Raw genomic sequence first — 57,671 nt, forward strand, 5'->3', positions numbered from 1 at the left:
GCTGCGAACCCACAACATTATAACATAGGAGGTTTTTCCTATGGTACCTTATGTAACGCTACGGCTTCGCCTATTCCCCCATCTCAGATGGGGGTTTGCGAATTATTCAATCAATATTCTTGCTTTTTCTGTCGATACGGATTCCGGCCGAAAATCCGGGGCAACAAAAAAAGCAGATCAAGTAACTTCTCCATCATGAGAAGTCCTTTCATCTGCCTCTGTCCTTTTACCTGAAAGATTATCCAGCAGTGCTGTGCTGCACGCCAGATTACTTCTTCGGTACAATCATATTGTTCTCCAGAGTGTTGTCCGAACCTGTTCCTTTTGCCTGAGAGTTTCTTGCATGCCCCTTCGGCTCCGGCTATCATTCCCGCGCCGCACACTGCGCTATAGTGGTATCTCACAGGTTCATCATTCAACTTTAAAGTTATTATAAAATTCACTTACTCCAGAGTCAAGTGTTAAATAATAAACTTGTCAGTTAATATTTTGACAGTTATTTTATAGACAATTTCTTTTTATTTATCGCTTTTTTCTATGCTTTTTCCTCTTTAGCCAAGTGCCAGGCACCAAAGCGGAAGTGTCAGAAGCGACAACAGGGTACTGAGGAAAATCATCCCTGTCGCGTACCGTTCATCCCCGTGGTACTTGGAAGAAAGAAGCGCCGTTGTGACCGGAGCCGGCATTCCGGCCATGATTACGGTAATCCCCCGCAGCACCGGATTCACCGGAAGAGGAGCTGTCACGGCAAATACAACCGCCGGGATCAATACGAGGCGGACTGCCGCATAAAATACCATGGTGCGGTCAATCAATCCTCTTGGATCCATCTCCGCCAGCATCATTCCGATCAGCATCATACTCATCGGCGTATTGGCGCTGCTCAATCCCTCCACCGCCCGGGTAAAGAAGTCCGGCCAGGATACCGGAAGAAACATGACGATCAGCCCCAGATAAATCGAAACAATGCACGGATGGGTGACTACCTTTTTCAGCACGTTCTTTTTCTGACCCGGCAGAAAGCAGGAGACGCCCACCGACCACATGACCACCCGGACCGGGAGCATGAAGACTGACGCATACAAAAGCCCGGACGTCCCGTAAATACTTTCAATTACCGGATTTCCCAGAAAGCCGCCGTTAGAAACAATCGTCCCGTACCGGAGCGGCTTTCTCTTTTCCTCATCTGTTTTTTTGTACAACAGAAACGCTGACGCCACAGATATCATATTATACAGCACGGATAACAGCACCGTCATGACAACCGGCTTCCAGACATCATGATGGGGCTGTACAAGAAACGCATGAAAAATGTTAAACGGCAGCAGCACATACAGACACAGATCCACCATGTTCAACCTTCCTGTCGTGCCTACTATTCCTCTTTTTCTTACGATAAATCCAACGATCACAAAGAAGAACATCATCCCCTGCATCGTCAGCATATTTTCAAATACCATCTGCCTGCTCCTACAATCCTATCCGGTCCGCAATACCGCGCATTGCTTCCAGTGCAATGTCGATAAATTCGTCAAAATCCATGCCCGTAAATTCAATCGCTTCCATATAGTCGCGGTTGGCACCGGCTGCAAACCGAAGCTCACGGAAACGTTTGAGCACAGATTTATGTTTGACGCTTGCAATCTTTTTATCCGGATAGATCTGAGCAATGGCTTTCAAAAAACCACTCATCGGATCGGATGCAAGAATCGCATACTGAAGTTTTGTTTTTGCTTTCACGCCGCTTTCCGGATTGTGGGCACAAATGGCGTCAAACAGTACCGGATCATCAATTCCTTCTTTTTTCAGGATTTCCACCGATGTCGGTCCGTGGGTCTCCGGGTGCTCCTTCCACTCGCAGTGTTCCTCATCCAGATCATGAAGAAGCCCCACTACGCCCCAGTATTCCACTTCTTCAGGAGCAAGCTTTTCTGCGACTCCCCGCATGATCGCTTCCACCGCATAGGAATGCTCCAGGTAGCGTTCTCCTTCCATGTATTTATGTAAAATCTCATATGCCTGATCGCGTGTAATCGCCATTGTTCTTTCCTCCTGAATACATTTTTGTCTAGTATGTTATCGAGCCAGTGTTCCCATCGGATCCCATGGATTCAGATGAACCGGCTCCTGCGCAGCCTCCTCAAGCTGCTCTTTGGTCAAATATTTTTTATTAATCACTGCCTGGTACACATACCGGTCAAACCAGTCCGCGCTCATCAGATAATATCCCTTTTCACCGTGCTCATCACTCCAGCTGTTCTGGATTTTCCATTTGAGTGCTTTTCCTTCCTCATCCAGATCCACACCGGTAATCACCATGGCATGGTTCATCGCGCTCTCCCGGTAGTCAAGCCCGGCACCTTTTTCCATATCAAACTGCATGCCGTAGGTACCCTCAAAATCATAGCACTCCGTGCACCAGAGTCCCATGTCTCTTTCACCGTATTTTCCGACATCGCTTCCAAACCATACGACCTCTCCGCCTGACAGCTGGCAGATAATCAGACCTTTCAGCGTATCCATCGGCAGATTATAGTAACGCACCGGAGCGCCCTCTGCCACATTGCCAAGATAGTCTACCGTGTAGCTTTTTCCAAACGGCTTGTCTTCGGTCGGCGAATTGATAATGCTGACATAATCTTCATGGAGCTTCAGTCCCACATACTCCTCATAAAAAGTCTTTGGAGTCAGATTCCGTACTACATGGTACTTCTTCTCTTTATCTACATACTCAAAATCAAAGGTCTTCGGCGGCTTGCCGAAGCACATGCACAGGAAGCTGTAGATATCTGCCATCATCTCTTTTTTCTCTGCATGGGCATCCCCGCCGTTTCGTACAGTCTCACGAAGCTTTGCAGCACACAGGCGCAGTCTGGAATTCAGAAGCGCATTCATATCTCTCGTATTGCTGCTCTGGTAGGTTTCCTCCATGGCACTCTTCGGAACCACTCCGTACTTTTCCACGAGATTGACAAACATATCCCACTGGCCTCCGTCGCCGACGCCTTCTGAAAGAATGTGGCACACGGTACGGTCGTCCACCGAGCGGTCCGCCAGATCAATAATGCTCTCCAGCATATAATTGGCCTTTTCAAACTTGTCCCAGAATGCTGTGTAGTTCTGGGAAAGCTCAAATTTGTCCAGATTGCATTTCTTTGCCGTCACTTCACGGAGCACATTCAGCGCAGAGAAAATCCAGCAGCGTCCGCTGGCTTTCTGATTCGTCACCGGAAGCGTCGGGATATCAATGGAGAATGCATACTGGGAGGATGCAAGCCCTGCATGGCAAAACGCCGCATCCTTTACCGAATGTTTATAAAGCGCGTTCGTCATCGCACGGCAGAGCGCACTGCCCGCATACTTCTCCTCAAAGCCTGAAATATCATCTGTTGTCAATCCTTGAAACTGATTCATTTTTCATCATCCTTTCCCTTTTTCTTTTGTCTTTACCCTATAGTATAGCACGAATTTGAAAACGGCGAAATACCCGATACTTGCTTTACAGGGTCAAAATATAAGCGCCCTGCGGGATTTCCCGCAGGGCGCTATGCTTTACCTGAGTAAACTATTCTACAGATCGTTCTTATTCTTCTGTTTCTGTCTCCTGGCTTTCCTCTTCGGATGTTTCTTCGGAAACTTCCTCTGCCGTCTCTTCAGCTGTTTCCGCTTCCGGTTCTTCTGTCAGATCCAGATCTGCACCAAGAATCTCTGTATCCTCCTCAGCTGCTTCGGATTCTGCTTTCTCGTCTTCTTTTGCATTTTCCTTTTCTTCAGCTTCTCTGCGGAGGCGTGCCTCTTCTTCTTTCTGAGCTTCGATCATCGCATCTGTATTCAGCTTGATATTGCGGTATTTGCTCATACCGGTACCAACCGGAATCAGTTTACCGATGATAACGTTCTCTTTCAGACCGATCAGCGGATCGACTTTTCCTTTGATGGCTGCTTCTGTGAGGACTTTTGTTGTCTCCTGGAAGGAAGCTGCGGACAGGAAGGAGTTTGTAGCAAGTGCCGCCTTGGTAATACCAAGCATGATCTGCTCTCCTGTTGCCGGCTCTTTACCTTCAGCCACGAGTTCTTTATTTCTGTCTTCGAACTCAAGGGCGTCTACCATAGTGCCCGGAAGGAATTCGGAATCTCCATTCTCCTCGATACGGACTTTCTTCAGCATCTGACGCACAATGACTTCGATGTGCTTATCGTTGATATCTACACCCTGGAGACGGTATACTCTCTGCACTTCCTGAATCATGTAATCCTGTACAGCACGCAGACCTTTGATTCTCAGGATATCGTGCGGGTTGACACTACCTTCTGTAAGCTCGTCTCCGGCTTCCAGTTCCACGCCGTCCTGAATCTTGATTCTGGAACCGTACGGAATGAGGTATGCCTTGGATTCCCCTGTCTCATTGTTGGTAACGATGATCTCACGTTTCTTCTTTGTATCGTTGATCGTTGCTTTTCCGGCGAACTCTGTAATGATTGCAAGTCCCTTCGGCTTTCTTGCCTCGAAAAGCTCTTCGACACGAGGAAGACCCTGTGTGATATCGTCACCGGCAACACCACCTGTATGGAAGGTACGCATGGTAAGCTGTGTACCAGGCTCACCGATGGACTGGGCAGCAATGATTCCGACTGCCTCGCCGACCTGTACCGGCTCTCCTGTTGCCATGTTGGCACCGTAACATTTTGCGCAGACACCCAGATGGGATTTACATGTCAGGATGGTACGGATCTTCACCTTTTTGATCTCGTTGCCGTTTTCATCCACACCTTTTGTTACGATCGCAGCCGCACGTTTTGGTGTGATCATGTGATTTGCTTTGACAATCACATTGCCTTCTCTGTCGCAGATCGTCTCGCAGGAATAACGTCCTGTGATACGCTCCTGAAGGCTTTCAATCTCTTCATTTCCGTCCGTAAATGCCTTGACATACATTCCCGGGATTTCTTCTCCCTTCTCCACGCAGTCTACTTCGCGGATAGAAAGTTCCTGGGAAACGTCTACAAGACGTCTTGTCAAGTAACCGGAATCGGCTGTACGAAGCGCCGTATCGGACAGACCTTTACGTGCTCCGTGGGCGGACATGAAGTATTCCAGTACGTCCAGACCTTCACGGAAGTTGGACTTGATCGGCAGCTCGATCGTACGTCCGGTCGTATCTGCCATCAGACCACGCATACCGGCAAGCTGTTTGATCTGCTTGTCAGAACCACGGGCTCCGGAATCCGCCATCATGAAGATATTGTTGTATTTATCCAGACCGGAAAGCAGTGCCTCTGTCAGGGCATCGTCAGTTGCCTTCCATGTCTCAACGACTTCTTTGTAACGCTCCTCTTCTGTGATGAGACCACGTTTGAAGTTTCTTGTGATCTTATCCACCGTATCCTGTGCCTGCTGGATCATCTGCGGCTTCTGCGGCGGAACGGTCATATCGGAGATAGATACTGTCATAGCAGCTCTCGTAGAGAACTTGTATCCGATGGATTTTACGTTATCAAGTACTTCTGCTGTTGCAGATGCACCATGTGTATTGATAACCTTTTCCAGGATCTTCTTTAACTGCTTCTTGCCGACATGGAAATCGACTTCCAGAAGAAGCTCATTTCCTTCTACGGTTCTATCCACGAATCCGAGATCCTGCGGAATGATTTCGTTGAAGAGGAACCGTCCCAGTGTGGACTCTACTGTTCCTGACTTCACAGTTCCGTCCGGCATTGTCTTGGAGACACGTACCTTGATCCGTGAGTGCAGTGTGATTACCTGGTTTTCGTAGGCAAGGATTGCTTCGTTTACGCTCTTGAAGAACTTGCCTTCACCTTTCACACCTGGTCTTTCCTGTGTCAGGTAGTAGATACCAAGTACCATATCCTGTGAAGGAACGGCTACCGGGCCACCGTCTGAAGGTTTCAGAAGGTTGTTCGGTGAAAGGAGAAGGAAACGGCACTCTGCCTGTGCTTCTACGGAAAGCGGAAGATGAACCGCCATCTGGTCACCATCGAAGTCGGCGTTGAACGCTGTACATACGAGCGGGTGAAGCTTGATTGCCTTACCTTCTACAAGAATCGGCTCGAATGCCTGGATACCAAGTCTGTGCAGTGTAGGGGCACGGTTCAGCATAACCGGATGCTCTTTAATGACATCTTCCAGGACATCCCAGACTTCCGTCTGAAGTCTTTCCACCATTTTCTTTGCGTTTTTGATATTGTGTGCTGTACCGTTTGCAACAAGCTCTTTCATTACGAACGGTTTGAACAGCTCGATTGCCATTTCTTTCGGCAGACCGCACTGATAGATCTTCAGTTCCGGTCCTACTACGATAACGGAACGTCCGGAATAGTCAACACGTTTTCCGAGCAGGTTCTGACGGAAACGTCCGGACTTTCCTTTTAACATATCGGAAAGAGATTTCAGGGCACGGTTTCCCGGTCCTGTAACCGGACGGCCGCGGCGGCCGTTGTCGATCAGGGCGTCAACTGCTTCCTGAAGCATTCTCTTTTCGTTTCTTACGATGATATCCGGGGCTCCAAGCTCCAGAAGTCTTCTCAGACGGTTGTTACGGTTGATGATTCTTCTGTAAAGGTCATTTAAGTCAGATGTTGCAAAACGTCCTCCATCAAGCTGAACCATCGGACGCAGATCCGGCGGAATAACCGGGATGACCGTCATGATCATCCACTCCGGTTTGTTTCCGGATTCACGGAACGCTTCCACAACTTCCAGACGTTTTACGATTCTTGCACGTTTCTGTCCGGTCGCTCCTTCGAGTCCGTCTCTTAACTCATGGTATTCCTTTTCCAGATCAATATTCTTTAACAGTTCCTGAATCGCTTCCGCGCCCATGCCGACACGGAATGCGCTTCCCCATTTTTCTCTTGCTTCCTGATATTCCTGTTCGGAGAGCACCTGTTTGTACTGTAAATCTGTCTCCCCTTTATCGAGTACAATGTAGGAAGCAAAGTACAGTACTTTCTCCAGTGTTCTCGGAGAAAGGTCGAGAATCAGTCCCATCCGGCTCGGGATTCCTTTAAAATACCAGATATGGGATACCGGAGCCGCCAGTGCGATATGTCCCATACGCTCACGGCGTACTGCAGATTTCGTAACCTCAACACCGCAGCGGTCACAGATCACACCTTTATAACGGATTTTCTTATATTTACCACAGTGACATTCCCAGTCCTTGCTTGGTCCGAAAATACGTTCGCAGAACAGCCCGTCGCGTTCCGGCTTTAAAGTTCTGTAGTTGATGGTCTCCGGCTTTGTTACCTCGCCTCTTGACCACTCCAGAATCTTTTCAGGTGATGCCAGCCCGATCTTGATCGCATCAAAGGTCATCGGCTGATACGTCGCTTCATTATTGTTTCCCGTCATTACGGCACCCCTTTCTATTCTTCATCTGACATTTCGTCAAAATCAATCGTAAAGTCTTCGTCGTTAAAATCCAGTTCTTCTTCATCCTGTCCTTCTTCGATGTCAACTAATTCTTCTCCCTGGAATTCCTGCTGTGAGAAACCATGCTCTCCGTAGGACTCCCTGTCGTTGGAATACCTTCTGTCTCCTTCAATGATTGCATTTAAGTTCGTCTCACCGTAATCGGATGTCTCCATGATCTCAACTTCTGTATTGTCGTCTCTGAGCACACGTACATCCAGTCCGAGAGACTGAAGCTCTTTTAAAAGTACCTTGAAGGACTCCGGAATACCCGGCTCCGGAATGTTGTCTCCTTTGATGATGGCTTCGTATGTCTTCACACGGCCGATCACATCGTCGGATTTTACTGTCAGGATCTCCTGCAGGGTGTAGGACGCACCGTATGCCTCCAGTGCCCATACCTCCATCTCTCCGAAACGCTGTCCACCGAACTGTGCTTTACCACCGAGCGGCTGCTGTGTAACGAGGGAGTAAGGACCTGTGGAACGTGCATGGATCTTGTCATCAACAAGGTGGTGCAGTTTCAGGTAATGCATGTGTCCGATCGTAACCGGGCTGTCGAAGTACTCACCTGTACGTCCGTCTCTCAGGCGTACTTTACCGTCTCTGGAAATCGGCACGCCTTTCCACAGCTTTCTGTGTTCCCTGTTGTCATAGAGATACTGCATTACTTCAGGAAGAAGCTCCTCTTTATGCTTTTCTTCAAACTCTTCCCAGGAAAGATTTACATAATCGTTCGCCAGGTCAAGTGTATCCATAATGTCATTTTCGTTTGCTCCGTCGAATACCGGAGTTGCCACATTAAATCCAAGTGCTTTTGCCGCAAGACTCAGGTGAATCTCAAGTACCTGTCCGATGTTCATACGGGAAGGCACACCAAGCGGGTTCAGCACGATATCAAGCGGACGTCCGTTTGGAAGGAACGGCATATCCTCTACCGGGAGCACGCGGGAAACGACACCCTTGTTTCCGTGACGTCCGGCCATTTTATCTCCTACAGAGATCTTTCTCTTCTGGGCAATGTAAATGCGCACTGCCTGGTTTACACCCGGAGAAAGTTCGTCTCCGTTTTCTCTTGTGAATACTTTGGCATCTACGACAATACCATATTCACCATGCGGTACTTTCAGAGAAGTATCTCTGACTTCGCGGGCTTTCTCACCGAAGATCGCTCTTAACAGACGCTCTTCCGCTGTCAGCTCCGTCTCTCCTTTCGGAGTAACCTTTCCGACAAGGATATCGCCGGCACGTACTTCCGCACCGATACGGATGATTCCTCTTTCATCCAGGTCTTTAAGTGCATCATCACCGACACCCGGGATATCCCGTGTAATCTCTTCCGGTCCCAGCTTCGTGTCACGTGCTTCTGCCTCATATTCTTCTATATGAACGGATGTATATACATCATCCTGAACAAGGCGCTCGCTTAAGAGAACGGCATCCTCGTAGTTATATCCTTCCCATGTCATGAATCCGATCAGCGGGTTCTTACCAAGAGCCATCTCACCGTTGGATGTGGACGGTCCGTCTGCGATGACTTCTCCCTTCTCCACTCTGTCGCCCTTGAATACAATCGGTCTCTGGTTGTAACAGTTGGACTGGTTGCTTCGTAAGAACTTGGTCAGCTTGTAAGTCTTCTTCACGCCGTCGTCCTGACGGATAATGATCTCTGTGGAAGCAGCTCTTTCTACAACGCCTGCTTCCTCTGCAACGACGCAGACACCGGAGTCTACCGCGGATTTCTCTTCCATACCTGTACCGACTACCGGAGCCTCTGTTGTCAGAAGCGGTACTGCCTGACGCTGCATGTTGGATCCCATCAGCGCACGGTTGGCATCATCGTTTTCCAGGAAAGGAATCAGCGCTGTAGCAACGGAGAATACCATCTTCGGAGACACGTCCATGTAGTCAAATTTGCTTCTCTCGTATTCCTGTGTCTCTTCACGGTAACGACCGGATACATTCTTTCTCACAAAATGTCCTTCTGCATCCAGCGGTTCGTTCGCCTGTGCTACGTGGTAGTTGTCCTCTTCGTCTGCTGTCATGTAGACAACTTCGTCTGTTACGACCGGATTTTCCGGATCGCTCTTGTCGATCTTCCGGTACGGAGCCTCGACAAAACCATATTTATTGATTCTTGCGTAAGTTGCAAGAGAGTTGATCAGACCGATGTTCGGACCTTCAGGCGTCTCGATCGGGCACATTCTTCCGTAATGGGAATAGTGAACGTCTCGCACCTCGAATCCTGCACGGTCTCTGGAAAGACCTCCCGGTCCAAGTGCGGAAAGACGTCTCTTGTGTGTCAGCTCGCCAAGCGGATTGTTCTGATCCATGAACTGGGACAGCTGTGAGGAACCGAAGAACTCCTTCACCGCCGCGGTCACCGGTTTGATGTTGATCAGAGACTGTGGTGAGATACCTTCCAGATCCTGTGTTGTCATTCTTTCACGGACAACTCTTTCCAGACGGGAAAGTCCGATCCGGTACTGGTTCTGGAGAAGTTCTCCTACCGCACGGATACGTCTGTTGCCCAGATGGTCGATATCATCGTCATTTCCAAGGCCGTATTCCAGATGCATGTTGTAGTTGATGGACGCAAAAATGTCCTCCTTTGTGATATGCTTCGGAACAAGCTCATGGAGATTCTTTCTGACTGCTTCTTTGAGCTCTTCTGTATCGCCTGCCGCTTCTTCCATCAGATCTGCAAGAACCGGGTAATACACAAGCTCGGAAACTCCTACTTCTTTTGGCTCAATGCCGGTCACCTCTTTGAGATCTACCGCCATATTGGAAAGGACTTTGATGTCCCTGTCCTCGCCCTCACGGCTGATCCATACAAACGGCACCGCATTGTTCTGAATCGTATCGGCAAGCTCCCTTGTCACTTCCGTTCCTGCTTCCGCCAGGATCTCGCCTGTCAATGGACTGAACACTTCTCTTGCAAGAACATGTCCTGTGATTCTGTTCTTAAGGAGTAATTTCTTATTAAATTTGTAACGTCCGACTCTTGCAAGGTCATATCTTCTTGGATCGAAGAACATGCTTGTAATCAGGCTTTCCGCACTGTCTACTGCAAGCGGCTCGCCCGGACGGATCTTTTTGTAAAGTTCGAGGAGACCTTCCTGATAGTTTTCAGCAGTATCTTTGCCGAAACTTGCAAGAATCTTCGGCTCTTCGCCGAACATTTCGATGATCTCCGGATTGGTGCCCACGCCAAGCGCACGGATCAGCACGGTGATCGGCACCTTTCTTGTCCTGTCTACCCTTACATAGAAAACGTCATTAGAGTCTGTCTCATATTCCAGCCATGCACCACGGTTCGGAATCACGGTACAGGAATAGAGCTGCTTACCGATTTTGTCATGTGCGATTCCGTAGTAAATGCCAGGCGAACGTACAAGCTGGCTTACGATGACACGTTCCGCACCATTGATGACAAAAGTACCTGTCTTCGTCATAATAGGCAGATCGCCCATAAAGATCTCGTGTTCGTTGATCTCATCCGTTTCCTTATTATAAAGCCTTACCCTTACTTTCAAAGGCGCTGCATAAGTCGCATCCCGCTCTTTGCATTCCTCGATCGTATACTTCACATCATCTTCGCATAATGTAAAATCGACAAATTCCAGGCTCAGCTGTCCGCTGTAATCCGTAATCGGCGAAATGTCGTCGAACACTTCTTTCAAGCCCTCGTCGAGGAACCACTGATAGGAATCTTTCTGAACCTCAATCAGATTTGGCATCTCAAGAACTTCTTTTTGTCTGGAATAGGTCATCCGGGAACTTCTTCCGCTTTTCATGGGACGAATTCTGTTTTTCTCCATTGACGTTTCACTCCTTGTATTATTATTCTCGTGAAAATCACCAGTTTTCATAGTTTATTGCGGGAAATTCAAGCATTTTCTGCTCTCTTCACAGCCCATCTTCCCACAATAGTGCATTTTATTGTATCACAAGCACATTCCACGTGTCAAGAAAAATTTTTATTTTTTTCACCCCTTGTAATTCTCCATATATTATGCTATGTTGATAACAAGAATTGTTACTATTTTTTTAGAATTACAATTATTTGGAGGAAACAGATATGATAAATATTAGAAAAGCCGCTATCATCGGCTGCGGATTTGTCGGAGCTTCATCCGCATTCAGCCTGGTACACAAAGGATTATTTTCAGAGCTGGTTCTGATCGATGCCAACCATGCCAAAGCAGAAGGCGAAGCCATGGATTTGAGTCACGGCCGGCCGTTTACTTCCCCTATGAAAATTTACGCCGGAAGTTACGACGACATCAGCGACTGTTCGCTGATTATCATTACAGCGGGCGCCAACCAGAAACCCGGTGAGACAAGACTGGATCTCGTCCACAAGAATGTAGCTATTTTCAAATCCATCATTCCCGAAATCACAAAGAGAAATTTTGAAGGAATCCTGCTGATCGTGGCAAATCCGGTGGACATCCTCACCTACGCCGCCCTCAAAATTTCCGGCTACCCAAAAGAACGGGTCCTCGGAAGCGGCACCGTGCTTGATTCCGCCCGTTTCCGCTACCTCTTAAGCGAGCATCTCAATGTGGACAGCCGAAGCGTTCACGCCTATATTATCGGTGAACACGGCGACAGCGAGCTTGCCGTCTGGAGCAGCGCCAATGTCTCCGGTATCGGCATCAATGATTTCTGCGAGCTCCGCGGCCACTACGAGCATGATGAGGCCATGGACCGGATTTACCGGACCGTGCGGGACAGCGCTTACGAAATCATCGAGCGGAAAGGCGCCACCTACTACGGTGTTGCCATGGCGGTGAACCGGATCGCGGAGAGCATTATCCGCAACGAGCATTCCGTGCTCCCGGTTTCCAGTCTGATGGAGGGAGAATACGGGCTCACGGATCTGTGCATCAGTGTTCCTACCATTGTCTCCGCAAAAGGCGCCGAACAGGTACTGGAAATCCCGCTGAGTCAGGAGGAAAAAGAAAAACTTCAGAAATCCGCTGCAGAATTAAAGAAGGTCCTTGACTCTGCCATTTGACAAATGCCTGCCAATACCTCTAAAATAGAAATGCTGCCAGATTTATGGCAGCATTTCTTAGAAGGAAGGCAGGAATTTTCATGAAACAATCTACGTTCTTCCGTGTACTGTTCTATATCATCGGTCTTCTGGTGCTCGCACTGGGTCTGACCTTGAACACCAAGACAGGGCTCGGAGTCTCACCTATTATCTCAGTCGCTTACAGCACGGCAGTCATCTCCGGACATAATTTCGGCAACATGACTCTTGCTCTCTATTCCCTCTTTGTGGTCATCGAACTTATTCTTCATCTCATAAGAGAACACCGCTATGTAGAAGAATCACACGGCGCACTGTCCCAGGCAGGAAAGCGTGACCGGAAGCTGATTTTCCTGATGGACATTCTCCAGATCCCTTTAAGCCTCATTTTTACGCGGTTTCTCAATGCATTCTCCGCTTTGATCCCGGCTCTTTACTCCGGTTCAGAAAGCAGTGCAGGAGAAATGGCATTTCGCGTCATCGTTCTGGTCATCGCAATCATTCTAACCGGGATCGGAGCCGCCATGTCCCTGAATATGCGCATCGTACCAAATCCAGGTGATGGAATTGTTCAGGCCATCGCAGATACGGCACACAAAAGCGTCGGCTTTACCAAAAACTGCTTCGATGTGCTCAATATTTCCATCACAATCACATTAAGCCTCACTTTCGCCGGGCATCTGATAGGCATCGGCGTCGGCACGATTCTTGCCATGATCGGAGTGGGACGCACGATTGCCGTCTTCAACCACTTTACATACGATAAAATGAAACAGCTGGCCGGCATCGAAAACTAAACAAGGCGAAACAAGTTTCTCAATACAAAAAATCCCCTCCGGGAATCCGCACACCAGCGGCGCGGTCATTTCCGAAGGGGATTTTTCACTTTCTTATATTATTCCCTGTCAGAATCTACAGGAACTCTTCTATTCCAGGGCTGATTTATACAAATCTTACTCCCTGTGAATATACGGTTTTTCCACCAAGGTATACCGTATTGACATTATAAACACAGGAGATGTCTTTGCTCAGATCTCCGTCTACTACAAGAATGTCTGCCAGCAGACCTTCTTTAATCATTCCAAGTTCATCTTCTCTTCCGAGAACTTTTGCAGGGTTTGCTGTTGATGTCTGAATCGCCTGTACCGGAGTGATTCCGTATTTTACCATCAGCTCCATTTCCTGAGCGATTGGAAGAACCGGAGCACCGTACATTACCATATCGCTTCCGGTGCAGACCGTCACACCTGTATCATAAAGCTCTTTAAAATGATCACGGTAGGCTTCATATGCCGGCTCATAGAACTGATAATCCCTCTGCTCTTTTGCGGCAACCGGATCATTGAATACATCCGCGTTTCCCTCCTCGATGTTCTTCTTGCACACTTCATATAAATATGTATAGGCAAAAATCGTCGGCGTCCACGCAATTCCCTTTTCTTTCATCTGCTGCGCCTGCTCTACTGTCAGGAATGTTCCGTGTTCAATCGTATCGAACCCGGCATCAATACACATCTGAATCGATGGATGAGTTCCCGCGTGAACAACACATTTGATTCCTCTTCTGTGGCACTCATCTGCCGCCGCATCTAATTCTTCCTGGGTGTACTCCGGAATATGGGAACGGTGGCTTGTAAGCAGTTTGATCCATTCCGCTCCATCTCTTCTCTGCTTTCTGATCTCTTTGCGGATTGCCCATGGTCCGTCCACTTCAACAACTTCATCCCAGCAGTGTCCACCCGTCATACACATACCTTCTCCCACATGCGTGATACGGGGAATCGTGATAAATCCTTTCTCCTCCGCAAGTTTCAATGTCTTGCACACTCCGTGCGGAGAATAGCAGTCTCTGACACTTGTGATTCCTTTCGTAAATGCTGCCTGCGCATGCTGAAGTGCATACATCATAATCATCTGATCATTATAGTTGAAGCTGTCCGGCTGGCTGAACCAGTATCCCAGATGTGCATGCATATCGGTAAGTCCCGGCAAAATTGTTGCCTCCCCATAATCTTTGACTTCTTCCTCCGGATATTGGGCAGTCAATTCTTCCTTCTTCCCTACTTTTGCAATTTTGCCATCCTTTCCGATCAGCACTGCCGCCTTCTCAAGCACGGTGCTTCCGTCTCCGGTAATCAGATGTTCCGCTGTGATTATCATGTCTTTTTCCTCCTTGATCCCATACTGTCATATGATATTTCTCTTTCATCCCAAAGAGAAATCATCTCCATGCCATTTATTATAATGCACAATTAATCTTATTACAACTGGTGAAAAATATATATTTTGCACAATTTATTTCTGTTCACCCATGCTCAGAAAGGGAACATCTATCATTTGCAGGAACCGAAGCTTCCTGTTAAACAAAAAATGGCAGGATTCCTGCGAATCCTGCCATCATCATTCCATCAACGAAATTATTTAACGTTAACTTCAGCGCCTTCTCCTTCGAGTTTAGCTTTGATTTCTTCAGCTTCTTCTTTGGATACAGCTTCTTTTACTACCTTCGGAGCGTTGTCAACAAGGTCTTTTGCTTCTTTTAATCCAAGTCCTGTGATTTCACGAACAACTTTGATTACTTTAACTTTGGAAGCACCTGCAGAAACAAGTTCTACATCGAACTCTGTCTTTTCTTCAGCTGCTGCTGCTTCTCCGCCTGCTGCTGCTACAACAACACCTGCTGCTGCGGATACACCAAATTCTTCTTCACATGCTTTTACTAAATCGTTTAATTCTAATACAGATAATTCTTTGATAGCTTCAATAAATTCAGCTGTTGTTAATTTTGCCATTTTATTTACCTCCATATTTTGTATCGGTTTCGTTCTCTTGAATCAATGATTCTGAATCAATTACTCAGCTGGTGTTTCAGCTGGTTCTTCTGCCGGAGCTTCCTCTGCTGCTGCCTCGCACGCCTCTGCTCCACCCTGTTCAGCGATCTGATTAAGTACACGAGCAAGATTTGTGATAGGTGACTGTAAGCTTCCAAGCAATTTGGAAAGGAGCTCTTCTCTTGAAGGAATCTTGGAAAGTTCTGTGATTCCTGCTGCATCGTAAACGGTTCCTTCTACTACACCGGCTTTTACTTCCAGAGCCTCTGCTGTCTTGGCGAACTTGCAGATGATTCTTGCCGGAGCTGTAGCATCGTCTTTAGATACAACCATTGCGCTCGGTCCTTCCAGGTATTCTTCCAGACCTGCGAAATCCGTACCTTCAAAAGCTCTTTTCATCATTGTGTTCTTGCAGACTTTGTAAATGACACCTGCTTCTCTTAACTGTTTACGCAGTTCTGTGTCCTGTGCTACTGTAAGTCCACGGTAGTCAACAATGACAACTGACTGTGCATCCTTGATGTCATCAGCGATCGCCTGCACGATTGGCTGTTTTAATTCCACTTTTGCCACGATTAACGCACCTCCTTGTAGTATTTGTGAGCTGCCAGAAAAAACCTCTCTGCAAAAAGACAGAGAGGTCAACATTCAAGTAAAGAATTTTGTCTTCCTCGGTAGGCGTTTTGATCCTTATGCCGTCCGGCACCTACTGTCTTCGGCAGTTACTTCGTAACAATACCATATATACTCATGGTTGTCAATATTTTTTGCTAATTTTTATTCTTCTGTTTTTGACGGGATTTTCATCGCTCTGTAAAACAGCAGACTCCCAAGAAGCGGTGCCAGTACCGCAAAGCACATTCCTGCTTTCATTCCAAACTGTTCCGCTGTATATCCAAACTGCTGCGCAAAGGCCGTCACATTTTCACTTCTGACGGCGCTGTCTGTGATCACCCCGACAATCTGCGGATAGAAGGTCGCCCCCAGATCTCCTCCGACAGCCATCAGAGCAAACAGCGCAACCCCCGCATTCGGAACCTTGTTTGTCACCGCAATCGGGCTTCCCGGCCAGAGCATCGAAACAAAAAATCCGGTTATTGCACAGGAAACCAGTCCTGCCGCAGCCGAATCAGAAAGTGCTGCAACTGCATAGCATGCGGTTGTTCCCAAAGCTCCGAACAAAAGAATCCGGTCAATGCCTTTTCCATATTTTGAATACAGCGTCCGCCCCAGCCCGATTGCGGCTCCAAAGAGCGCCAGGCCAAGCAGGTCGCCATCATAATAGATGTTACTGCAGGGAGCAAGGTCAGAACCAACGTTATGCTCTGCCAGTTTTCACTGCCAAAAGCAGTCATAAATCCCGCCGAAACTACTACGACAGCCAGCACACCCCACGCGTAGCAGGAATGAAGGCGGCTTTTGTGATCCGATATCGTTCCATTTTCATTCTCATAGCCCCCCTCTTCATATTTAAGCTTCATTCTATCATATTGAAATCAGATGATGCAAGAAATCTTCTTTCGGGTTTCTATAATACCCAGATTCCATCATTCATGGTACAATGATCCTGAATAAAGTAAAAAAACGGCATCCGGATTCCGGATGCGGCTGACGGAGGATTTGAACATGATTTTAATCAAACAAGCAGAAGTCTATACACCTCACATTATCGGAATCAAAGATGTACTCGTCTGCGGAGGACAGATCGAAGCCATAGAGGACCGCATCTCTCTCCCGCTTCCATCCTGTCATGTGATTGACGGAACAGGAAAACTGCTCATTCCCGGAATCATCGATCCGCACGTGCACGTCACCGGAGGCGGCGGCGAAGGCAGTTTTCACACTCAGGTTCCTCCTGTCTCCCTGTCAGATCTGATTCGGGGCGGTGTCACTACTGTAGTCGGTCTTCTCGGAACAGACGGAATTACCAGAAGCGTTGAAAATCTGCTTGCCCGTGTCAAAGCACTGAAAGAAGAAGGAATCAGCACCTATGCCTGCACCGGTTCCTATGGCTTTCCGTCCGTCACTCTGACCGGAGACGTCAAAAGAGATCTCGTATTTATCGATGAGATTTTGGGGGTGAAACTCGCCCTTTCGGATCACAGAGCGCCAAACGTCACTGTCAATGAGCTCATGCGGCTCGGAAGTGACACCCGTACCGCCGGAATGCTCTCCGGAAAATGCGGTATCGTTGTCCTTCATATGGGCGATGCCCCGTCCGGTCTTGCACCTGTCCGGGAAGCACTTGCACGGACAGCCATTCCGGTCAAGATCTTTCATCCGACCCACGTCAACCGTAAACGTGAGCTTCTGGAGGAAGCGTTTGCGTTTGCCCGCCAGGGCGGCTTCATCGATCTGACCTGCGGGATTGACGGAGCCGGACGCCCGGCCGCCTGTATCATGGAGGCCAGAGAACGTGGTATCCCGATGGAGCAGATCACCATAAGTTCCGATGGAATGGGAAGCTGGTCCACTTATGATGAATCCGGCAGTCTTCTTGCAATCGGATACGCACCGGTAGATACGGTTCTGAAGGAGGTCAAAGTCCTCGTCCAGGAATATCAGCTCCCTCTGGAAGAGGCTCTGTGCTTTGCCACTTCCAACACGGCCAGATCGCTGGAACTCTTCCCGAAAAAAGGATGTATCCGTGCCGGCTCCGATGCAGACCTTTTACTTCTGGAAGAAGATCTTTCCATCCATACGGTCATTGCCGGCGGCAGGCGTATGCTGGAAGATCATGTGCTTCTTCAGAAAGGCACCTACGAAATCTGATCCGATACTGTGAAATTTCTGCTAAACAAAAAGCAGGCACGGTCCGGGATGTCTGATTCCCGGCCGATGCCTGTTTTTCAATACTTATACTTATTTCAATGCTTATTCATGAATGGTCATTCGGATGGTACCGTCGGCCTCTTCCAGCAGTTGTGTGCGGAAAAAGATTTCTGACGCTTGTTCCAGATACACAAGATCCTTGATTCCCGAAGTCTCATAGGATGAATGCATGGCAAGCTGCGGGAGCCCGATATCAACGGCTTTCATAGACATCTGCGCCATGGCAAGATTGCCAAGCGTGCTTCCTCCGGCCATGTCAGAGCGGTTAGCAAAATACTGTACCGGCACCCCCGCTTTCCGGCAGATTTCCTGAAACAGCGCCGTACTGATGCCGTCACTTGTATATTTCTGTCCCGCATGGGACTTAATAACAATTCCCTCATTTAAATATGCACAGTTCCCCTCATCGGTTTTCTGAGGGTAATTCGGATGCACAGCATGTGCATTGTCACAGCTCAGAAGAAAGCTGGATGCAGCTGCCCGGCAGAAATCATCTTCCCCTTTTCCAAGGGCCCTGTTGACCCGTTTCAGGACATCTGTCAGGAACGTGGATGCGGCACCCTGTTTGGTCCCGGATCCCACTTCCTCGTTGTCAAAGCACGCAAAGACATTGATGCCTCCCGGATTTTCCCCTTTCAGGAATCCTTTCAAAGATGCATAGGCGCATTGAAGGTCATCCAGCTGAGGGCAGGAAAGGAACTCTTCCTCCAGCCCCCAGATCGAAGGTTTCATCCTGTTATATAAGAAAAGATCCATTCCAAGAATATGTTCCGGCCTTATCTGCAATTCCTCCGCGATCAGCTTCCTGACCGTATCCAGCTCCAGTTCCCTGGCAGACAACAGAGGCAGCATATCCTCCTGAAGGTTAAATTTCTGTCCCTCATTGACTTTACGGTTCATGTGAATTGCAAGACTCGGAATCAACAGAAGATCTCTGTCGATCTTCACCAGACGCTCCTGTATTCCGTCTTTTGTGCGCACGACTGCTCTTCCCGCCAGAGAAAGCGGACGGTCAAACCACGGTGCGCAGAGCATTCCACCATAGCCTTCTGTGTTAAGCTTTGTATAATGCCCTTTCACTGTCATTTCGGCACGTTCTTTTACCTTGAATGTGGGAGAATCACTGTGAGACGCCGCAATCTGGAATCCATAGTCCTGCACGTCGTTTCCCACCTCAAATGCCAGGATACTGGAATGATTGCGGGTCACATAATAGCGCCCGCCTCTGTGGATTTCCCATCTTTCGGATTCTGCCAGCGGGAGAAATCCCTCCCGCTTCAAAATCTCTGCCATCTGCTCCACCGCATGAAACGGTGTCGGCGAATTCTGGATAAAGGCTGCCAGTTCCAGCGCCTCATCTTTGCACACCTGCGTATCCATCATCTTATTATACATCCTGTACCATTCCTTTCTCCCGTTCCCGCTTTGCAATCTTTGGCAGGATCAGGCCAAGTGCAGTCAGAACAATCGGTGTGATGATGTTGAGCGCCATGGTCATCGGATCTTTGCTGTACATTCCCATAATACAGCACGCCGCTGTCACAACAAAACACCAGCCTCCGAAGAAATATGCTATCTTTTGGCTCTTCACAAACCGGTACTCTGCCGGAATACGCTTGATCGCTCTCCGCAGCGCAATGTAGGCTACAAATACCCACAGATAACGGAGCGGCATACAGACAGAATTCAATCTTGTCAGCTGCTGAAGAACGGATGCCGCTCCAGGCATCACGGTCTGGATCAAAATAATTGCGCCGGAAAGAATGACCACCAGCCAGATTCCATTGCTGAACGCACCGTATTTGTTCTTTTTCAACAGTTTGCTTGGAATGAATTCTTTTGTCTTCTCGTTATCAAGAAGCATACGAAGAGGTGCGTCAATACTTAAAATCAAAATTGCGAACTGTCCGATCATGTTGCAGAGCGCATAAAGAACCAGGAACAAGTCTCCCACATGGTAATACTCGCCCAGACGCTGGAACGCCCAATAAGCACCGTTCGCGGCATAAGAATCAAACGTCTCCTGGCTTTCATTGATCACCGCCGGATCAAACATCATTCCCATGGCGATTGTTCCAAGGATCGCACATCCTGCCACCATGACCGCCATAAAGATAATTCCCTTTGGAAAACCTTTACTTGGATCTTTTACTTTATTGACATAAGGAGAAATTTTCTCGCATCCGCCTACCGCAAAGACCAGAATGGAAAGGCTTGTGAAGTAACCCATATTAAAATTCGGAATCAAATTATCCAGACTGAAATCCAGACTGATAAAATCTGCGCCCGGGTTAATCGCAGGTGCAGCGAACATCATTACGATGTACAAAAGGGACATGACAAACATGCTGGTTCCGGCAATCGTTGTCAGCTTCTTCAATGGATTAAGACCTCTGCTGGCAATATAGCAGCAGATCAGAAATACTGCCAGTGTCGCAAGCTGTACATAAACCGTCGGAATCGTATCATAGGTCTCATGATCACGGAAAATCGCCCAGCTCAGCGCTTTAAGCCCGCCGCTTCCCTTGCTGGCAATGTAAGTGATGTGACATGCCCAGTACGTCCATCCTGCATAATAAGCGATCTTCGGTCCTGTTGTCTCATAGATCCAGGAATTGACACCGCTTCCGCTGTTCTTGAAAGCGGAGCCCAGTTCTCCGACCATCAGGGCATACGGAATAAAGTACAGGGCAAACATCAGAATCCAGCTGAGCATTACCTGCGTTCCGTTAAAATAGATAAATCCGTTTAATACATTTCCAAATCCCCACACGGTAGAAAATGACATAAATGCAAGGACATACCATTGTATTTTCTTATCTTGTGTTTTCATATTTCTTCTACCTTTCTACTGTTTTACGTACAGGGAAAGAATTTCTTTGATCACTCTCACGGCAAGATCCATTCCTTCCGCTGTATCATGTTCATACGGCCCGTGGTACGCATGTCCGCCCGTTCTCCCACAGACCGGAGGTTCATCCTCTCTTCCTTTTAGATTTTCCGGCAGTTCCCTGCCTTTTCGTTCAAGCGCTTTTCACATGATTCCATTATAATTTTTATAAATATCAGTTTCAAATAACTAATCAGAATGACTTATATAACTGTTCCCTTATAATCCCTTTTATTTTGACTGATAATTTTCTCTTTGTATCCATAAATTGTATATCTTTCCCACACAAAAAAACAGCGCCCGAAAACTTTCCTTTTTCCCGGGTACTGTTTTTCTTCTTATTATTTGTTTCTTTTATATGTTTCATAACAGAATGTTTATAATTCTTTTTCTTCCACCGCAATTTTCATAAATTCTGCCATACACTTTGTGAAATATTTATTTTTACGGTAATAGAAATATACATTACGCTGCGCTGCCGGATCATCAATTTTATAGTATATAATATTCCGGTTGTACGGAAGGCTTTTTACTACCGTGTCACTTACAATCGCGATCCCCATCTCCCGTTCTGTATATGCCAGGATAGACAGGATCTGATCCATCTTAAACGCCACACGCGGCACAAATCCGGCCCGTTTACAGATTGCCTCCACCCGTTCTCTTGTATCATTGTGAGCCCGCAGCATGAGGAACGGATCCTGCTCAAACAGTTTCAGCGCCACACCGTAGACTTCCGGACGCATATGGACATTCTGCTTGATATCATCCGATGTCATACCCCATGCCTGAGCCGCTTTGTTGCTTTCAAACGAAGCAGGCACGGCAAGCAGCAGATTCTCTTTCATAAAAAACCGCCTGTCATAGATCTCCTCATCCATCGGATAGTTATCCAGCATCAGATCCACTTCCCCTGAAAAGAGCTTCTTCTCGATCTGGGAAGTGTGCGCTTCCACAAGGTTCAGTTTGATCTGCGGAAATTTCTCACGGAATTTCTTGATAATCCCCGGCAGTACAAACGAGATAAACAGATAGGTCCCGCCGATACTCAGGCGCCCTGTGAGCATGTCGTTCAGATTCCCGACATAACACTCAAACTCCTCCTCCAGATCCATGATCTTTTCTGCCGTCTTGATATATTTTTTCCCGCATTCCGTCAGTTGGATCGGCACCGTGCTTCTGTCGAACAGCGGCATTCCGATCTTCTTTTCAATCTTCTTTACCGTTGCACTAAGAGCAGGCTGCGAAATGTAAAGATTGGCCGCCGCCCTGGAAAAGCTTCCTTCTTTATAAACTTCATAGACATATTCCATGTTTGCAAATGTATTTTCCTTCATGATTCTTCCTTCTCTTTTTTGCTTTCCGCCAGCCGGCACACCGCTCTGCCATCCGCCGCATCCAGATACAATACCGCATGTCCCCGCACATCATACACTTTTACGATCCGCAGCAGTTCCGCCGCGGTTTCTCCGGCTAATCTCTCTGTCACTTCCGGGCAGGCCGAAAGCATCTCCGGGCGGTAGATTCTTGTCTTGCTGTTCTCGTTGATCGCTCCGTAGTAAACGTCAGCCTCAACCAGATTCTGGAACATGTGGCTTCCATAGGAAAGTTCCGGCCGGTACCCTGCCTTCCCGTACGCCACTTCACAGATAGCTCCGAAACTGCTGATATCCGCATAGGAAACCGGAACACCAAGCTCCGGTGACGAAGTCCCGATTCTGCCGGGAGCCAGAAGGAGTGCTTTCTCCTCCGTCTCCTCCAGATAATGATTAATCTTTCCGATCACATGCCCAACATCCGGTTTCTTCTTATATGGATAGTCATAGTACGCCTGCGGATCCACCCAGACAATATAATCAAGCTTCTGCTCTTTGGAACGCCGCATGGAAGTCCGCCGCACATCAAACAGGAATTCTCCATCTTTATCTTTCGGGATCTTGACCTGATCCGAAATTCCCGAACGCAGCGGCCTGCACTGTACAAGGGTTACTTTCCATCCATCTTCCGATGCATTCACGGCAAACTCGATATCCACCGGCTGCCGGTAATTCTCCTCCAGTTTTTTCAGAAGCGTTTTCATCATCCGGATAAACGTACGGTCTTCCACCAGTCCCTGACAGTCCGCAAAATAGATCTTCCGGTAGTCTCCCCGTCTTGCAAGCAGTTCTTCCGCATCCGTATCCCGGTCCAGAAGCAGTCGACGATAAGATTTCGGGAAGATATCCAGAAGCTCCGACAGATTTTTCGTACAGATCTTACGGGCATCCAGATCGATCACATCCACCTGACGCTGAGAGTACTTGTGCTTCTCCCCTGTCGTTCCCCAGAGATTCCCCTGCGCGCAGTCCAGGCCTACCAGCCGCGGATAATCCCCCGGTGTCCGGGTTACGGCTCTCGTTCCAAGCCCTGCCACCAGCCGGAGCATCCCTGCTTCCGGATTGATGTGTTCCATCCATTTGTATGGATTGTAGGAGCATCCCATCCCCGCAGCAGCCGGAAAATACAGACTTCCGATCTGTGTCCCCGCTGCCTTTTGAATCAGAAGCCCCATCTGCTCTTCCTGATCTTTCCGATGCCATTTCTTCCGGTATTCCACCGCTTCCTGATTCTTCACACTGTCGTAGACTCTTGAAACCGCGTTCAGCATTTCCCGGATCCGCTCTTCTTCTGTCCCCTGATTCGAGCAGAAAACGGACTCATACTTTCCAAAAAAAGCATTGTCATACCCGTCTTCCATCAGGCTGCTGGAACGGACGATATACGGTGCTCCGTTAAAATAATTCAGGATCCTCTCAAACTCTCCCCGGAACGTTTCGACCGTTTTTCCGTCCCGTACCTGGCAGAAAATCTCCGTTCCCACAAACCAGGAGGGACAGCGCTCCCACCGGTCTGCATACTCGCCAAGAAGTGTCTCCATCATCTTCTCCACCAGGACAAATCCGCATGCCTTCCCGCCGATCACTCCGCCTCCTGTCTTATGATCAGAAATCCTCTGAAAATCTTCCTCTTCAAAATATGTGAGGATTGTTCTCGCAAGTCTCGGATCCTGCGTCATCATTTCGCGGCAAAGCTCCCTCTTTTTTTCCTCTTCCATAATTCCTCATCCTCTCTGCTCTTCTACTTAAAAGTTTATCCCCTGACATCTCCGATTTCAAATACAGCTCGTCTATAGTCTCTATAACTGTTTATTTATATCATAGCTGTTTTGTCTAATTATTTCAAAATATTTTTGATTTTTTTGTCTATTTTTTCGATTATTCTATGGACTGCTATAGATTTTCTTTTATAAAATTTATACAAATATAAATATTTGTTTTTTCTCCCGGCCATTTCTATAATGAGGGCAGAGCAAGGAGGAAAACGATCATGACATCTCTCAGAGCACTCTCCAAAGATAAACTGACGGATCTTCAGTCTGCACTTTGGAATGAATACAGACAGGAACAGGCGAAGGGACTTCTTTTAAATATGTCCCGCGGAAAGCCGGCCCCGGATCAGCTGGATCTTTCCATGGATCTTCTCCGGCTCCCTGATTCCTGTACATTGGAAGACGGCACCGATGCCAGAAACTATGGGATCCTTCAGGGCATCCCCGAATGCCGGAAGCTGTTCGGGAATCTGCTCGGTATACCGGCAGATCAGATTATTATGGGAGGAAATGCCAGCTTAAATCTCATGTTTGATACAATGGCTTTCCTGTTTTTGTTCGGCACAGGCGGAAACAGGCCGTGGGCCGATTATCGGGCCGAAGGACGTACCGTCAAATTTTTATGCCCGGTTCCAGGCTACGACCGCCACTTCCGGATCTGCGAAGAACTTGGCATCGAAATGATCCCTGTCCGGCTTCTGGAAGACGGCCCGGATATGAACCAGGTGAAAGAACTGGTCAAAAACGACGAGCAGATCAAGGGCATCTGGTGTGTCCCGCTGCACTCCAACCCGCAGGGTGTCTGCTACAGCGATGCTGTGGTAGAGGAACTTGCTTCCATGGAAACAGCCGCGGATGATTTCCGGATTTTCTGGGACAACGCGTACGGAATCCACCATATATACGAAGAGGTACCGCTGAAAGATATCCTTACAGCCTGTGAAAAGGCCGGCCATCCAAACCGGTGCTACTATTTTTTCTCTACCTCAAAAATTACCTTTTCGGGAGCCGGTGTTTCTCTGATCGCCGCAAGTCCGGACAATATAAAAGAGCTTCTGGGCCATATGTCCGCCCAGACGATCAGCCATGACAAGCTGAATCAGCTCCGGCATGTTCAGTTTTTCGGTACGCCGGAAAAGATTCTGATTCATATGCAGAAACTTGCTGATCTTCTGCGCCCCAAATTTGATATCGTCCTTCAGAAACTGGAGGAAGGTATCGGTCAGGATTCTTCCATTGCATTCTGGAGCCATCCGAAAGGAGGCTACTTCATCTCCCTGAATGTCTCCGACGGATGCGCAAAACGGACGGTCGAGCTTGCCGGGCAGGCCGGAGTCACGTTGACAGCAGCCGGCGCCTCTTATCCATACGGAAAGGACCCTGATGACAGCAATATCCGTATTGCCCCGTCTTACCCTTCCGAAGAAGAACTGGCACAGGCCATGGACATCTTGATTCTATGTATAAAAATCGCATATCTTGAAAAACTGCTGGGGAACCAGCCAAAATAGAAAGGTCATCAAAAAGGAGAAATGTAATCATGAAACAGAGCTACAATCCGTATGACAATGTACTGAAGGTAGTACAGGACGCAGCTGCCATTCTTGGATACAATGACAGCGACATTGAAGCAATCAAGTATCCGGAGCGGGAACTGAAGGTTTCCATTCCGGTCCGGATGGATGACGGGACGACACATGTATTCCAGGGGTACAGGATCCAACACTCCACTTCCAGAGGTCCTGCAAAAGGAGGCATTCGTTTCCATCCGGACGTCAATGCAGACGAAGTACGCGCGCTCGCTGCATGGATGACTTTTAAATGCGCTGTTGTCAACATCCCGTACGGCGGCGGCAAAGGCGGCGTTGTCTGTGATCCATCCAAACTTTCCGAAAACGAAATCCGGGCTATCACAAGACGTTATACCGCAGCAATCGCTCCGCTGATCGGACCGGAACAGGATATTCCGGCACCGGATGTAGGAACAAATGCCGCTGTCATGGGATGGATCATGGATACTTACAGCATGCTCAAAGGCCACTGTATTCATGGTGTTGTCACCGGAAAACCGCTGGAACTGGGCGGAGCTCTTGGACGAAACGAAGCTACCGGACGCGGCGTTATGTTTACAACCTTAAATATCCTGAAAAAACTTGGCATCCCTTCTGAAGGTACAACGGTTGCTGTACAGGGTGCCGGAAATGTGGGAAGTGTTTCTGCCAAACTGCTTCATGAAGCAGGATTAAAGGTCGTAGCCATCAGCGACGTTTCCGGCGGCATCTACAATCCGGACGGTCTGGACATTCCGGCCATTTTATCCTACCTGGCCGCAGACCGCAGAAATCTCTTAAAAGATTTCAATGAGGATGGTACCACCCACATCTCCAACGAGGAGCTTCTGGAGCTCCCGGTCACCGTCCTGGTACCGGCCGCTCTGGAAAACCAGATCAATGCAGGAAACGCCGGAAAAATACAGGCAAAGCTTATTGTGGAGGCTGCCAACGGGCCAACCACCTCTGAGGCGGATGAAATCCTTGCAAAACGGGGAATTGAAGTGGTTCCGGACATCCTTGCCAACGCAGGCGGTGTTGTTGTCTCCTACTTCGAGTGGGTGCAGAACATTCAGTCCGTCAGCTGGACCGAGGACGAAGTCAACAAGAAACTCAAAGATATCATGGACGCAGCCTTTGAATCCGTATGGGATCTGACACAGGAAAAGCATACCACACTCCGTATGGGCGCTTATCTGATCGCATTGAAACGTGTTGTGGATGCGAAATCCGCAAGAGCAATCTGGCCGTAAAAAAAGCAAAATCCTCCAGAAAAGTGGAACATATAACTTTTTACATAAACAGGCGCATATATAACTGCGCCTGTTTTTTCTTCCATTTCCCGCTTTCTTCTGCTATACTTATTCTGCATTTATACAATCGGGCTATTTGCCCGGACTGGTTCGTGAACTTCCCAGTATAAAAAACCAAGTATCTCAAAATTCAAAAAAACAAAGGAGATTGGAGAATGAATGCAAGAAAAGTAATTCTGGACTGCGATCCGGGAATCGATGACGCACTGGCGCTCATGCTGGCTCTTTCCCTTCCAGGACTTGACGTCATCGGGATCACAGTTGTCTGCGGGAATGTTCCCGTCGAAAAAGGCGTGAAAAACGCACTGAAAATCCTTGAACTGATGAACAGAACAGAGATCCCTGTCTATGCAGGTGAGGCAAAGCCTCTTGTAAGGCCATACGTAGACGCGATGGATACCCACGGCGGGGACGGTCTCGGAGAATCCGCTTTTCCGGATCCGGCAGGTTCCCCGGCCGAAGCCGACGCAGTTTCTTATCTTTCTGATGTGCTTTTATCAGAGGAACAGGTTTCTGTCATTGCGCTTGGCCCGCTGACAAATCTGGCCCGGCTTCTGGAACGGTCTCCGGAAGCATTTGTCCGGATACAGGAGCTTGTCTCCATGGGAGGCACTTACAAATCACACGGGAACTGTTCTCCTGTGGCGGAGTACAACTACTGGTGTGATCCGGATGCCGCCGCAAAGGTCTTTGAAGCATATGCTTCCTTGCCGGTACTGTCCGGGAAGAACATTCATATGATCGGACTCGACGTCACCCGGAAGATCGTCCTGACTCCAAACCTGATCGAGTACATGAAACGGCTTCATCCGTTCCTTGGCGGAAAAATCGAAGCGATCACCCGGTTTTATCTGGACTTCCACTGGGAGCAGGAAGGCATCATCGGATGCGTCATCAACGACCCGCTTGCTGTCGCCTATTTTGCCGATCATTCCATCTGCAGCGGCTTTGACGCCTATACAGCAGTGGAAACCGGAGGAATCAGCTACGGACAGACTCTGGTGGATGCCTGCGAATTCTGGAAAAAGCCGCACAACAGCCACATCCTGACCGAAACGGATCCGTACCGTTTCTGGCTTTTGTTCTGCTGCCGGGTGCTTGGCGCAGACGAAACGGCTGTCCGTCACATGCTTTCCCAGATTCTGACAGAGGAGGTGACGGCATGAAATTTCCCAAAAAACTGACTGTACTACAGATGTGCTTCCTTGCTCTGGCTGCCGTATTAAACATTGCCGGGGCAAATATCGCGCTTCTGCTTAGAATCCCTCTGTACCTGGATACCCTCGGCACCTTTTTGTCGGCTATGTTGTTCGGCCCGTTTTACGGAATGATCCCGGGACTGTTAAGCGGGCTTCTGACCGGATTCACCACAGATATCTATTCCCTGTTTTATCTCCCGGTTCAGCTGGTCACCGCTCTTGCGGCCGGATTCCTCTTTTACGAGAAAGCTTTCAAAACGGGAAAATACCGGATTCTACTGTACGCTGCGGCAGTGACGGTCCCTGGAACGATTGTTTCCGCTTCCATCACCGCATTTCTGTTCGGCGGAATTACGTCCTCCGGTTCTTCTATCCTCGTACAGCTTTTGCACCATACAGGGCTGAATCTGACGGCAAGCGTGTTCTGTGTGCAGCTTCTGACGGATTATCTGGACCGGGCTGTCATGTTATGCCTGTCTGTACTGGTACTTGGAGTGCTGCCAACTTCCATGCTGGCAGTACTAAAGAAAGGACAAAGAAATTATGGATCGTTATAGTAAAATTACCAATAAAAACCAGCGAGAAATCGTCCTGCTGAAAGCCTATCCATGCGTCTGGGGCAAATGCCGGTTCTGCGATTACATCGATGACAATTCCAGAGACAAAGAAGGCATGCTCGCATTGAACCGTGAAGTGCTCTCCCACGTCACCGGAGAATTCGGTGTTCTGGAAGTCATCAATTCCGGAAGCTGCTTTGAACTTCCAAAAGAGACGCTGGAGGATATCCGAAACATCGTCCGGGAAAAGAACATCCGAAAGCTCTTTTTTGAGGCCCACTGGATCTACCGGAAGCGTCTGGATGAAATGCGGGAATTCTTTGGAATCCAGATCGTCTACAAAACCGGTGCCGAAACCTTTGATTACGACTTCAGAGAACATTACCTGAATAAACATGCGGACTTTCAGGATGCCGAAGAGCTGAGCCGCTACTTTGACTCCCCGTGCCTGATGGTAGGAATCAAAGGCCAGACAAAAGAGATGATCCGAAACGATATTGCGCTTTTAAAGCGTTACTTCAAACTCGGTACCATCAACGTCTTCACCAACAATACGACGGATGTCAAACGGGATGAGGACCTGGTTAAATGGTTTCTGGAAGAATTCCGGTATCTGGAAGAAGACCCTTCCATAGAAGTGCTGTATGAAAATACCGACTTTGGTGTCGGAGACTGATAAAAGGCTGCGCGGCGTGCGCAGCCTTCTTTTATGGCTGGATGGTACGGATATCATTTTCCCGATCTACTTTGCATACATTTCCATCACTTTCCCGATCTCCCGCTTCATCTCTTCTTTGACCCACTCCGGCCCCAGAATTTCCACCCCCTTGCCGAGTGCAAAAATCCATCCGAAAAACTGGCTGCTGACATTGACATCTACGGAAACCGTAAAGTATCCTTCCTGTCCCGGTACCATCATGACCTCTTTTCCAAACCGGTCAATAATGACTCCCGCAAGATCATTTCTGACCCGAAGTCTTACTTTCTCCTCTTTTCCCCCAAACATTCCAAAACTTTTCCTTGAATAGGATGCCAGATCCAGCTTCTGGTAGATCTCCCCTCCTTCTCTTTGTTCTTCCATCATCTGAATATGGAGCATCTTATCCACACGGTAATGCTTGATCTTTTCCGCTCCCGAATCATAGGCAATCAGGTAATAGTTCTCCGCGTCCCAGGACAGTCCCCACGGACTGACACAATAGTATTCTCCGCCCCGGCGCAGCTCCATTTCCTTTTTTGTATTCCATTGGTAATAGTGAAAACGGATCTTCCGGTTCTCAGCAATCGCATGATGAATCTCATCCACATTATAATAGATACTTTCATTCATCGTCTTGATCCGCCCGGATACGTGGACCTGACGCTGAAGCTTTCGCGCGTCATATTCGCTCACAAAACTTTCCAGCTTTTTGATCAGTTCCCGTGATTTCCGTGCTGTAATAAATTTCGAGGACTGAATTGCGTCTACGAGAAGTTTCATCTCCGGAAGTTCAAACTGCCGGTCCACCACGTGATAGTGGTAGGACTTGCCGACCTGTTCCCCTTCCACTTCGATCCCAAGCTTCTCCAGATCTTTCAGATCTGTATAGATACTCTTCCGTTCCGCCGTCACTTCATACCGTTCCAGCTCCCTCAGGATCTCCGGCATTGTAATATAATGTTCTTCATCGGTTTTTTCCAGCATGATTTTCGCGAGGTAATATAACTTAAACTTCTGGTTCATTCCTCTTGGCATCCTCATTTTCCTCCGGCCTTATGGTATATGTACCAGTATATCACAACCTTCCTCTGCTCCGCCCGGTTCTTCTTTCTTTTTCTTTCCGTCATTCAGATCCTTTTTTCGGATTTTGCAGATGACTCCGTTATGGAGCACGTATACCACCTTGGCAGATGCTGTTTCTCCGATCTTGTCATAAATTCTTCCCGCACTCATACTTTCTCCAAAAACCGTGTACGGGCTGTTCGCCACATAACCGATCTTGCCAATCCCCTTAATCTCTGCCCGGATTGCTTCTTTATCATATTCATTGTCCGGTTCTTTGATAAGTTCGATTTTCATTCCCGGTTTCAGGAAATCCTGTCCAAAATAGTATTTCATCCCCGTAATTGTAATATAGACTTTTCCCATCTTTATTCCTCCATATAATCGTAGTACTCTCTTTCGCTGGCGAAGAGAATGTAGCGCCCTTCAACCAGTCCCATATACCCTTTGTCCGTAACATATCCTTTCATATGTTTCACTCCCTTCACCTTTTCTTTTTCTGATTTTATCTTAGCCCTCATGGTGTCCAATAAAAACGACTGTATAAAAAGAATCAGAAAAAGATTGCAATTTGCCGCGTTTCTGCTTATCCTATTATATGGAAGTAAACATAATGAGATCTTAAGAAGCGAGGTATGTAAAATGAAACCGATTAAAGAAGGAAAAGTACGTGAAATCTATGATAATGGTGACAGCCTGATCATGGTCGCTACTGACCGTATCAGCTGCTTTGATGTGATCCTGAACAATACGATCACAAAGAAGGGCACTGTACTGACTCAGATGTCCAGATTCTGGTTTGATATGACAAAAGATATCCTTCCAAACCACATGATTTCCACAGATGTAAAAGATATGCCGGAATTTTTCCAGCAGCCGCAGTTTGACGGCAACAGCATGATGTGCAAGAAACTGAACATGCTCCCGATCGAGTGTATCGTCCGTGGCTATATTACAGGAAGCGGCTGGGCAAGCTATCAGAAAGACGGCACAGTATGCGGCATCAAGCTTCCAGAAGGGCTGGTAGAATCTGACAAACTGCCGGAACCAATCTACACACCATCCACAAAAGCAGAGATCGGTGAACACGACGAAAACATTTCCTATGAGCAGAGCATTGCCCACCTGGAAAAATATTTCCCTGGAAAAGGTGAAGAGTACGCTGCAAAACTTCGTGACTATACCATCGCTCTTTATAAAAAGTGCGCAGATTACGCTTTGACCCGCGGCATCATTATTGCAGACACCAAATTTGAATTTGGTCTGGATGAGGACGGAAACATTGTGATCGGTGATGAGATGCTCACACCGGACAGCTCCCGTTTCTGGCCTGCTGACGGTTATGAGCCGGGACATGGACAGCCGTCCTTTGACAAGCAGTTCGCACGCGACTGGCTGAAAGCAAATCCGGACAATAACTGGACACTGCCGGAAGATGTCGTACAGAAAACCATCGACATCTATCTGCAGGGATATGAAATGCTGACAGGAAAGACACTGTAATCTTTTCAAACTTCTTTATAAACTGATAAAATGCCTCCACCCGTTCGGCGCTGCCGGGTCATGGACCCACAGTTCCATCCGGGGTGGAGGCATTGTCTGTTATATCATTTTCTGAAAGCGTACTTTTAAACAAGCCAGAAACTTCCATCCGGCATCCGGTATAAATTTCCTTTCTCCACGCTGATTTCTTCTCCCGTTTCAACATTTACAGCTACAACATACTCCAGATATTCCGGTGTCTCCGCCCACCTGGAAAAATACAGCGTATTTCCGTCCCGATAAATCATACTGTCGTTTTCTTTAACTGCAAATCTTTTTTTCTCCGGCCAAAGAATCTCATAGACCTGATCTTTCTGTCGGCTAAGTGTCAACGGGGAGGCTTCTATTCTAAGATTATAACAGTCATGGATATCTGTAAGCGGAATCTTATGAAGGATTTGTACTTCTTTTCCAGGCATAAAGGAGTAAATGATCACTTCTCTTTTTCCAAAATCTACTGCCGCAATTCCAAACCTGTCTTCATCCCATACCGGCCTTTCATAATAGACATTTTCTTTCTTTTTCAAAGGGGCATAAACTTCTCCATCCGGATAGTGAATGAAATAAATCTGATTTCCGGAAAAACCAAGGCCCATACTGATCATATCTTCTGCCTCATAGATCTCATAAGGACCGCCTCCATAATGCATTCCTACATACCATTCGTCCGTTTCCTCCGTCTGTTCCATCCAAAGAACGGGCAGCTCCAGCTTTTTCTTTTTCATTGAATCCCTCCTTCCGTTTGTGGTGTCAGTATATCGAAACCGCTCCGGAGAAACAAGGAAGCTTTCCTTAAGATTTTTTAATTTTTACCATCATAATTTTTCATACTACAGTATAAACAATATGCACAAAAAACAGTTGAGTTCTTCCCTATCTGTGCTATAATATTCCCAGAGTATGTTAGCAATACGAAAGGAGCATATTACCAATGAATGACAGAATTTCAAGAGTATTAAGCAAAATGGAAGAGAAAGGCCTGACACAGCTGATCGTATCCGATCCGCTGAGCATCCGTTTCCTGACAGGAATCATGGTTAATCCGGGCGAAAGATTATACGCTCTGATTCTCAGAACAAGCGGAAAGCACACCATGCTTCTGAACTACCTTTACTTCGTAAAGGATACAGGATTTGAAGAAGTCTGGTTCTCAGATATGGAAGACCAGATCTCCATTATTGCAGAAAATATTGATCCGGAAAAACCGCTCGGTATTGACAAAACATGGCCGGCACGTTTCCTCATCCCGCTGCAGGAAAAACTTCCTCAGCTGAAAACAGTATGGGGATCTGACTGTGTAGACGGCGTCCGCGCAGTAAAGAACGAAGAAGAAATCGCAATCATGAAGAAAGCATCCGAAATCAACGATGCTGTTATGGAAAAGGTTGCTGATTACATCAAAGAAGGCATGACAGAAAAACAGATCGCTGACTTCATCGATGCAGAATACCTCAAAGCAGGAGCAAGCGGAAACAGCTTTGATACAATCGTATGCTTTGGACCAAATGCTGCTGACCAGCATCATGAGCCAAGCGATACACGTACTCTGAAAGCAGGCGAATGTGTCCTGATCGACATGGGATGTGTATGGCAGGGATACTGCTCTGATATGACAAGAACATTCTACTGCAAATCCGCTGATCCGGAACAGACAGAAATCCACGACATCGTACGTGAAGCTGTTTTAAGAGCAGAATCTGTAATCAAACCAGGCGTTCGTTTCTGCGATATCGACGCTCAGGCAAGAGATTACATCGATGAAAAAGGATACAGCGAATACTGGAAGATCCGTCTTGGACACTTCATCGGACAGGAAGACCACGAATATGGTGATGTCAGCCCGATCAACAAAAACGTTGCTGAACCAGGCATGATCTTCTCCATCGAGCCGGGTATCTACATCGAAGGAAAATACGGAGTTCGTATCGAAGACCTTGTTCTTGTAACAGAAGATGGACATGAACTTCTCAACTCTGTAGAAAAGAAATATCGTATCGTAGGCTAATCTTTAGATACAAATGCCGCTGCTTTGCAGGACATGTTCCTGAAAAGGCAGCGGCTTTCTTTTTACATTATTATAATCCATATTCCCGATACAGCTCTTCCCGCAGCTTCTCATCCTCGGCAATCCGGCTCAATTCTTCATTTCTTCCTTCTTCCAGCAGTTTCTGACAAAGCTGAAGAACTCTCTGTTCGCCTTCTTTTATCCCTTCTTGGATCCCTTCTTTTCTTCCTTCTTTTCTTCCTTCTTTTATTCCCTCTTTTCTTCCCTCTTTTCTTCCCTCTTTTAATCCCTCTTTTAATCCTTGTTTTCTTCCTTCCTCCAGCCCTATTCTCTGGCTTTCTTCCCGGACTTTTTTCTCATACCATTCACGGTCGAATTCCTCTAAGATCACGTCCTCCACCTCCGAACTGTTCTTTTCCAGGAATTCTTTCAAAATATCTTTGTCAATGCATGCTTTTCTCGCTTCTGCCACTGCACTTTCAATAGGCGCCCCGTTTTTCAGATTTTCCTTTACTTCATTGACAAAGTAAGCATACTCCCATAATGCACGACATTTTTCCATCAGTTCCTTGTTATGCCCGAGATTGATATTCAGCATCACTGCCCTGCATTCAACCGCGGGTTTTTCTTCTGAAGATTCCGTTGGAAGAAATGCATCTGAAAGACATAATTCCTGGTAATCTGCTTCCGCCTGATTTCCATTATAGAATACCACATATTTCGGAACCGGTAAAGGAATCAGGGTTTTCCCATAAATGTTCGCGTCTGTCTGTTTGATATAGTTCTGATAAATTCTTGCCAGGTAGATAAATCCCCGAAGCGGCATATTGGGGTTGGGTGTACTTTGATGCTCATACAGATTCATGGTACAGAATAGAAGAAAAGAAACGTCATTTTTCATCCCTACATAGATTACGTCTTCCAGTGTTGTGATTTCAATTTTTTCCGGATCCGTGTAGTCTGTGTGATTCAAAGCATTGTACAGTTCGAGAAGATTTTCTTTTTCCCGAAAAATCATCCGAAACAATGTATCTTTATATTTTTTATTTACCGGCTTATTTTGATTTTCTTGTTGACTCATAGGCTGTTTCCTCCTGAATGTAGAATTGCGAATTGATGTGTAGTGTTGATGACGTTCTTCCCATTAGATGTGGATGAACATGTTTGATTTGCTTTCCCGAAATGAAATCCGTTACCGACACTTTTCAGACCAGGTAAATGGTAATCATTAACATACCACAGAAACACTAAAGATGCAAGTCCTCTTCCGATACGTCCTTAATTGCAGAAAAGGGAGCACCTTTTGCCGTTTCTGGCGGCAGTCTGGTGCTCCCTGTTTCCAAAATTATTTTTTCTTACTTTTTTATTTGATCAAATCTGGTCCGATGGCAAGGACGTCATCCAGATTCAGATCTGTCTTCGGCTGTACATCAGCCAGTGCTTTCATGGTGATGACTGCAAGCTGTCCGCTTCCGTTGTAGAGCGGCTTGTCACCCCGGTTTGCAAATGCGAGGTTTACATAAGCGGTTCCATCACCGTAAACTTTATTGACTGTCAAATCTTCCATTGAAGCAACTGCGTCTTCCCGGCTGACAGATACAAATTCCAGTTTTGCCGGATCGTAGTCAAGCACCTTTCCGAAGGCATTGATATTTTCAGCCTCTTCTGCCATTGCAGTAATTGTAAAGGTTTCTCCTGCTTTAACCGTTTCTTTTTCCGGCACGAGGAGAATCTTTCCGGAAACAGTTCCGGTCTGCTTTGTGCCTCCGTCCAGCTGGAACATGGTGTATGCGTAGTCGTATACATCGTAAACACCATTCATGTTGATATCTCCGCCTCTCTTTTGAATCTGATCCACGAAGTTGGATCCGTCCTTGATAGAGGTTCCGAGATAGTTCTTCATGTTCGTGTAATCTCCTTCGGAGACTTCTTCATTCTTGTTTGTACTTCCCACAGCAAATGGTTTCGTGCCGTCTTTTTTGTAAACCGGAAGTTCGTGTGCCGCAAAGTAATTTCTTAAAGACTCTGTTACTTCCAGTTTCAGGAAGCGTGCAAGAACACCGGTAAGTGGTACGGTCTGTACGTTTTCCTCCACATCCAGATCCGTATTGTACGTCCATGCATCGTGTTCGGCTCCGTTCCACTCCAGTTTCCAGTGTACTCCGTCCATACTGGAGTAGACGTTCATACGCTGTACTGTACCGCTTCCATAGCTGTCACGCGGATAGTATTCGAATTTGTCCAGTTCGTATGCCGCGCCAAAATCGTAGATGAATGGGATCTTCTGTCCTGCCACATCGTCTGCCGAGAAGAAGAGGCCACGGAAACTGTGATCTGTCGCATATTTCAGCGGGCCGGCCTCATCGCTTCCGGTAAATGTTACCTTACCTGCTGCTCCGATTTCATTTCTCCACGGATCAGACAGCGTCATTGTCCGAACTTCGCTGCTCCATGCAGAATAGCCATCTGCATTTCTGGAACGAATCTGGTAACTATGTTCGGAATGATAATCCAGATCATCGTGCAGATAAGAATCTGCGTCTCCCATCGTATAGAGCTGTCCGTCTACCAGCACTTCGTAACTGGAAGCACCATCTGCCTTTGTCCAGCGGAGCCACATGGAGGAAGCTGTTTTCTCCTCTTCTGCAATCGTAAGCTCCGGTACGGAAAGCGCTGGATTTTCCTGCTCTTTTCTTACTTCCATCTCGCAGACAAATCCCTGGATTTCCACAGACTGTTCTACTGCTGTCACATCTACTTTCGGAAGTCGGATGTAAAGCTTCGGTGCGGTCCGCACTTCATCCGTCATCTTTGCAAGCTCTTTCTCATCTGCTGATGCAAAGGTACGCAGTTTCGGCGCTTTCTCATAGTAATAAAGTGCCTCGCCCGCATCCGGCGTCTGGTTTTCCAGTGTCTGCAGATCTTCCGCTTCTTTTGCTTTCAGCATCTCTGCTCCACTCTTTACAAAAACTGCCTCCGGCTTTTGTGTCAGATGGACAATCCATGTTGTACTACGGTTTGGTTCATATCCTTTATAAGTTCCTTCGGACCGTTCTGCCGTCAGAACTGCCTTGTCTCCCTCTACTTTAGATGTGTACCGGGTAGAAACATGATCCCCGTAGGAAACATGGTCGATCGTTCCGTATGCTTCGTCTTCTTCTGTCTCATTGGAAATATATTTTCCGTCATCCTCGTATACGGTATATGTCGTTTCACCTGCCGGCCATACTTCAACGATTCTATGTTCCTTTTTCACTGCATCCGGCGTATTGTTTGCTTCGTACATCGGCAGAATCGCTCCCTGTTTTACAAAGACAGGCAGCTTCCAGAGCGGAACATCAAAGTTATTTAAAACCTGCCCGCCCTGATACAGTTCTCCGGTCAGATAATCTACCCAGATCTGCTCCGGATCCGGCAGATAAATATGATTTCTTACATCATTTCCCATCTCGTCTCCTGCCACGTTCTGGTAAACCGGCGCCACCAGAATACTGGAGCCGAGCATAAACTGATACTGCATGGAACGGCTGTATGCATACTCATCATCCGGATATTCCAGGAACATCGCTCTCACCATCGGAAGGCCTGTATCCTCATTTCCGGTTTCCAGATTGGATGCGGACACCGCGCAGGTATAAATATACGGCATCAACATGGATTTCATCTTCATATACATCCGGTTGATTCCGGTATACGGATCACCGAAAGTAAACGGTGCTTTCATATAGCTTCCCCATCCGTCCATGTTGAGCATCTGCGGTGTAAAGGATTTCCACTGGTAATCTCTTGCCGCAATCAGCGGTTTCCCGCCGAAAATTCCGTCCATATCACTTCCGATATTCGGGTTTCCGCTTAAGGAGCTTCCAATGTAGGTCGGGATGTGGAAACGGATATATTCCCAGTTTCCTCCGGTCTGGTCGCCGCTCCATACACTGTTAAATCTCTGAGAGCCTGCCCAGCCGTCCAGAGAAATGATGTTCGGGCGGAAGTTCTCTGATGTTGTGACAATGTCGTACGCTGTCTTGACTCCATTTAACTGGAAGGAATATCCCGGTCCGACCCATGCCACGTCCGTTTTCAGCGTAGTAGCACCGCCCCTGGTTACTTCCTTACGGAAATCGCGGAGCAGATGCCAGTAGGTCTTCTCGTCTGAATCCGGGCTTAAGTTGCTCTCTGTCCACAGTCCGGACGCCACACCTCTTTTGTTGGCGTACTCTGTAAAGCGTGCCAGATTTTCTACATTGGCGTCCACTGCAGCGATACGCTCTTCGGAACTGCTTCCATCTTCCAGAACGCCTCCCTGTACATAGTAGCCATTCTGACCGTATCCTCCGCCGTATCCGTCGTTTGGCAGGAAATATCCAAGCGGCATGTCATACTGAAGATATTTGTCCAGTACAGCCCTTGCAGAATATTCATACGGAGTATCGACATTTTCCGGGTAGTTCTCCACAGCCACTGTCGGAGTTTCTCCGTTTAACGACTCGGAATGCTGTCCCTCGGAAAGCCGGTAGCCGGTTGCCATTCCACTTTCATAATGGGTGGTTCCTTCGTTAAGGTGAGACTCGGTTCCCTTGACATTCCAGTCCTTATCTCCCGCTTCCTCTGACCAGGCATCTCTGTTGTAGCAGTTCAGGTGGCCTTCATAGAATCCATACTCCGGAAGCAGCAGCGGATTTCCGGTTACATGATAGTAAGCCCGAAGCAGATCCATAACGATCTGACGGCCTCCTTCATTTTCGGTCACAAAATAATACGCACTGAAATGGTGCTCTTTGTGGGCAGCCGTAACCACATCCGCATCTGACTCACCGAAATCATAGAGTCCGTCTGAGAACGTATTTCTCAGCACACCATATCCGCCTGTCGTATAATAAAATGGATTCGGAGATGCCACACCTCCGTCCATCCATGCACTTTCATTGACAATCTGAATCTTCCGGCCTGTATGCACAAACCGGCCGTTCTGTGTTCCGCCGCCGTAGAAATGCTCATTTTCCCCGCGCAGAAGTGTCTGAACCGTTTCTTCTGAAGTAAATTCCAGAGGCTTTGCCTCCTCCATTACCTTTCGCTCTCCTGCATAGACCGTCATCAGCGCTTTCTCTTTATCGAACACAATCCTTGTTCTGCCGCACTGTACTGTGACAGATGACGTGTCTTCCAGAATCTCTGCCTCCGGCTTTGTGTAGGCGTCCACCTCATCCGGGTACTGCTGGATCTTTGCCGTATGAGCCTCATCTCTCGGAGCGGCATATTCCGGAAATGCTCCATCTGTACTTACATCGTAGCGGAAAATCGATTCTTCCAGAAATGTAATCTTCCCCTTGATTCCTTCCTGAAATGACAGATATACGATATTGCTTCTGTCCGCATCCTTCTGAATGACGGCTGCCTCACTTAATGTCCCACAAAATGCGTTCTTTTCCTCACTCATTACAATCCTCCTTTGACACAACCAGAATGGTTATGCATGATGCCTTAAAATTTTTTAAATTCATTCTACCAGAACAGACAAAAAAGCGCTATCACTGAGCGCTTTTTCTGTCCAATATTACAAAAAGATTGTACTTATGTATAAATATATAAAGTGATTCCATCCTTCAATCTCTGAAGTCCGTCTTTTAGAACCGCCCTCGGGCATGCAATATTCATTCGAAGAAATCCCTCTCCTGTTTTGCCGTACTGGATTCCGGACGACAAATACAGCCCGGTCTCTTTCCTCAGAAACGCAGCCAGTTTTTCCGAATCCTCTGTAATTTCCCGGCAGTCAATCCAGAGAAGATACGTCGCTTCGGAAGGAACCAGATGAATCTTCGGGATCTCTTTTTTGATAAATTCCCCCGCAGTCTGTTTATTTTCATATAGATAGTCTCTCAGTGCATCCAGCCACGGGCCACCTTTCTGGTAAGCCGCGACTGCCCCCGTCATGGCAAAGACATTCGGCTCCGCCGCTTCATCCGTATTCAAGGCCCGCCAGATCTTATGACGCAAAGTTTCATCCGGCACCATCACAGCCGCTGTCTGTAGCCCCGCCAGATTAAATGTCTTGGTAGGCGCAATACAGGTAATACTGTTATTCCTGCACTTTTCCGAAACCGATGCAAACGGGATATAGGATTTTCCAGGATCCGTCAGTTCACAATGAATTTCATCCGAAATGACCACCACATGGTATTTCCAGCACAGCTCTCCAATCCGCTCCATCGTCTCTTTCGTCCAGATTTTCCCCACCGGATTGTGCGGATTACAGAAAATCAACATAGTCGTCTGGGGATCAGAAAGCACTTCTTCCAACGCTTCGAAATCCACATCGTAACATTCTCCATCATAGGAAAGCGGACACTCTACAACATATCTTCCATTATTTACAACCGAATTGAAAAAAATGTTGTAAACCGGTGTCAGAAGCACGACTTTCTCCGCCGGAGTCGTAAGTTTCCGAACCGCACTGGAAATGGCCGGCACCACGCCGGTACAGAAAATCAGCCAGTCTTTTTCTATCCGGAACTGATGGCGCGTCTCCCACCAGTTCTGAATAGACTCATACCATTCATCCGGGATCAAAGTGTATCCAAAAGCACCGTGGCCTGCTCTTTTCTGAATTGCATCCTGGATCTCCGGCGCCGTTTCAAAATCCATATCCGCCACCCACATCGGAAGCTCATTCCCGGCAACGTCCCATTTTACAGACAGAGTTCCACGCCGGTTAACCGGCTTATCAAAATCATAATTCATACCCTGTTTCCTCCTGTCCTGCCCGATTATGCACAAAATCGATCCAGCTTTTCTTCAACCGACTTACAGCAGATCCTGGTCTTCTCCGGGTCAATCCTGTCTTTTTCGATAATCAGTTCTCCGATCTCATCCGCGCAGATCGTACCGCCGGACGGATTCAAAATGCTGTCTACCTTTCCTGTGATTTCAGCATTCACGGTTGAATACTCAAATGCCAGCGTTGTATTCAGCAGACGACAGTTCTTCATTACAAGATTGTCGATGTAACACATTCCCTGAAGACTCTCGATTGTACAGTTAATCAATGTCAGATTTTTCGCATTCCATCCCAGATACTCTCCTGAAATAAAAGAATCATAAACTGTCACATTCTCACTGTTCCAGAACGCATCTTTCGAAAGCATCTTGGCATTTCGGATTTCCATGTTTTTCACACCGTCAAAAGAATAATTCCCTATCAGCTGGAAATCGGACAGCTTCATATTTTCACTGTTCATGGCAAAATAATCACCCTTTGCCGTAACATGTTCCATTGTCACATCACTGCAGTTCCAGAAAGTCTCAGCCGCATTCGGGAATGTCACATATTCCAGATGCACCCCCTGACAGCGCCGGAAATTCTTCGGCGCCTCAATGACCGCATTTTTCACCGTGATATCATTTGTATACCATACACCCGCTCTCGCCATCTCAAACCATGTACAGTCCTCCGCATAGATATGATTACAGTACCAAAGCGGATACTTCCATTTAAACATGCTGCCATAAAGCCTGATATCACTACTCTCCTTTAACGGCGACTCCCCATCTGTAAAAATTGTATCATAAACATCCGTATGCTCCGCATGAAACAACGGCCTTTCCCCTGTCAGATACGCCTGCTTTACTAATTCTCTTTCTGCCATGTTCCAAAACCTCCTCACGATCTTCTTTATAAATACCTGCTCCTGGATAATACCCAGTCTCCTTACTAAACTAACTATAGAACGGCCAAAACAAAATAGCAAATACTTATGTACTATGCCTTTTCATAGCTGAAAGTTATGGATATTTTTCGGGGACGTGTTCCGGCGTTTCGGAACCTGTCCCCGATGAAAAAAATCTGACAATTCGGTTTTGGCCTTATTTTATGCGGGTTTTGAGACTTTTTTGTCCATTTACGTCGTGTACCTGTGCACCGGAACACGTCCCCGATAAAGCGTATAAGATAGTAATTATTTATAGTTTATAAGGATTTATAGTTGAAACCTATTCTGCTTCGGGGTATAGTATTTGTAGTGTTTTATAGTACGTTTTAAATTTTGTATAGTTTATATTTTATGTGATGAGTCTGATGGAGGAATGTGTTTATGGAGCTTCGTGTTCTTCAATATTTTCTTGCGATTGCAAGGGAACAGAGTATTGTTCATGCTGCCGAGTCGTTGCGTCTTTCACAGCCGACGCTTTCTACGCAGATTAAAAACCTGGAGGATGAGCTTGGTAAGAAACTTTTTATCCGGGGTGGTAAGGGTTCCCGGCGGATTACGCTTACAGAAGAGGGGATGATTCTGCGTAAGCGGGCTGAGGAGATTCTTGAGCTTGTCCGAAAGACGGAGTCTGAGATCTCTGCTTCTGATGATGTTCTGATCGGTGATATTTATATTGGTGCCGGTGAGACTGACGGGATCCGGCTGATTGCGCGGGCGGCAAAGCAGATGCAGTCGCGTTATCCCGGCATCCAGTTTCATATTTCAAGTGGAAATGCTGTGTTTGTGAGAGAGTCTCTTGACAGGGGACTGATTGATTTTGGAATTGTTTTTGGTCCTGTAGATCTGACGAAATATCATGCTTTGAAAGTTCCGGTACGGGATATCTGGGGTGTGCTGATGCGTAAGGATTCGCCTCTTGCCGAGAAGGAATCAATCCGGAGAGAAGATCTCTGGGATCAGCCGTTGATCGTCTCCCAGCAGGAGTCCAACGGCGGCCAGGTGCTGCAGTGGTTGAAGCGGGATCCGGCTGATCTTCGTATTGTAGCCACCTACAATCTGATTTACAATGCTTCCCGGTTGGTCGATGAAGGGCTGGGCTATGCGTTTAGTTTTGACCATCTGATCAATACGACCGGAGACAGTACTCTTTGCTTTCGTCCGCTTGATCCGGCACTGGAGATAGAGATGTCAATTATCTGGAAAAAGTATCAGGTGTTTTCCAAACCGGTGGAAAAATTTATTTCTGTCCTGCGGGAATCTCTTTCTCTGGATGAAGCATAGGTTTCTCCTCCATTTTCCCCGCTTTATTTGACAATCGGATGTATTCTCTTTTATAATATAACTATTACATTTGTAAGATTGAAGGGAGGAATCTGTTATGACCCGTTTGCCGCAAATCTCCGAGGCGGAATTTGAAGTCATGAAAATCGTGTGGCAGCGTGCCCCGGTCAACACAAATGAAATCACGGAATGTCTGGAGAAAACGACATCCTGGAGTCCGAAAACGATTCAGACGCTGATCAAGCGGCTGGTCAACAAAGGTGCTCTGACCTACGAAAAGCAGGGACGTATCTTTGTCTACACTCCTCTGGTCGGAGAAAAAGAATATATCGGACAGGAGAGTTCTTCTTTTCTGAAGCGTTTTTACCATGGGGATCTCACCGAAATGGTTTCCTCTTTCCTGGAGGAGGACCGCCTTTCGGAAGAAGACCTCGATGAACTGCGTGCGCTTTTGTCCGGAACATCAAAAAAAGGAGGCCGCTGATCATGGAACGTTTTATGATACATTTTCTGTTCTGCAGCCTTCTTCTTTGTGGAATCATCGGTATCTTTTTCTTTCTCCGGACAGTATTCAAAACACTGCTTGTCGGACGGATGCGGTACCATCTCTGGCTTGTGCTGCTTATACTGTCTGCCATTCCGTTTCTTCCGGGTCTCCCTTTTAAATTTTCCGGAAATATTTTATGGTCTTTCCTGCCGTCAAACCATTCTTTTTCATTTCATGCTGTATCCGGAACAGGCCAGAATATGCAGCCTTACGTTGCTGCCGCCGGATGGATGAATGATTTCGCGGAATCTGTTACACAGAGAACGCCGTCTTCTCTTTGGGGTTTTCTTTTTGCCGTCTGGATTGCCGGCGTCCTTTTTATGGGAATCTTTCTGATCCGTTCTGCACTTCGTCTCCGTGCACTGAAAAACGCTTCCCTTCCTTTGCAGCATGAAAAAGCAAAAGCGCTGTATCAGTCGTGTCTGGAGGAACTGCACATCCGGCGGAAGATTCCTGTGTACAGCAATGCCTTTTTAAAGTCTCCGGTTATGGCCGGGGTCATTCGTCCCGGCATTTACCTTCCGATTCACCTGATCTCTGATTATCAGGAAAAGGATCTCCGGTATATTCTGCTTCACGAACTGTTTCATTACCGCCACCGGGATTCACTCATCGGACATCTGATGAATCTTGCGGGTATGGTCTACTGGTTTCATCCGCTGATGCGCCTTTCTCTTCACACCATGCGGGAAGACCGGGAAATTGCCTGCGATGCTTCTGTGCTGTCCCTGCTCGATGAAGCTTCCTATACCGACTATGGGCAGACCCTCATCCGATTTGCCCGGAAAACATCGCTTCATCCGTTTCCTTTTACAGCCGGACTTGGAGAAAATAAAAAACAGATCCGAAAACGGATTCTTTGCATTGCTTCCTACCAGAAGCCTACACCCTGTAGGCGATTCAAAAGCGGGTGCGCCTTTTTCCTGATCTGTCTCCTTTTGTCCGCATCGGTTCCCTTTCTTTCCTCCGATGCAGCGGCAGAAAATGCGGCGCTTCCCGAAAATGGAGCTTCCGGTACTTCATCTTCCCTTTCCGCCTATTTCCAGGGCTATGAGGGATGTTTTGTCCTGTACGATATGGAAGCGGACGACTGGACCATCTACAACGAATCCCTTGCCCGCAGCCGGGTTTCACCGGATTCGACCTATAAGATTTTTGATGCCCTGTTTGCTCTGGAAGAAGGGATAATCACTCCGGAACACAACTTTCTTCCACAGCCGGACGAATCGTATCCATTTGAAGAGTGGAATCAGGATCAGACACTGCAAAGTGCAATGACCTCCTCCGTCAACTGGTATTTTCAGAATCTGGATCATCAGATGGGCGCATCCGTCCTGCGTTCCTACCTGCATCAGATCGGCTATGGAAATGAATCCCTTCAGGGAGATCTTTCTTCTTACTGGATGGAATCTTCTCTGAAAATTTCTCCGGTGGAGCAGGTGCAGCTTCTTGTTTCATTTTATTACAACGACTGGAATTTCGATCCGTCACATATTGAAACGGTCAAAGATGCTATCTGCCTTTCCTCATCTTCGGGAACTGCCCTTTATGGAAAGACGGGAACCGGACAGATAAATGGGCAGAATATCAACGGTTGCTTTGTCGGTTTTGTAGAGTCTTCCGGGCACCCGGTCTTCTTTGCATCAAACCTTCGGGGCAAAGATGCGGCAGGAAGTACGGCGGCGTCCACCACACTCTCTATCTTATCGGATCTGGGGATTTATTCTGATGAATCCCTTTAAATTCACGCAAAATGAAGCGGACAGGAATATTTACTCCCCGTCCGCTTCTTCCCATTGTTTTCCAAACCGGTACTGATATTCCGGTACTTTCGCCAGTTCCTCCTCGGAAATCTCATTTCCCAGATATTGGAATGTCCCGTCATCCGAAAACTGCACGGTCAGTTTATGGGTCATTGCATTGTCATTGCACGCTGCCATGCACACCGCCTGCACCGTCAGTTCCAGGATACCGTTCCCCTTTTCTTCTGCCTCTACCACTTCCGGAATGGAAGTTCCAAACGTAGTCGGAGAATAGTTCCCGGTCCCAAGCCGTACCCACAGATAGGTTCCTGTCTCTGCATCGTATTCTGCATAATCTCTGAGTTCATCTTTCGTCACCGGAAGATATTCCATGATCAGGCTTTCGAATTCTTCCGCCTTGATCCCGTCCGCATACCGGTCATAATCTATGATCGTTCCATATTTCATTTCATAGAATGATTCAAACACTCCATTGTAATCCAGTCTGGAAAGATCGGACGTATTCCAGTTTGAACAAAGTAGATTATTTCCCTGATATCCAAGTGCCAGAACACACTTCCTGGAAAGTTCTCGGTACGTTTCTTCCATGGGCCGGATCCGTATCATGGTGGATGCGTCCACGACTTCCGTAACTTCCGGCGGCTGCGGTGCACACAACTCGTAGGAAAGCCATCCTTTTTCCGTGTAGTTCCACCATTTCACCCTTGTATAGGAAGTGGAAGAAATGACAGGTTCCCCGTCACCGCTCCACTCGGAAATGGTATCCACCACATACAGGTCTTCCCCGTCATACTCAAACTCCGTCCGGTTCAACCCGCCGCTGGACTTCACCTTATAAAGAACCATCGTTCCCTCTTTTCCATCCTGACAATCTGCCAGAAAGTCTTCCATCGTTTCATAGTTCTCCATTGTCGAATAGGCATCCGCGCCGGTTACCGTCAATCCGTCTTCCTTCAGCACATCCTTCAGGGCGACAATCTCCTCATCGGATAATACTCCATCGGATGTATTCCCTTTATCCATGTTCTGATACTGACTGGAAATCCGCTCCATTGCCGCACTGCACTCTTCTTCTGCATCTTTCTTCTTTTTGGTATCCAGCGGAAGATTGTATCCCTTTTCCCACTGTTCTGTCTGCTCTGTTGCCTCAGCTTCTTCCCCTTTGCTTTGGCTGTGTTCTTCCCTGTCTCTGCTCAGCATGATGCCGCTCAGACCAATCAGCAGAATCAGGAGAACTATAAGCATAGCATATTTTCTGTAAATTTTTTTACTCCCCATAGTAATGATTCCACTCCTCCTCTGTGAGCCTTGGCTTATACCAGAAACTGGTCATCCCTTTCTCCCTGGAAATCACACGGTTGGATACATACTGAAAACTCCCGTCTTTCATCGGGCGCACCACCAGTTCACTCTTCATGGCACAGTCCAGCATCTCCATCTCCCATACCGCTTCCACGGTGAGCTGGATCGTTCCATCCGCCAGCTTTTTATATCCGGTCACTTCCAGATATGGCCCGTATGGCGACCCTCCATCATAACGCCCCCGCGGACGGTAAAGAAAGGTGCCGCTCTCGGGCTGATACTTCATACGGTTCCGGATCGTCTGCCTGCCAAAGGAAAAATAACTTTGCAGGACTTCCTCGATTTCTTCTTCCGGCACATGATATTCTGCCCCTTCCTTTGCTTCATATGGAACAATTTCCCCATATTTTGCGCGGTAAAGCCGTTCATACAGATCGTAAAAATCCAGTTCTTTGCTGTCCTGCTCCGTCCAGTCGGTAATCAGCAGATTATTCCGCTCATATCCAACGGATGCGAGATAGGTCTGGTAAGCCTCCCTGCATGTCTGATCCAGCGGCTTGACCCGGAATGCTTTTTGTCCCGGAGCGCCGTCGTATCCTGCCGGACGGGATTCTTCCAAAAACAGATATCCCTTATCCGTATAATCCCATGAGGCGGCTTCAAATTCATGATAATAATAGACCTCCGGGTTGTCGTTCTCCCACCGCAGGGAAGATTCTGTCACCTCTATGTTGCCGTTCTGAGCCTCCAGATCGTAACGGATCCAGCCGCATTCGTCCGTTACACAGAAAAACACTGCCGCTGCTTCTTCTCCTTGTTCTGCGCTTTCGCAGAAGTCCTGGACCTGCCCGAAATTTACCATGTTAATCTGATTGTCCGTATCAACCGCCGCATATCCCTGCTCCCCGATAGCCTGTATGATCTGTTGCTGAAATGCCAGCGTATCTTTTTCCCCTCTGCCTCTCTCCTCTTCGTAAATTTCCCGGAATCCCTCTGCAAGCTGTTCGGATTCCCTGGAAATCCGCTCTTCTTTTTCCTGTCTTTCTGTTTTTTGCTGATTTTCCTGCTTGTATCCGTCCTCTCTTTCCACGGCAATACTGCACCCCGCCCCGGCAAACAGAAGAATCCAGCCTGCAATCATCCACTTCTTCCAGCTCAAGAACTTCTCTCCTTTTCCATCTGTCACCACTGTAAAATATCTTCCCGGAAATGCAAGAATCTATCTGCTTTTCTTCCTTGTGTCTTAATATTACACTTGTAAGATTTCAAAGTCAAGAAGATTCCAACGGGCTGACTACGAATATTTCGCAGCAGCCCGTACCTCTTTTAGTCCTCTTCACTTATTTGGATTACAGGCGTGTTCCTCTCTCCGGTCTGCTTCCGCACCCATTCCCGGATTCTATCCGCGGAGATCCTCTTTTCTCCAAACACTGCCCGGTCCGGCCGGAACAAAATTTCTGTCCCTGATTCATGATCACACGGCTCACTCATAACCTCGTGCTGCGCGATTCCCCGTATATATTCCTGCCAGAACTCAAAACCGTCCCGGTAAGTCCTGATCTTCAGTTTTTCACAAAGAGAATTCACTGTCTTCAGGCTGTATCCCGCTATCTCCTCTGTCCGCAGACAGGCCGGCCCCGACAGGGGATATCCCGAAAAAATCCTGTCCAGCACTTCCCGGTCTTTCCCGGTATTCTGTGTAAGCGGAATTCCTCTCCCATTATCTGCGATTCGGACACTTCCGTCATCATGCAACACTACCTCGATCTGCGTACAGAATCCCTCTTCTGCTTCTTCCAAAGACGTTCTCAGCACTTCAAATACCAGTTCATGCAGACTGCCTCCCAGATCCATCTGTCTTTCTTCTGATTCCATCTCCATCCTCCCATCGTGTTCATCCGGGATGCGGTACTGCGGCACCTTATACGAGACAAGATACCGTTTCGCCTTACCTGGTGCCATCCCGAACATGTCTGTAAATGCTCTCGTAAACCCCTCATGCGAGTCAAAGCCATATCGAAGCGATACATCCAGCACCTTGTTTCCTTCTGCCAGATCAGACAACGCATGCTGTAGTTTTCGGATCCGTATATATCCGGTCACCGAAATTCCCATGATTCTCGAAAACAGTCTGCTGAAATAAAAAGGACTGTAGCCTGCAAGTTCCGCCAGTTCTGCCAGACTGATTTTCTCAGAAATATGTGTATCAATATAATCAAGTACCCTCTCCAGTCCTTCTGTTTCCATCTTCTTTCACCTCCATATTCACGCATGGTCCGGTCTTGCTAAGTATTAGTTTACACGATGGGACTCCTTTTTTCTTGACCGGATATGTGCAGTTCCATTTTTATTCTTTGTTCCAGCGAATGCCAATGCTACACAGCAGCAGTGCAAGAACCAGAATCACCGCAAGTGGAATGACGTTCTCCATCCATCCTCCCGCTTCTGTCATCAGGCAATATCCCCATGCAGCCGGAAACGCATTTCCGATGACCTGCAGCACGTTCGGGAGCAGTTCTTTCGGGAACAAAATGCCTGACAAAAGAATCGACGGAAGAAAGACAAGCATTGACCACATGGAGGTCTTACTCTGATCTTTCACCATCAGACCGATCACGCCTGCCACGCTGATCGTAACAACCAGAAACAGTACCAGTGAAACCACATATGCAGCCGGATGTTCCGGAAATTCCGCGTCAAAAAACAGTGGCGCAGAAAAAAAGAGAATCATACTCATGCAAAACAAATGTACAAACGCAGAAAGACCTGTCGTAAAGAATCCAAGCCACTCCGGAACCCCGTTGGATTTGTAAACCTGCCGGATCTTACTTCCGTAGATTTCCACAAGAGAAGGTGGAACACCGATGAGCGCACCCATGGAAACGCCAAACACGGTCATGGACTGGATCAGTGTCTCCTTGGCTTCCGGCATGACAGAAGTAAAAATGCCTCCCATCACCGCAAAGAACAGAAGCGGCACCAGATAGCAGGTAAGCAGAAGCGTCCGGCTTCGGATATCCATTTTCCACTGGAGCGAGACTCCGTAAAAGAATGCATTCATCCGTCATTCCCCCTTTGTGATTTTCATAAAGTGTTGTTCCAGCGATCCACGGTCCACATAAAGATCCAGAATCGCCGTCCCCATCTTCCGGTACTGTTCCAACAGTTTCATCAGATCTGTTCCAATGTCTTCTGATTCGTACTCTTCTGTGCCATGTTCTGTCCGAATCGAAATCCGGTACTGCTTCCCAACCTTTTCACCAAGCTCCTCCACCGTTCCGAGAAATACAAGGCTGCCCCCATTTAAAATCCCAATCCGGTCACAGAGGCTTTCCACTTCTGCCATATCATGGCTTGTCATTACAATGGTCTTTCCATTTTCTTTTAGCTTTCGGATCAGGCCATGAAGCGATACCCGCCCTTCCACATCAAGTCCTGCTGTCGGTTCATCCAGAAACAGAAGATCCGGGTTCCGTATCAGGGCAAGTGCCAGGTGGATCCGCCTCTTCTGTCCCGTCGATAACTGATAATACTGCTTCTTTGCAAATTCCGGAATGCCAAGCTCCTTCAGCATTCCCGCATCCGGCACACAGTGATTCCACTTTGCAAACAGCCGGACCGCCTCCATCGCCCGGATATGCTCCGGCAGTGATGCCGACTGCAGCTGAATTCCGGTTTTCCCTTGAACATTGATCTGTCCTTCGTCATATGTTCTCAGCCCCTCGATGCATTCCATGGCCGTCGTTTTACCCGCACCATTTATCCCCAGGATTCCAAAAATTTCCCCCTGATTCACACCAAAATTCAGATCTTTCAACACCGTATGTGTCCCGTAACTTTTCTTTAATCCACAAACCTGTACTGCTTTTGTCATGCATCTTCCTCCTGAAACGGATTCACTCCCAGCCGGGAAAAATAAACATCCAGAACCTGCCCGACATACTCATTGGCCATCGCCTGTTTTTCCTGCCATTTTGGATCCGTTCCTTCAAATTTTCCAACTTCCACCAATTTGGAGAGCATACTCAAATCCCCTCCGGTAAATTCCGTGATCATCTTCCAGTAAATCTCGGCAAAGTGCTGTCCCTGCTCGCTGTCGGCCGGAACTTTCGCTTCGCAAAGCCGTATGGCTTCCTCCTGAAGCTTCTGAAACCGGTTCATAAAATCCGTTCCGCTTTCCCGGTCAAAGCGGCTTCGGATGTACTCCAGTGTCTGATCATCAAAATGCTTGATCAGCCAGTAATACTCATTATTCATCTGCAGGTTTACGATAATATCCGCATACTTTTTGAAATCCACCTCCTGCATCTGAAGCACTTCTTCCCGCAGAATTTCAAGCTCCCTTAATGATTCGGACAGACTTTCGACTTTCCGTCGCACTTCTTCTGCCTGCTGTGCCAGGGCATCCGCCACCTCATCCGGCGTATCCAGCGGAATCAGGCGGTTTTTGATATCCTGCAGGGAGAATCCGAGCTGTTTCAAAGATAAAATCTGGTGCAGACGGATTGCATCTTTATCTGTATAAAGCCTCCGCCCGCCTTCACTGATGGAAGAAGGCAAAAGCAGTCCGTCTCTGTCATAGTGCTGTAAAGTCCGGACCGTGACATTCATCTTCTTTGCCACTTCCCCGATGGTCATAAATCCCGTCGGTACTGCTCTTTGTTTTTCCATGTCCGTGTCACCTCCTGCTCCTAGTATACTTCATGACGTAACGTCACAAGCAAGCCCCTTTAAAAATTTTTTCTTGACCGCAGATCCCGTCTTATGATAGACTGGTGATTCGGAAAATTCAGGTCTTTATTGGAAACGTACATTCTCCCGAATGAATAACGAACAACACGATTTTTCTGCTGATTTATTATTCATTCATAAGGAGGATTTTTTTATGCCAAGAACTAAAAAACAGGAACTCATTTTTTCACTTCTGATGGTATTTTTCATGGTTTATGCCATGATCTGCTACAATATTGCACTGAACATGGGCGGAATGAATTATGCCGTATTCGGAGCAGCATTTCATGAACTGATCATCATGTACCCGATCGCTTTTCTTCTGGACTTTTTCTTTGTAGGTAATGTTGTAAAAAAGACCGCTTTTAAAATCGTAGACCCGGAAAAAGAAAATCCATTTCATCTGGTGCTGGCAATCTCCGCCATTACTGTGATGTGGATGTGTCCGCTGATGAGTCTTGCGGCCACACTGCTGTTCAAAAATGTCGGAATCAACGTGATTCCGGTCTGGATCCAGACCATCGCGATGAATTTCCCGATGGCATTCTTCTGGCAGATGTGCTATGCCGGACCGCTGGTGAGATTCCTGTTCAGAAAGATTATAAGACAGTCATAAAACAGAAAAGGGTACTGAGTTCAAAAGAAAACTCAGTACCTTTTCTCTTTTATTTTACCGGAAACCGCCCGCAGGACTTTTTCTCCGGACAGTAATTTAAGAATTCACATTTGGGCTTGCAATAATGATCTACAATCAGCTCCCATTCCTCTGAAAGATTCCGAAGTTCTTTCAAAATATCCCGCATCAGATCACGATATTCCCAGTATGCTCTCATACACATCCTCTGTTTGCAGATGTCCAGAAAGTTTCTCAGATTCCGCTTGTCCACAATCTTGGTTTCCATGCCAAGCGGCAGGAGCATGGCCGCATCTTCTTTTGGAATCTGACATTCCTCAATCAGAAAAGAAGCACATTTCTGGATTTCTTCCATGCAGGAACGATACCGCTCCAAAGCCAGGTCCTTGTTTTTGACAGAAGGCGGAATTACAAACTCAAAGTTCTGATAATTGATATATCTTGTACTTGCCTGCAGCCTTGTCGGAGCGCCTCCTATATGGGTATACCATTCCCGGATCACTCTGGCCGAATATCCTTCCAGAACCATTTCTATATTTACATACTCCAACACACGTCCATGGTTCGTTTTCAGACATTCCAGCCCTCTCTTATAATTTTTCTCCGGGTCCTCTATATCGCTGCCCCAGCAGATTCCCGCTCTTTTTCCCATCAAAGTAAGTGGTTTTCTCGTTGTTTCCTCCAAAAGCGTAACTTTGCCCATCGTACAGCCCTGATCTGTCCTAAACAGATTTTTTCCTTTCCTCAGTCATTATAAGTATCTTACTACAAAACCTTCGATTTTCCAAATGGTTCTCTTCAGTCAGTATAAAGAATCCCCGACATCATTTGGGAAATTCATCCAAACTCGCTGTGGAACAATACAGTATTCTGTTTGATTTTCTGAAGATCTTATAATCTTCATGTAAATGTAGGCTAAAATATTAGTCATTTCTTGCTTTTTTTAGATTTTAGGATAATATATTCGTTATGAACACCCATATTTTTTCAAAACAACCCCCACTGGAAATCGAAGGAGAACTGGAACATCTGTTTGAGGAAGTTCCATTCCTCTCCATAGAGGAGGTCGCATATGTCAAAGATTGAACGTCTTCATGTTTTCTATCATGGTCGAAAGGTCGGAACAATGATGCTTTACCGGAAACGACTGACAGCATTTGAGTATGATAATACATGGCTGATTGCCGGATTTCCGATCAGTCCGTTTTCTCTTCCGTTGGAAAAAAAATATTTCTTCCTAAAGTCGATCCATTTGAAGGACTGTTCGGTGTATTCGCAGACAGTCTTCCAGACGGATGGGGCGTCTGCTTGTAGACCGGTAATATCCATGAGCGTGTAAACGAATGTCTCGGCATTTATCTCCAAAATCCATCCTGATACACAAAAGATCCCGGCATTTCCATAGAAAAAAGGACGATTCTAGAAAGGATTGAGCGTTTTCAAAGCCTCAATCCTTTCTAGAATCGTCCTATCTCTTTAAACATCATGATTTATGCAAAACATGCTACTGAAATAATGACTGATGCAAACATAAAAAAGAGTCCGCCTATTCGCATAAATGCAATATATAAATCCGTTGGTTCTCCATTTTTCGCGGTAAAATAATGTTCCATTTTCCAAAGCAGCTTCGGATTGATTAACATAAACAATCCTAAAAGAAATAAAATGACCGGCCAAATAAGATTTATATCCTTCATTTTCTATCTCCCACAAATAATTTTATTTCGTGCACGAAAAACAGTATTTCCTCTATATCTGGAAACCTTACCATTATACAAAGGTTTACATAAAAAATTATAACGGATTTCAGCATAGCCGCAGATTCCCTGAAGAAGACCTAGCCTGCAAGATGTCACTTCCAAATACCGCTACCAGATGTTAAATGTCTTATCCGTTGTCCTGCACTGTACCTGAAGTTCATAATAATGCTGGATCAGCCGATCTTCCTTATCTCTTCGTTCCAACAGCTTTACATTGAGTACTTTTCCTTTGAAAAGTACACCTGGCCTTTTCATTCTGAAATGTCCTCTTATGTTGATCGTACCAAGAGCAAATACTGCCGCACCGATCAGTACAAGCACGATTGTCTGGAAAGTAAAAGATCCCATAGCTTTTTCTCCTTTGTCATATTTCCAAAAAGATCCTGCCCCGGCTCATTTCCTTTTAGTTCTGTCCGTAATATGCGTTTGCTCCGTGTTTTCTGTAGTAGTGTTTATCCTGAAGATCCTGCGGTGCCGGTTTTACTTCCGGATTAATCATCTCACAGCGGGCTGCCATCTTCGCCACTTCTTCCAGGACAACGGCATTGTGTACAGCCTCATGGGCATTTTTGCCCCATGTAAATGGCCCATGGTTCTTGCAGAGTACCGCCGGAACAGCCTCGTAATCTTTCTCCTTGAATGTTTCTACAATTAAAAGGCCTGTATTTTTCTCGTACTCATCAAATTCTTTTCCTTCCAGACAGCGCGCACATGGAATTTCACCATACATGTAGTCTGCATGTGTCGTTCCATAGCACGGAATTCCTCTTCCCGCCTGTGCCCAGCTTGTTGCCCACGGAGAATGGGTATGAACTACGCCTCCGATGTTCGGGAATGCTTTATAAAGCTCCAGATGTGTCGCTGTATCGGAAGAAGGGTTGTATTTTCCTTCAACTTTGTTTCCTTCCAGATCCATTACAACCATATCTTCCGGTTTCAGTTTGTCATAATCCACGCCACTTGGCTTGATTACAAAATACCCTTTTTCCCGGTCAATCGCACTTACATTCCCCCATGTGAATGTAACCAATCCATATTTCGGGAGATCCATATTTGCCTCGTAAACAATCTGTTTTAATTCTTCCAGCATTTTTTATTCCTCCGTAATCGTATATAATACTACTTTGTTAATCTCGCGGTTTGTCGATACAATCATCCCTTTTTTATAATATCGATTCCGCTTACTTTCAATTATACCATTGTATATAATTTTTTGTCATTATTTTGGGGATGAATGATCTTAAAATGAGCAGGAATCTTCCTTTAAAAGTATTTTTCCTCAAGTGCCAGAAGATCTTCCGGACCTTTTGCTTCTTTCAGTTCCTCCACAAGTTCTTCATTTGAAAGCATCTCGGCAAGTCTTGACATATTGTCCAGATGCTGATCCGTATTGCAGGAAGCAAGTGTGAAAAACAGAATGGCATCCTTATCATGGTCAGTCGGATCAAAACTTACCGGCTGATCCAGCTTCATAAAGGCAATCTCTGTCTTATGTACGCCTTCTGCAAATTCCTGCGAATGTGGCATCGCAAGCCCTGGCATGATTACAATGTAGGGACCATATTTTTCGACACATTTGATAAGGTCTTCTTTATAATTTTCCTCCACTGTTCCGTCCGCTTCCAGAACTTCACAGCTCATTCGGATTGCATCTTTCCAATCTTTTGCACTCTTTGCAAATTTATAATGTTTCTTTTCCACAAATTCTTTTAACATCTCTCTGACTCCTAGAATAATACTTTGATTTACAACCAGCTCTATTTTCTGCGTCCCTATGTAGGCGCGAGCTCATAAGTCCTGTCTCCTTTTAATTTTCCTGCAGAAGACTGGAAAAATCATGGAAATATCGTTCCCGTTCTTCGGTTGTCATCTTCACCAGTTCCTCAAAGCGATCCATGCTGATATATCCTGCCGAAAATAACAGCTCAGTATACTCTTTTTTGGAGAAACCATATACTTTCTCCCATTCACAGATTTTTTTCATACCATAGTAGTAACAGGTAAAGTATCCCGGGGAGTTCTGATGTGCCCTCACCTGACCTCTTGCTGTCACCCAGTCAAATCCAAGTTCCTTTTCATAAAGCTCAATTACTTCTTCCAACGATGCACCATAGTAAAAAAGCATTAGATCGGCACAGATCCGCACAGAAGCATGATGCCGCCGGTATGCGACAAAAAGTGGAAAAAACGGGTCTTCTGAAAAAAGATCCTGAAAGGCGCGCTCGGTTCGAAGACAGGTTCCTTCCAGAAGTGGCACCAGCTTAGCTCCAATTTTCACCGTCTCCGGTGTCTCATCAACCACAGCACGCACATACTGTACATGATGGCCCGGATATGCTTCATGAAGCGTGTTCATCCGGATCCAACCATCCGTTACATTTTTATAGTTGTATACATTCAGAAACATCTGTCCTACAAGAGGCCGGATACTGAAATCTCCACCTTCATAGCCGCCCCACGGATAAGAATCTTTACAGCACTCCGGCACCGGCAGACAGATACACTCTTCATCCTCCGGAAGCCGGACATACTCATGCGCCAGTGCCCTTGTCCGTTTTAGATACTCATTTGCACGGGCCAGCATCTCTTCCGGGGTGTCACACGGTCCTTCATATTTAAACAGGATTTCATTGATTTCCTCCATGGTAGTCGGCGCCGGTTCCGGAATATCCAGCCTTCCGGCAATATCGAATACGTCCGCCCTGGTCTTTTCAATCTCTTCCTGATACCAGGAAAGGAGCTCATCCAAAGACACACCCATCTGTTTTTGCAAGATAGTACGGTATAATTCTTCGTCCATCTTCACCGTCTGTTTCAGATCCTCTTCCTCCGTCTCCGCTGGTATCATTTTTTTACCATCCCGAAGTTTCTCTGCCATTTCTTCTAAAACAACTTCAGTCTCTGCCAGGGCCTTTTTCAGTCTTTCCAGTTGATTTTGTGAAAAGGATGAAAAAAATCTCTTCAAGTCCGTTCGGTACATCTCCACCATTCTGCTTTCTCTCATGAATTCATCTGAAAGATCTCCTTTTCTTCCCTTCTCTTTTGCCTGAATCAGTTCAAGTACACTATCCTTAGCTTCACAGATCTCGCGTAGATAGTCTAGCAGCCCCTGGCAACGTTCCTCGTCCGGATGCCGGTTCAATCGGGAAGTATTCTCGATTTCCCAGTGAATCCCAAGATGATCTGCCTCCGGATGTTCCTCTTTATCCTTCAAAGTATACTCCAGCGAATCCAGAAAGTCCTTAAAATGATGCTTTATCAAGGAGAATACCCGGTCTGGTTCCTCCAGTTCCTCCATCCTCTTTTTCAATTCCTCCACCCTGCTCCATGCCTGTCTCATGTGCTCTTCTGTTGGAAGAAATATCTTGCTTTTCTTCTGTTTGCCATCCAGCCAAAATCTGGACAGCAACGCGCAGTCTCTGTCCAGTTCCCGGTACTGTCGTCTCAGTTCTTCGTATCCCTTTGCCATCTCCGTTCGCTCCTTTTGTGTCCGATTGATCGGTTTTATGATCTTTTCTTCATCTTAGCACAGCATTTACGCTTCTTCAATACAACACAAAAAGGGACACTCTCTGAAAGTCTGCACTTTCAAAGAGTGTCCCTGATTACTTTATCTTCTGTCTCTTAGCTGAAAGACTGCTCTGTACGGTTAATGATCTCATCCTGAAGCGGTTTATCCAGGTTGCGGAAGAAATCACTGTATCCTGCAACACGAACAATCAGATCTTTATAATCCTCCGGATGTTTCTGTGCATTGATCAGAGTCTGGCGATCCACTACGTTGAACTGGATATGGTGACCATCCATCGCGAAGTAAGAACGGATCAGGTCTGCCATATGATTTA

The 57,671-nt window shown here is 46.9% G+C and carries 49 protein-coding genes, 2 riboswitches and 1 other annotated feature (1 of these 52 running past the window's edge); of the genes, 15 read left to right on the top strand and 34 right to left on the bottom strand.

What is annotated here, in order from left to right; genetic code table 11:
- Positions 1–208 precede the first annotated feature (208 nt).
- A riboswitch (glycine riboswitch) is annotated at positions 209–311 on the bottom strand.
- A gap of 240 nt (positions 312–551) precedes the next feature.
- From H6A32_RS10415 to H6A32_RS10435, 5 genes are all read right to left on the bottom strand, one after another.
- Entirely contained in the window at positions 552–1,460 is a 909-nt protein-coding gene (locus H6A32_RS10415) for an AEC family transporter (protein WP_204864297.1), read from the bottom strand.
- A 10-nt stretch (positions 1,461–1,470) separates the two neighbouring features.
- Positions 1,471–2,040: an HD domain-containing protein gene (locus tag H6A32_RS10420; RefSeq protein ID WP_087167032.1), complete on the bottom strand. Its 570-nt coding sequence runs from the start codon at positions 2,038–2,040 to the stop codon at positions 1,471–1,473.
- A 36-nt stretch (positions 2,041–2,076) separates the two neighbouring features.
- On the bottom strand, positions 2,077–3,414 hold the full coding sequence (locus tag H6A32_RS10425; protein WP_204864298.1) for an aminopeptidase C: 1,338 nt from the start codon (positions 3,412–3,414) through the stop codon (positions 2,077–2,079).
- Between the two features lie 169 nt (positions 3,415–3,583).
- A complete protein-coding gene (gene rpoC / locus H6A32_RS10430; RefSeq protein WP_204864299.1) occupies positions 3,584–7,372 on the bottom strand; it encodes a DNA-directed RNA polymerase subunit beta' in 3,789 nt (1,262 codons plus the stop codon).
- Positions 7,373–7,386: 14 nt separating this feature from the next.
- Positions 7,387–11,256 carry a DNA-directed RNA polymerase subunit beta gene (locus H6A32_RS10435; RefSeq protein ID WP_087167029.1) on the bottom strand — a complete coding sequence of 1,290 codons (3,870 nt, stop codon included), beginning with the start codon at positions 11,254–11,256 and terminating at the stop codon, positions 7,387–7,389.
- Positions 11,257–11,516: 260 nt separating this feature from the next.
- Here H6A32_RS10435 and H6A32_RS10440 point away from each other — a divergent pair, with 260 nt between their 5' ends.
- Together H6A32_RS10440 and H6A32_RS10445 are read left to right on the top strand one after the other, a co-directional pair.
- The gene (locus tag H6A32_RS10440; protein WP_204864300.1) at positions 11,517–12,458 is read left to right on the top strand and encodes an L-lactate dehydrogenase; all 942 of its coding nucleotides are present in this window, start codon (positions 11,517–11,519) and stop codon (positions 12,456–12,458) included.
- Positions 12,459–12,538: 80 nt separating this feature from the next.
- Positions 12,539–13,273, top strand: coding sequence for a DUF6198 family protein (locus H6A32_RS10445; RefSeq protein ID WP_087167027.1), 735 nt, complete (start codon positions 12,539–12,541; stop codon positions 13,271–13,273).
- A 145-nt stretch (positions 13,274–13,418) separates the two neighbouring features.
- Here the strand turns inward: H6A32_RS10445 and H6A32_RS10450 are convergent, their stop codons facing one another.
- From H6A32_RS10450 to H6A32_RS10470, 5 genes are all read right to left on the bottom strand, one after another.
- Positions 13,419–14,636, bottom strand: a complete 1,218-nt coding sequence (locus tag H6A32_RS10450; protein WP_087167026.1) for an amidohydrolase family protein — start codon at positions 14,634–14,636, stop codon at positions 13,419–13,421.
- A 257-nt stretch (positions 14,637–14,893) separates the two neighbouring features.
- Entirely contained in the window at positions 14,894–15,268 is a 375-nt protein-coding gene (gene rplL, locus H6A32_RS10455) for a 50S ribosomal protein L7/L12 (protein WP_087167025.1), read from the bottom strand.
- Between the two features lie 60 nt (positions 15,269–15,328).
- Positions 15,329–15,880, bottom strand: coding sequence for a 50S ribosomal protein L10 (rplJ, locus tag H6A32_RS10460; protein ID WP_087167024.1), 552 nt, complete (start codon positions 15,878–15,880; stop codon positions 15,329–15,331).
- A gap of 29 nt (positions 15,881–15,909) precedes the next feature.
- Positions 15,910–16,044, bottom strand: a sequence feature (ribosomal protein L10 leader region).
- A gap of 40 nt (positions 16,045–16,084) precedes the next feature.
- A complete protein-coding gene (locus H6A32_RS10465; RefSeq protein WP_204864301.1) occupies positions 16,085–16,477 on the bottom strand; it encodes a hypothetical protein in 393 nt (130 codons plus the stop codon).
- Positions 16,402–16,788, bottom strand: a complete 387-nt coding sequence (locus H6A32_RS10470) for a hypothetical protein (RefSeq protein ID WP_204864302.1) — start codon at positions 16,786–16,788, stop codon at positions 16,402–16,404. Before H6A32_RS10470 ends, H6A32_RS10465 begins: the two co-directional genes overlap by 76 nt.
- Before the next feature lie 145 nt (positions 16,789–16,933).
- Between H6A32_RS10470 and iadA the strand changes: the two genes are divergently transcribed.
- Positions 16,934–18,079: a beta-aspartyl-peptidase gene (gene iadA / locus H6A32_RS10475; protein ID WP_204864303.1), complete on the top strand. Its 1,146-nt coding sequence runs from the start codon at positions 16,934–16,936 to the stop codon at positions 18,077–18,079.
- A 102-nt stretch (positions 18,080–18,181) separates the two neighbouring features.
- On the opposite strand, the gene H6A32_RS10480 is transcribed toward iadA, so the two are convergent.
- From H6A32_RS10480 to H6A32_RS10495, 4 genes are all read right to left on the bottom strand, one after another.
- On the bottom strand, positions 18,182–19,534 hold the full coding sequence (locus H6A32_RS10480; protein ID WP_243424902.1) for a M18 family aminopeptidase: 1,353 nt from the start codon (positions 19,532–19,534) through the stop codon (positions 18,182–18,184).
- Positions 19,527–20,972, bottom strand: a complete 1,446-nt coding sequence (locus H6A32_RS10485; protein ID WP_138373405.1) for an APC family permease — start codon at positions 20,970–20,972, stop codon at positions 19,527–19,529. The genes H6A32_RS10480 and H6A32_RS10485 overlap by 8 nt, the downstream gene beginning before the upstream one ends.
- A gap of 434 nt (positions 20,973–21,406) precedes the next feature.
- On the bottom strand, positions 21,407–22,366 hold the full coding sequence (locus H6A32_RS10490) for a LysR family transcriptional regulator (RefSeq protein ID WP_204864304.1): 960 nt from the start codon (positions 22,364–22,366) through the stop codon (positions 21,407–21,409).
- A complete protein-coding gene (locus H6A32_RS10495; RefSeq protein ID WP_191427432.1) occupies positions 22,363–24,123 on the bottom strand; it encodes a PEP/pyruvate-binding domain-containing protein in 1,761 nt (586 codons plus the stop codon). Before H6A32_RS10495 ends, H6A32_RS10490 begins: the two co-directional genes overlap by 4 nt.
- A gap of 272 nt (positions 24,124–24,395) precedes the next feature.
- Here H6A32_RS10495 and H6A32_RS10500 point away from each other — a divergent pair, with 272 nt between their 5' ends.
- From H6A32_RS10500 to H6A32_RS10520, 5 genes are all read left to right on the top strand, one after another.
- A complete protein-coding gene (locus H6A32_RS10500; RefSeq protein WP_204864305.1) occupies positions 24,396–25,688 on the top strand; it encodes an aminotransferase class I/II-fold pyridoxal phosphate-dependent enzyme in 1,293 nt (430 codons plus the stop codon).
- 29 nt (positions 25,689–25,717) lie between these two features.
- Positions 25,718–26,980 carry a Glu/Leu/Phe/Val family dehydrogenase gene (locus tag H6A32_RS10505; protein WP_204864306.1) on the top strand — a complete coding sequence of 421 codons (1,263 nt, stop codon included), beginning with the start codon at positions 25,718–25,720 and terminating at the stop codon, positions 26,978–26,980.
- Between the two features lie 139 nt (positions 26,981–27,119).
- Positions 27,120–27,164, top strand: a riboswitch (PreQ1 riboswitch).
- Positions 27,165–27,195: 31 nt separating this feature from the next.
- A complete protein-coding gene (locus tag H6A32_RS10510; protein ID WP_204864307.1) occupies positions 27,196–28,206 on the top strand; it encodes a nucleoside hydrolase in 1,011 nt (336 codons plus the stop codon).
- Complete coding sequence (locus H6A32_RS10515) at positions 28,203–28,796, top strand: ECF transporter S component (RefSeq protein ID WP_087253307.1); 594 nt, start codon at positions 28,203–28,205, stop codon at positions 28,794–28,796. Before H6A32_RS10510 ends, H6A32_RS10515 begins: the two co-directional genes overlap by 4 nt.
- Positions 28,783–29,472 carry a radical SAM protein gene (locus H6A32_RS10520; RefSeq protein WP_191434236.1) on the top strand — a complete coding sequence of 230 codons (690 nt, stop codon included), beginning with the start codon at positions 28,783–28,785 and terminating at the stop codon, positions 29,470–29,472. The genes H6A32_RS10515 and H6A32_RS10520 overlap by 14 nt, the downstream gene beginning before the upstream one ends.
- 66 nt (positions 29,473–29,538) lie before the next feature.
- On the opposite strand, the gene H6A32_RS10525 is transcribed toward H6A32_RS10520, so the two are convergent.
- Together H6A32_RS10525 and H6A32_RS10530 are read right to left on the bottom strand one after the other, a co-directional pair.
- Entirely contained in the window at positions 29,539–30,531 is a 993-nt protein-coding gene (locus H6A32_RS10525) for a helix-turn-helix transcriptional regulator (protein WP_204864308.1), read from the bottom strand.
- A gap of 18 nt (positions 30,532–30,549) precedes the next feature.
- The gene (locus H6A32_RS10530; protein ID WP_204864309.1) at positions 30,550–30,924 is read right to left on the bottom strand and encodes an HIRAN domain-containing protein; all 375 of its coding nucleotides are present in this window, start codon (positions 30,922–30,924) and stop codon (positions 30,550–30,552) included.
- Between the two features lie 153 nt (positions 30,925–31,077).
- Between H6A32_RS10530 and H6A32_RS10535 the strand changes: the two genes are divergently transcribed.
- Positions 31,078–32,061: a phosphoribosylaminoimidazolesuccinocarboxamide synthase gene (locus tag H6A32_RS10535; protein WP_430749586.1), complete on the top strand. Its 984-nt coding sequence runs from the start codon at positions 31,078–31,080 to the stop codon at positions 32,059–32,061.
- Positions 32,062–32,186: 125 nt separating this feature from the next.
- Here the strand turns inward: H6A32_RS10535 and H6A32_RS10540 are convergent, their stop codons facing one another.
- Positions 32,187–32,825 carry a hypothetical protein gene (locus H6A32_RS10540; RefSeq protein ID WP_204864310.1) on the bottom strand — a complete coding sequence of 213 codons (639 nt, stop codon included), beginning with the start codon at positions 32,823–32,825 and terminating at the stop codon, positions 32,187–32,189.
- Between the two features lie 206 nt (positions 32,826–33,031).
- On the opposite strand from H6A32_RS10540, the gene H6A32_RS10545 reads away from it, so the two are divergent.
- Positions 33,032–34,105 carry a M24 family metallopeptidase gene (locus H6A32_RS10545; protein ID WP_087167010.1) on the top strand — a complete coding sequence of 358 codons (1,074 nt, stop codon included), beginning with the start codon at positions 33,032–33,034 and terminating at the stop codon, positions 34,103–34,105.
- 70 nt (positions 34,106–34,175) lie between these two features.
- On the opposite strand, the gene H6A32_RS10550 is transcribed toward H6A32_RS10545, so the two are convergent.
- From H6A32_RS10550 to H6A32_RS10565, 4 genes are all read right to left on the bottom strand, one after another.
- Positions 34,176–35,186, bottom strand: a complete 1,011-nt coding sequence (locus H6A32_RS10550; RefSeq protein ID WP_204864311.1) for an Rpn family recombination-promoting nuclease/putative transposase — start codon at positions 35,184–35,186, stop codon at positions 34,176–34,178.
- A 282-nt stretch (positions 35,187–35,468) separates the two neighbouring features.
- The gene (locus H6A32_RS10555; protein ID WP_204864312.1) at positions 35,469–39,539 is read right to left on the bottom strand and encodes a TIM-barrel domain-containing protein; all 4,071 of its coding nucleotides are present in this window, start codon (positions 39,537–39,539) and stop codon (positions 35,469–35,471) included.
- Between the two features lie 134 nt (positions 39,540–39,673).
- The gene (locus H6A32_RS10560; protein WP_204864313.1) at positions 39,674–40,840 is read right to left on the bottom strand and encodes a MalY/PatB family protein; all 1,167 of its coding nucleotides are present in this window, start codon (positions 40,838–40,840) and stop codon (positions 39,674–39,676) included.
- A 26-nt stretch (positions 40,841–40,866) separates the two neighbouring features.
- On the bottom strand, positions 40,867–41,745 hold the full coding sequence (locus H6A32_RS10565; RefSeq protein ID WP_087253289.1) for a DUF3737 family protein: 879 nt from the start codon (positions 41,743–41,745) through the stop codon (positions 40,867–40,869).
- 444 nt (positions 41,746–42,189) lie between these two features.
- On the opposite strand from H6A32_RS10565, the gene H6A32_RS10570 reads away from it, so the two are divergent.
- The 3 genes from H6A32_RS10570 (at position 42,190) to H6A32_RS10580 (ending at position 45,378) form a co-directional block, all read left to right on the top strand.
- Positions 42,190–43,089, top strand: coding sequence for a LysR family transcriptional regulator (locus H6A32_RS10570; RefSeq protein ID WP_087253287.1), 900 nt, complete (start codon positions 42,190–42,192; stop codon positions 43,087–43,089).
- A gap of 97 nt (positions 43,090–43,186) precedes the next feature.
- Complete coding sequence (locus tag H6A32_RS10575; RefSeq protein WP_087167002.1) at positions 43,187–43,573, top strand: BlaI/MecI/CopY family transcriptional regulator; 387 nt, start codon at positions 43,187–43,189, stop codon at positions 43,571–43,573.
- Positions 43,574–43,575: 2 nt separating this feature from the next.
- Entirely contained in the window at positions 43,576–45,378 is a 1,803-nt protein-coding gene (locus tag H6A32_RS10580) for a BlaR1 family beta-lactam sensor/signal transducer (protein WP_204864314.1), read from the top strand.
- Positions 45,379–45,408: 30 nt separating this feature from the next.
- Here the strand turns inward: H6A32_RS10580 and H6A32_RS10585 are convergent, their stop codons facing one another.
- From H6A32_RS10585 to H6A32_RS10610, 6 genes are all read right to left on the bottom strand, one after another.
- Complete coding sequence (locus H6A32_RS10585) at positions 45,409–46,644, bottom strand: DUF6070 family protein (RefSeq protein ID WP_204864315.1); 1,236 nt, start codon at positions 46,642–46,644, stop codon at positions 45,409–45,411.
- 22 nt (positions 46,645–46,666) lie between these two features.
- Positions 46,667–47,860, bottom strand: a complete 1,194-nt coding sequence (locus tag H6A32_RS10590) for a DUF6070 family protein (RefSeq protein ID WP_243424903.1) — start codon at positions 47,858–47,860, stop codon at positions 46,667–46,669.
- A gap of 167 nt (positions 47,861–48,027) precedes the next feature.
- Positions 48,028–48,948 (bottom strand): helix-turn-helix domain-containing protein, encoded by a 921-nt coding sequence (locus tag H6A32_RS10595; protein WP_204864316.1) that lies wholly within the window; start codon positions 48,946–48,948, stop codon positions 48,028–48,030.
- A 100-nt stretch (positions 48,949–49,048) separates the two neighbouring features.
- Positions 49,049–49,762, bottom strand: coding sequence for an ABC transporter permease (locus tag H6A32_RS10600; RefSeq protein WP_204864317.1), 714 nt, complete (start codon positions 49,760–49,762; stop codon positions 49,049–49,051).
- A gap of 3 nt (positions 49,763–49,765) precedes the next feature.
- The gene (locus tag H6A32_RS10605) at positions 49,766–50,575 is read right to left on the bottom strand and encodes an ABC transporter ATP-binding protein (RefSeq protein WP_204864318.1); all 810 of its coding nucleotides are present in this window, start codon (positions 50,573–50,575) and stop codon (positions 49,766–49,768) included.
- The gene (locus H6A32_RS10610; RefSeq protein ID WP_204864319.1) at positions 50,572–51,372 is read right to left on the bottom strand and encodes a MerR family transcriptional regulator; all 801 of its coding nucleotides are present in this window, start codon (positions 51,370–51,372) and stop codon (positions 50,572–50,574) included. The genes H6A32_RS10605 and H6A32_RS10610 overlap by 4 nt, the downstream gene beginning before the upstream one ends.
- Before the next feature lie 214 nt (positions 51,373–51,586).
- Between H6A32_RS10610 and H6A32_RS10615 the strand changes: the two genes are divergently transcribed.
- Entirely contained in the window at positions 51,587–52,048 is a 462-nt protein-coding gene (locus tag H6A32_RS10615; RefSeq protein WP_204864320.1) for a DUF2798 domain-containing protein, read from the top strand.
- A 49-nt stretch (positions 52,049–52,097) separates the two neighbouring features.
- Here H6A32_RS10615 and H6A32_RS10620 read toward each other — a convergent pair whose 3' ends face one another.
- Positions 52,098–52,769: an FAD-dependent thymidylate synthase gene (locus H6A32_RS10620; protein WP_204864321.1), complete on the bottom strand. Its 672-nt coding sequence runs from the start codon at positions 52,767–52,769 to the stop codon at positions 52,098–52,100.
- Between the two features lie 369 nt (positions 52,770–53,138).
- Here H6A32_RS10620 and H6A32_RS10625 point away from each other — a divergent pair, with 369 nt between their 5' ends.
- Complete coding sequence (locus H6A32_RS10625) at positions 53,139–53,405, top strand: HipA N-terminal domain-containing protein (protein WP_242959027.1); 267 nt, start codon at positions 53,139–53,141, stop codon at positions 53,403–53,405.
- A gap of 151 nt (positions 53,406–53,556) precedes the next feature.
- Here H6A32_RS10625 and H6A32_RS10630 read toward each other — a convergent pair whose 3' ends face one another.
- The 6 genes from H6A32_RS10630 to hypD form a co-directional block, all read right to left on the bottom strand.
- Positions 53,557–53,763, bottom strand: coding sequence for a DUF6199 family natural product biosynthesis protein (locus H6A32_RS10630; RefSeq protein ID WP_087253274.1), 207 nt, complete (start codon positions 53,761–53,763; stop codon positions 53,557–53,559).
- Positions 53,764–53,934: 171 nt separating this feature from the next.
- Entirely contained in the window at positions 53,935–54,174 is a 240-nt protein-coding gene (locus H6A32_RS10635; RefSeq protein WP_087253272.1) for a hypothetical protein, read from the bottom strand.
- 55 nt (positions 54,175–54,229) lie between these two features.
- Positions 54,230–54,916 (bottom strand): L-ribulose-5-phosphate 4-epimerase, encoded by a 687-nt coding sequence (locus tag H6A32_RS10640; protein ID WP_087253270.1) that lies wholly within the window; start codon positions 54,914–54,916, stop codon positions 54,230–54,232.
- Between the two features lie 173 nt (positions 54,917–55,089).
- Positions 55,090–55,542: a PTS sugar transporter subunit IIA gene (locus H6A32_RS10645; RefSeq protein ID WP_087253269.1), complete on the bottom strand. Its 453-nt coding sequence runs from the start codon at positions 55,540–55,542 to the stop codon at positions 55,090–55,092.
- Positions 55,543–55,633: 91 nt separating this feature from the next.
- Positions 55,634–57,295 carry a DUF885 family protein gene (locus tag H6A32_RS10650; RefSeq protein WP_204864322.1) on the bottom strand — a complete coding sequence of 554 codons (1,662 nt, stop codon included), beginning with the start codon at positions 57,293–57,295 and terminating at the stop codon, positions 55,634–55,636.
- Between the two features lie 155 nt (positions 57,296–57,450).
- Positions 57,451–57,671, bottom strand: the final stretch of a protein-coding gene (gene hypD, locus H6A32_RS10655; RefSeq protein ID WP_087166970.1) for a trans-4-hydroxy-L-proline dehydratase. It continues 2,158 nt past the right edge of the window; the window shows 221 of its 2,379 coding nt (coding positions 2,159–2,379); its start codon lies off the right edge, out of view — the gene reads right to left on this strand; its stop codon occupies positions 57,451–57,453.

It is taken from the genome of Drancourtella massiliensis (genome assembly GCF_016900655.1).
In the GTDB taxonomy this organism is placed as follows: domain Bacteria; phylum Bacillota; class Clostridia; order Lachnospirales; family Lachnospiraceae; genus Sellimonas; species Sellimonas catena.

Coding starts and splice junctions, on each gene's coding strand:
- H6A32_RS10415 (WP_204864297.1), bottom strand. CDS start 1,460: ATGGTATTTGAAAATATGCTGACGATGCAGGGGATGATGTTCTTCTTT.
- H6A32_RS10420 (WP_087167032.1), bottom strand. CDS start 2,040: ATGGCGATTACACGCGATCAGGCATATGAGATTTTACATAAATACATG.
- H6A32_RS10425 (WP_204864298.1), bottom strand. CDS start 3,414: ATGAATCAGTTTCAAGGATTGACAACAGATGATATTTCAGGCTTTGAG.
- rpoC (WP_204864299.1), bottom strand. CDS start 7,372: ATGACGGGAAACAATAATGAAGCGACGTATCAGCCGATGACCTTTGAT.
- H6A32_RS10435 (WP_087167029.1), bottom strand. CDS start 11,256: ATGGAGAAAAACAGAATTCGTCCCATGAAAAGCGGAAGAAGTTCCCGG.
- H6A32_RS10440 (WP_204864300.1), top strand. CDS start 11,517: ATGATAAATATTAGAAAAGCCGCTATCATCGGCTGCGGATTTGTCGGA.
- H6A32_RS10445 (WP_087167027.1), top strand. CDS start 12,539: ATGAAACAATCTACGTTCTTCCGTGTACTGTTCTATATCATCGGTCTT.
- H6A32_RS10450 (WP_087167026.1), bottom strand. CDS start 14,636: ATGATAATCACAGCGGAACATCTGATTACCGGAGACGGAAGCACCGTG.
- rplL (WP_087167025.1), bottom strand. CDS start 15,268: ATGGCAAAATTAACAACAGCTGAATTTATTGAAGCTATCAAAGAATTA.
- H6A32_RS10470 (WP_204864302.1), bottom strand. CDS start 16,788: ATGAAGCTTAAATATGAAGAGGGGGGCTATGAGAATGAAAATGGAACG.
- iadA (WP_204864303.1), top strand. CDS start 16,934: ATGATTTTAATCAAACAAGCAGAAGTCTATACACCTCACATTATCGGA.
- H6A32_RS10480 (WP_243424902.1), bottom strand. CDS start 19,534: ATGTATAATAAGATGATGGATACGCAGGTGTGCAAAGATGAGGCGCTG.
- H6A32_RS10485 (WP_138373405.1), bottom strand. CDS start 20,972: ATGAAAACACAAGATAAGAAAATACAATGGTATGTCCTTGCATTTATG.
- H6A32_RS10490 (WP_204864304.1), bottom strand. CDS start 22,366: ATGAAGGAAAATACATTTGCAAACATGGAATATGTCTATGAAGTTTAT.
- H6A32_RS10495 (WP_191427432.1), bottom strand. CDS start 24,123: ATGGAAGAGGAAAAAAAGAGGGAGCTTTGCCGCGAAATGATGACGCAG.
- H6A32_RS10500 (WP_204864305.1), top strand. CDS start 24,396: ATGACATCTCTCAGAGCACTCTCCAAAGATAAACTGACGGATCTTCAG.
- H6A32_RS10505 (WP_204864306.1), top strand. CDS start 25,718: ATGAAACAGAGCTACAATCCGTATGACAATGTACTGAAGGTAGTACAG.
- H6A32_RS10510 (WP_204864307.1), top strand. CDS start 27,196: ATGAATGCAAGAAAAGTAATTCTGGACTGCGATCCGGGAATCGATGAC.
- H6A32_RS10515 (WP_087253307.1), top strand. CDS start 28,203: ATGAAATTTCCCAAAAAACTGACTGTACTACAGATGTGCTTCCTTGCT.
- H6A32_RS10520 (WP_191434236.1), top strand. CDS start 28,783: ATGGATCGTTATAGTAAAATTACCAATAAAAACCAGCGAGAAATCGTC.
- H6A32_RS10525 (WP_204864308.1), bottom strand. CDS start 30,531: ATGCCAAGAGGAATGAACCAGAAGTTTAAGTTATATTACCTCGCGAAA.
- H6A32_RS10530 (WP_204864309.1), bottom strand. CDS start 30,924: ATGGGAAAAGTCTATATTACAATTACGGGGATGAAATACTATTTTGGA.
- H6A32_RS10535 (WP_430749586.1), top strand. CDS start 31,078: ATGGTGTCCAATAAAAACGACTGTATAAAAAGAATCAGAAAAAGATTG.
- H6A32_RS10540 (WP_204864310.1), bottom strand. CDS start 32,825: ATGAAAAAGAAAAAGCTGGAGCTGCCCGTTCTTTGGATGGAACAGACG.
- H6A32_RS10545 (WP_087167010.1), top strand. CDS start 33,032: ATGAATGACAGAATTTCAAGAGTATTAAGCAAAATGGAAGAGAAAGGC.
- H6A32_RS10550 (WP_204864311.1), bottom strand. CDS start 35,186: ATGAGTCAACAAGAAAATCAAAATAAGCCGGTAAATAAAAAATATAAA.
- H6A32_RS10555 (WP_204864312.1), bottom strand. CDS start 39,539: ATGAGTGAGGAAAAGAACGCATTTTGTGGGACATTAAGTGAGGCAGCC.
- H6A32_RS10560 (WP_204864313.1), bottom strand. CDS start 40,840: ATGAATTATGATTTTGATAAGCCGGTTAACCGGCGTGGAACTCTGTCT.
- H6A32_RS10565 (WP_087253289.1), bottom strand. CDS start 41,745: ATGGCAGAAAGAGAATTAGTAAAGCAGGCGTATCTGACAGGGGAAAGG.
- H6A32_RS10570 (WP_087253287.1), top strand. CDS start 42,190: ATGGAGCTTCGTGTTCTTCAATATTTTCTTGCGATTGCAAGGGAACAG.
- H6A32_RS10575 (WP_087167002.1), top strand. CDS start 43,187: ATGACCCGTTTGCCGCAAATCTCCGAGGCGGAATTTGAAGTCATGAAA.
- H6A32_RS10580 (WP_204864314.1), top strand. CDS start 43,576: ATGGAACGTTTTATGATACATTTTCTGTTCTGCAGCCTTCTTCTTTGT.
- H6A32_RS10585 (WP_204864315.1), bottom strand. CDS start 46,644: ATGCTTATAGTTCTCCTGATTCTGCTGATTGGTCTGAGCGGCATCATG.
- H6A32_RS10595 (WP_204864316.1), bottom strand. CDS start 48,948: ATGGAAACAGAAGGACTGGAGAGGGTACTTGATTATATTGATACACAT.
- H6A32_RS10600 (WP_204864317.1), bottom strand. CDS start 49,762: ATGAATGCATTCTTTTACGGAGTCTCGCTCCAGTGGAAAATGGATATC.
- H6A32_RS10605 (WP_204864318.1), bottom strand. CDS start 50,575: ATGACAAAAGCAGTACAGGTTTGTGGATTAAAGAAAAGTTACGGGACA.
- H6A32_RS10610 (WP_204864319.1), bottom strand. CDS start 51,372: ATGGAAAAACAAAGAGCAGTACCGACGGGATTTATGACCATCGGGGAA.
- H6A32_RS10615 (WP_204864320.1), top strand. CDS start 51,587: ATGCCAAGAACTAAAAAACAGGAACTCATTTTTTCACTTCTGATGGTA.
- H6A32_RS10620 (WP_204864321.1), bottom strand. CDS start 52,769: ATGGGCAAAGTTACGCTTTTGGAGGAAACAACGAGAAAACCACTTACT.
- H6A32_RS10625 (WP_242959027.1), top strand. CDS start 53,139: ATGTCAAAGATTGAACGTCTTCATGTTTTCTATCATGGTCGAAAGGTC.
- H6A32_RS10630 (WP_087253274.1), bottom strand. CDS start 53,763: ATGAAGGATATAAATCTTATTTGGCCGGTCATTTTATTTCTTTTAGGA.
- H6A32_RS10635 (WP_087253272.1), bottom strand. CDS start 54,174: ATGGGATCTTTTACTTTCCAGACAATCGTGCTTGTACTGATCGGTGCG.
- H6A32_RS10640 (WP_087253270.1), bottom strand. CDS start 54,916: ATGCTGGAAGAATTAAAACAGATTGTTTACGAGGCAAATATGGATCTC.
- H6A32_RS10645 (WP_087253269.1), bottom strand. CDS start 55,542: ATGTTAAAAGAATTTGTGGAAAAGAAACATTATAAATTTGCAAAGAGT.
- H6A32_RS10650 (WP_204864322.1), bottom strand. CDS start 57,295: ATGGCAAAGGGATACGAAGAACTGAGACGACAGTACCGGGAACTGGAC.